The sequence below is a fragment of the Burkholderia seminalis DSM 23518 genome (assembly GCF_902832885.1).
GTDB classification, from domain to species: Bacteria; Pseudomonadota; Gammaproteobacteria; order Burkholderiales; family Burkholderiaceae; genus Burkholderia; species Burkholderia seminalis.
In genome coordinates, this window is the sequence record NZ_CADFDK010000003.1 from 459,791 (window position 1) to 517,461 (window position 57,671).

The following is a 57,671-nucleotide window of genomic DNA, read 5'->3' on the forward strand; positions in this document are numbered from 1 at the left end:
ATGACCGCTCGACTGTTTTTCATGGCAATGCTCCTCGACGAATCGTGAAAGGATCGGCTCAGCCGGTAATGAACGTGCGGCCGCCGCGCTCGAGGGGCGGCGGATGGCCGCCGTCACGTTCGGGGGCCGCGCCGAAATAGCTCGCCCAGGCGTCGTACAGCGCGTCGTGCGTCACTTCGGGCGGATCGCCGCGATACCGCGCGCCGGCGGCCACGAGTCGCAGCAGGTCCGCCGGGAAACAGGCGAGAAACGCCTTGCCGGTCGGCAGGTGCAGCCGATGCAGCAGGTAATCGAAGGCATCGCTCGCCGACACGAGCCCGAGCGACGCGCAGGCCGCCTCGTACACGGCACGGTAGTCGTCGATCGACATCGGGCCGACATGCAGCTTCGATCCGAGGCGGCGCAGGAACGCGTCGTCGCAGAACTGTTCCGGCGCCAGGTTGCTCGAGAACACCGGCCACACGTCGAACGGCATCACGAAGCGGTTGCCGGATTCGAGCGTCATGAAATCGACGCCGCGATCGAGCGGGCGCAGCCAGCGATTGAGCAGGTCGCGCGGCTCGACGCGCTGGCGGCCGAGATCGTCGACAACGTACATGCCCATGTTGGCTTTCATGTGCGGGGGCGCCTGGTAGAAGCCGGCGGCCTCGTCGCGGCGCAGGTCGAGCTCGTCGAGCGTCAGCTCGCCGCCCGACATCACGACCGGCCGCGCGCATAGGCGCCAGCGACGATCGACCGACCGGCTGCCGGGCGACTGCCCCGCCTCGACATGCACGAGCGGGTCGTAGACCTGGATCACTTCGCCGGCCGCGCAGATCGCATGCGGCACCGGCACGCGGCCGTGCATCAGCGAGCCGAGCCGCTCGGCGAGGAAGGTCTTGCCGCTGCCGGCCGGGCCGTAGATCAGCAGCGGACGGCCTGCGTTCAGCGCCGCGGCCGCCGCATCGAGCACCGACGTGTCGATCACGATCCCTTCGAACGCGGCCCACACGTCGCTCTGGCCGATGTGCAGCTTGCGGACCGAATGCGCGCTCACGCATTTGAGATACGCGTCGAGCGTCACCGGCGCGGGGCCGCTGTAGCCGCTGCGTGCCCGTTCCTCGAGCGCGAGCACGCGGCCCGCGTCGGTCAGGCGGAACGTCACGTCGAGATCGGTCGCGCCGCGATGGGTCAGCTCGACGAGATGCTCGCGCACCAGGAACGCGAAGACCTCGTCGAGCACCGCGAGCGGCAGGCAGTGCCGCTCGACCAGGTCGCCGTACGACGGGCGGCCGAGTACCAGCGTCGACTTCAGCACGAGCCCGGCGACGAACGTCATGCTCAGCCCGGTTTCCTCGAGCGTGCGCGGCGCCGCCGGCAACTGCGTGCCCAGTTTCGTATGGGCCTCCCGCGACGGCAACGGATCGGGCAGGTGCGCCACCTGCGCGTCGCGCCTCGGTTCGGTATGGTTCGTGTTCATGATCGCTCCGTCCTCGTTGCCTGTGCGTCGCGCTATGCGCACGACGCGAACAACATGCCCAGCGTGCCGGCCGCGATCGCGACGCCATACGGCAGCGTGCCGACCGAGGCGATTTCCACGGAGCCGCCGGCGGCCTCCGCGTGCGCCCCCTGCGAACGGCGCGCGATCAGCACGCGGACGTTCGCCCACATCTGGCGCATCCGGCCGCGCAACAGCGCGAACGCAACGGCGCCGATCCCGCCGGCCAGGAACGTGGCCAGCACGATGTAGAACGTCATTTCCGCCCCGACCCACGCGCCGATCGCGAGCATCAGCTTCACGTCGCCGGCCGCCATTCCGCGCAACAGGTAGAACGGCAGCAGCAGGCCGAAACCGGTCGCGGCACCGGCGAGCCACGCGAGTGCGCCGGCCGGCAAGCCGTGCAGCATGCACTGCGCAACCAGCGCGCCGACGAGCCCGACCGCGACGAGACGGTTCGGAATGCGGCGAGACGCGATATCCGTGCTGGCCGCCGCCACCGCGAGCAGCGTCACGCACAACGGAATCGGGTAAGGCGGCGCAACAGGTAGCATGGCGAACCTCTCGGGTCGAATTCGTCGAATCAGGAAACCATTGCCAGCGCGGTGGTGACCGCGGCCGTCACGGCCGCTGCAATCACCTCGTACGTATCGGCAAGCGAGCCTTTCAGCGTGACGACGCTGCCGAGCACCGCGGTGGCGAACATCGCCGCGAGCAACGCGTATTCGATCGACGTCACGCCCTGCTCGTCGACGATCCAGCGACGGACGGCACGCATCGTGGCTGCCATGATGGTCTCCGGTTCCAGGTTGACTGAATGGCCGGGGACGGCTCGAGCACTGCACCGGCCGAGCCGTCCGCGGCACGGTCCATCAGATACCGGCAACCGCGGAATCCAGGTCGGCCGCGATCGTGCTGAACACGGTCTTCAGGTCCTTCCCGATGGTCGACAGCGCCAGGATGATGCCGACGGCGATCAGTGCGGCGATCAGGCCGTATTCGATGGCGGTCACGCCGTCCTCGTCGCGAACGAAACGGCCGGCTTGTTGAATGAACTTGGACATGGTGAATCTCCTTTCGTGGTGACTTTCAAAACCCTCGAGCACCGGCTGGTCGGATGACCGTGCATCGATACGTCGAGGCAGGTTGTTGATGCCGTGTGGTGCCGACGAACGAAGCGGACGAGCCGTTCGCCGTACCGTCCATCAGATGCCCGCTACTATCGAGTCCAGATCCGCCGCGACCGTGCTGAACACCGTCTTCAGATCCGTACCGATCGCCGTCAGCGCGACGACGATGCCGATTGCGATCAGCGCGGCGATCAGGCCGTATTCGATGGCCGTCACACCTCGCTGATCCCGGATCAACCACGCGATCTTTTCGATGACTCTTGACATGATTACTCTCCTTTCGGACTACTATTGAATTCCCTTCGTCGATCGCGACGTCGGGGACGGGCACCACCGGCACTACAAGAAAATCGAAACGCGACGCTCAGCGGCGGGAACGGGGATGCACACCGTCGTCCGTGCGAACGGGAATCAGTGAAGCGGAGCGCGAGAGAGGCGGATACGGAGCGACCATCCGGATGAACCGGGCTGGCCGGGCGACCGGAACGGCACGACGGCCATTCGACGCATGGAATCCAGTTGACCGGGAAACGAATGCCCGGCAAATCCGCAATATGTTTTTAACGCGGATTGCGAGCCGCGATGTGCTGTGGTCTTTCATTTTTATTCCCCGTCTGCTGCCATGCCGATGTCTTATTGCCCTGAAGATTCCGGGTCTGATAAGTCGATCGACGATCGTTTGCGCGGTTCGTCGACCTGGCGCTGTGTATTCCCCTGCGCGCTCCGGTCATTTTTTCCGCATGTGGCGCCGAGGCCGGTTCCATGTGTCTGCCTTCAGAACCGCCGGTCGCCCCATCGTCGACTGCCGTGCCAACGCTTACGCAAAGAGCAGGCCATGCTCAGCGAAATCGAGGCGTGTCAAGGGTTCCAGCGATGCCGGCATTCCCCTGACCCAGGCCCGATGACCGATATGTTTCAAATTTGAACGATCCGGGGACGCCGGTGCGGCTGGTCCGAATGTCGGTCGTCGCGCTGCACAAAGGCCGGAAAAAATTTCGTTGGGACTTTCCCGGACGCGGTAAGCCGGTCGCGTGCCGCGCGTTCGGCGGGCTGCAACGCCGGTAAAAATCGCGGAATGTTTCACGCCGGAAACATGAAACCCGATCGCGTGGATTTCTCATACCTGAAAACGGGGTTTTCAAGCCCGTTATTCGACAGTCCCCATATCGTCTGCCAGTGCGTGGTTTGCATCGCACGATTTTTTCTTCAACAATGAATTCACCGGACAACGCGGTTTCAACGCGATTCGATCCGCAGGCACGACAACATCAGACGGCCGCGACAGACCACGCAGCCACCACGACATACGGGGCATCATGTACACAGCCAATCGTGAAACGCGCGATCGCGCCATCCGCTGCGCTCAATGGCTGACGGCGGACCGGATCATTCCGTACAGCTGCATCATGCTGATGCTCTTCGCCGCGCTGCTGGTGGTGTGGGGCGTCGTGACCGACGGCTTCACGTCGAGCGCCATCGCCCGTCCGGGCACCGATTTCTCGGTCTTCTGGACTGCTTCCCATCTCGTGTTGCAAGGCCATGCCGCATCGGCCTACGACCCTTCGTCATTCGTGCAGGCCGAGTTCGCGCACTTCGGTGCGTTTCTTCAACACCGGCCGCTTCCCTGGCTCTATCCGCCGACGATGCTGCTGTTCATCGCGCCGGTTGCCCTCGTGCCTTTCCTGCCCGCTTACTTCCTCTTTTTCGCGGGCAGTCTTTTATGCTATGCGTTCGCCGTCTCGAGGCTGTCGGGATTGCGCGCGCACCTCCCCGTGCCGCGCGCGGCGGCGCTCGTCGTGGTCGCGTACTCGGCCGTGTGCATGTCCGCGCTGTTCGGGCAGAACAGCATCCTGACCGCCGGCCTCGCCGCGCTGGCGCTGCACCTGCTCGGCAAGCGCCCCGTCGTGGCCGGCGTGCTGATCGGCCTGCTCGCGATCAAGCCGCAACTGGCCGTGGTGTTCCCGTTCGTGCTGATCGCGACGCGCGCCTGGCGCACGTTCGCGGCGGCGGCGATCAGCGCGGCGCTGTTCGCGGCGGCCGGTGTCGCACTGGCCGGCCCGGCCGCGCTGCACGGGTTGTCGCATGCGATGTCGACGGTACGCGAGCAGCACTTCATGCTTGCGTCGTACTGGCTCGCGTCGCCGACGCCGTTCGCCGCGTTGCGGCTCGCGGGCGCACCGGTGGCCGCCGCGCTCGCGGCACAGGCGGCGGTGGCCCTGCTCGCGATCGCCGCGGCCGTCGGCGTGTGGCGCCGTACGCGCGACATGCGCCTGCGCGGCGCGGTGCTGGCGGTCGCCACGCTGCTGACCACGCCGTATCTGTGGAACTACGAACTGACGTGGCTCGGCATCGCGGTCTTCTGCCTGATCGCGCATGGTCTCGACGAGGGCTGGCTGCCGGGCGACCAGGGCATCCTCGTGCTCGCGTGGCTGCTGCCGATCTTCGAGATGCTGAACCGGTTGATGAAGCTGCCGCAGATCGGGCCGATCGTGCTGCTCGCGGTGCTGTTCGTCGTCGTGCGCCGCACGGCGCTCGCATCCGGGAGCGCACGATGAAAACGCCTGCGTTCGCCCGTCACCTGCATGCATCCGTCGACGTGCATCCGGAGCTGCCGATCGCCGGCCCGCGCCGCTACCCGCACTGGCTCAATCGCGACCGCGTGCGCCTCTACGCGGCCGCCGCGCTGCTGACCGAACTGCTGTTCATCGTGATCTACGTGACGCGCGTGCTCCTGTCGCACAACGGCGCGCTGGAACCGCTGTCGCAGGACTTCTCGCCGATCTGGAGCGCCGCGTGGCTCGCCGCGCACGGCCACGGCGCCGACGCGTGGCATTTCCCCGCGCTGTTCGCGGTCCAGAAGCTGGCCGTCCCGACGATGACGCTCGCGGGCGGCGCGCTGCCGTGGCTTTATCCGCCGACGATGCTGCTGCTCGTGCTGCCGCTCGGCTGGCTGCCGTACACGCTTGCGCTCGTGCTGTGGCTCGCCGTCACGTATGCGCTGTTCGCCGCGACGATCCACGCGATCGTCCAGCGCGATGCCGCCTGGCTGTGCGCGCTCGCGTTCCCGGGCGCATTCCTCACCGTGATCGTCGGCCAGACCAGCCTCTTCACCGCGATGCTCGCCGGCGGCGGCCTGCTCGCGCTGAACCGCCGGCCTGCGGTGGCGGGCATCTGCTTCGGCTTGCTGACGATGAAGCCGCAGCTCGCGGTGCTGTTCCCGCTCGCGCTGCTGTGCGCGGGCCAGTGGCGCGCGCTGGCCGCGTGGGCCGCGACGATCGCCGGCAGCGTCGCGCTCGCGACACTCGCGTTCGGCATCGGCCCGTGGATCACGTTCGCGCACGTGATCGGCAACGTCTACGCGGTCGTCGGCACCGGTCACGCGAAGCTCGCGCGCATGCCGTCCGTGTTCGCGCTCGCGACGATGGCCGGCTGGCCCGTGCTCGTCGCGCGCGGCCTGCAACTGCTGTCGGCCGCGGTCGCCGCGATCGCCGTCGTCTACGCATGGCGCGGCGCGTGCTCCTATGCGCTGCGCGCCGCGACGCTCGTATGCGCGTGCCTGCTCGTCAGCCCGTATTTGTACGACTACGACCTGACTTGGTATGGCCTCGTGATCGCGTGGTACGCCCGCTATGCATGGACCCACGGCTGGCGGCGCTTCGATCGCGAATGGCTGATGCTGCTGTGGCTGATGCCGTTCGCCGGCCTCGCGGTCATGCCGCATCTGCCGTTCCAGTTCATGCCGCTCGTCACGCTGGCGTCGCTCGCGCTGCTCGTCGGCCGGATCGCGCAGGAAAGACACGACGTGCCGTCGATGCCCGACGCGCACGACCACTCGACCGATACCGGATTCACGCATCCGGTCCGGCCGCACCACCGCCCGGCGTACGGAATGCGCCGCACCGGCCGCCCGACCATCGGCGCCGACCGGTGACGCGACATGACAAGGGGAGTCATCATGCGGGAACCACGCTACACACCGCTCGTTTCGCTGGTTGTGCCGTTCTATAACGAAGGCGAGGCCGTCGAGCGCTTCTTCGACGTCGTGATGCCGTTGCTGACGGCCATCGACGCGATCCGCTTCGAGATCGTCTGCGTCAACGACGGCAGCCGCGACGACACGCTCGAGCGCCTGGTCCGGATCGGCACCACCGAGCCGCGCGTGCGCGTGATCGACCTCACCCGCAACTTCGGCAAGGAAGCGGCGTTGACGGCCGGCCTCGACGAAGCCACCGGCGACGCGGTGATTCCGCTCGACGCCGACCTGCAGGATCCGCCGAGCCTGATCCCCGTGATGATCGAGCACTGGCGCGACGGCGCGGAAGTCGTCGCGGCGAAACGCAGCAACCGCGCGTGCGATTCGTTCGCGAAGCGCACCGCCGCCGCGATCTACTACCGTGTGCACAACATGCTGTCGGACGTGAAACTGCCGGAGAACGTCGGCGATTTCCGGCTGATGGATCGCCGGGTCGTGAATGCGCTGCGCAGCCTGCCCGAGCGGCACCGTTTCATGAAGGGGCTGTTCGCGTGGGTCGGCTACAAGACCGTGATCGTCGAGTACCAGCGCGACCCGCGCAGCGCCGGGCACTCGAAGTTCTCCGGCTGGAAGCTGTGGAATTTCGCGCTGGAAGGCATCACCAGCTTCAGCACGGTGCCGCTGCGCAGCTGGACCTACATCGGCGTCGGCATCGCCGCGCTCGCGTTCCTGTACGGCACGTTCATCATCTTCCGCACGCTGCTGTTCGGCAATCCGGTGCTCGGCTACGCGTCGCTGATCTCGGTCACGCTGTTCATTGGCGGCATCGAACTGATCGGGATCGGTGTCGTCGGCGAATACATCGGGCGAATCTACGACGAGTCGAAGCAACGGCCCGTCTACCTGATCCGCCGCCGCTACCAGGTGCACGCCAAGGTGATCGAGCTGCCGGTGGCGCGCGACGCGCGCCGCCAGGCCGCCCGCCGCCGCACGCAGCCGACCCGCGCGCGGATCGGCGCCCGCTGACGCATGCGCGCCGCCATGATCGACCTGCTCCACGCCGAACGCACGCGGCTCGTGCGCTTCGGCGTGTCCGGGCTGTGCTCGACCGCGCTCCACACGCTGGTCGCCGCGGCGATGTTCGCGCTGTTCGACGCGACGCTGGTGGCCGCGAACGCGGTCGCCTTCCTGTGCGCGACCGCGTTCTCGTATCTCGCGAATACGCTGTGGAGCTTCGCGTCGACGGTGCGCACGCGCAACCTGGTGCGCTTTCTCGCGGTCACGCTGGTCGGCTTCGTCGAGACGATGCTGCTGGCGCGCGGCGCCGAAGCACTCGACCTGTCGCGCGGGATGAGCATCGTCGCGATCGCGCTGCTGATCCCGCCGACGACGTTCGTGCTGCACCGGCTGTGGACCTACCGGTAAACGGCCCGCCCGCGTTTCCTCCTCCCCGCCGATAATCGGTCAATCGATTAACAGATTCAATGTCGCCATATTTATGTGGCGTATCGAATCGATTGATTCCGATTTTAAAATTACCAATCGATTTAATCATAACGACCTGTTTACTTTTACAGCTTCCATAATTAACCGAACGGGATAATCTGCATTCGCCGTCGCTTCAGCACCTGCCGCCTCCGGAGCAAATCCTTGCGGCACAAGGCGATGGCGGCCGCACGAAGCAATTCGCGCAACGATAAGTCCCATTACTTCAAACGGGAGCTTCCATGTCACGCGTTACCGATGTGCTCGTTTCGTTCGATACCGAAACCATTCTCAAAAAATATCCGAATCCCAGCAAAAACCCGGCCGCTCCGACGCTGATCGACTGGCGTTATGTTTATATGGTGACCAACCAGGACAACGTCATCTCCGGGCAGGCAGGCGGCGAGCTCGATCTGAAAGCGCAGGTCGGCGACCTGATCCGCTGGCGTGAAACGAGCCTGTCGCTGGGCTTCGAGAACCAGGTGGTGTTCTACAAGTTCATCGGCAACGTCGGCAACGACCTGATCTCGACGCCGACGCCGCGGGTGGCGGAAGCGTCGATCCCGGTGCCGAACACCAGCAAGCCGGAAGTGCCGACGTGCCAGAAAGTCGCGAACTACTACTGGTCGTCGGAATGCCTGAAGGTCGGCCGCGTGACCTACCACTTCCAGTTCCAGATCATCGATCGCAACTGCCAGAGCCAGGGCTGCTTCTCGTGGGATCCGTTCATCTCGATCCATAACTGATCGCGGCAGGCGGGCGGCCGCGCGACGGCTGCCCGTGCCGCCCCCTTGTTGCGCAGGAGGTGCTCATGTCTGGTCTTCGTTGCGATGTGCTCGCGGTCGTCGACGCCGTCACGCTGCTGTCGGCCCACCCCGATGCGAGCCGGAACGCCGATGCGCCGACCGTGATCGACGGCCGGCACATCTACGTGTTGAGCCCGGGCGACGCCGGGCAGGTCGGCCACAACGACAACCGGCTGTTTGCCGGCCTGTCTCCCGGCGACGAGCTTCATCTGCGCGAAACCGCGCTGGCGCTGCGCGCGGAGCTGAGCGTGCTGTTCATCCGGTTCGCGTTGAAGGACGCCGGCATCGTCGCGCCGATCGAAGCGGAAGTGCGCGATGCCGCCAAGCCGGTGCCGGACGGCGACGACCTGCTTCATCCGTCGTGCCGGCCGATGAAAGACCACGTGTGGCGCAGCGAGGTGCTGGCGGCCGGCACCACCACCTGCACGGCCGATTTCGCGGTGCTCGATCGCGACGGCGCGGTGTCCGGTTACTTCCGCTGGGAAACGACGATCGAGATCGCCGGCAGCCGGCCCGACACGAAGCAGCCCGGTTTCAAGCCGTCGTCCGACCGCAACGGCAGCTTCACGCTGCCGCCGAATACCGATTTCAAGGCGACCTTCTACGCGAATGCCGCCGACCGGCAGGACCTGAAGCTGTTCATCGACGACGCACCGGAACCGGCCGCGTCGTTCGCGGGCAACGGCAACGACGGCGTCAGGCAGTTCACGCTGAACTCGCGCGGCGGCAGGATCCGGATCGACGCGTCGGCCAACGGCCGGCCATCCGCGACCGATGCGCGGCTCGCGCCGCTGTCCGCCGGCGATACCGTCTGGCTCGGCTGGCTCGGCGCCGAAGACGGCGCCGACCGCGACTACAACGACGGGATCGTGATCCTGCAGTGGCCGATCACGTGAGCGGCGCGGCACATCCAGTACACCTGATCGTCGCACTTTCCGCCCGCACGCGCCGCTCTTTCCACTCGAGCTTGGATCACCCGAGCGGAAAATACGTGATGTCGAGCGCGGGCGGCGCAACGGGCGTTTGCGACAGCAACGCATGAACCTGACCGCGATGGTGCGCGTGATGAAGGAAAAGATGGGAAAGGACCAGCCCGAGCGGTTTGCGCTGCGGCGTTCCGTCCATGCTCGTGTAGTTCACGTCGGCGTTCAGGTCGTTGCGCGCGACAGCGCCGACGATGCGCGCGAGCCGCTCGTCCTCGGCTCGCCGTTCGGTCCGCAGGCTGTCGAAATCGTCGCAGACGACAAAGTCCAGGGCCGGGATGGCGTGGCCCTCCCCGGAGAGCCGGCCGAGCCAGATGCGGTCCGTGGCAAGCAGATGATTGAGCGTATGGTGGATCGAGCCGAACGCGCATGCGCGTGCGAGAAAATACTCATCCGATGAAAGGCCGGCGCATGCCTGATACATGCGCTCATTCGCCCAAGCGGTCCAGCGCGCCAGCATCTCGAACTGATTCGTCATCGCCGTTCCCTTGTCTTTTGATTCCGTCCGGGTAATCTATGGGTCCGGATGGTCGCTGTCGATCGCGTTTTTCTTATCAGCTATAAGGTCTGATGATGCCCGTACGCCGTGATCCGCCCCAAACGCACTTGCTTCGGGCCTTCGAGGCTGTCGCCCGGCTGAAGAGCTTCAGGCAGGCGGCTGTCGAAATAGGCGTGTCGCAGAGTGCGATCAGCCAGCGCGTGGCCGCGCTCGAAACGCGCCTCGGGACGTGCCTGATCCATCGAGAGCAGGGCCGCTTCGCGCTCACCCGTGATGGCCTGGCCTATCTGGCCACGGCGGAAGGCGTGCTGCGAACGCTCGCGAGAGCCGACAGCCGGCTCGCCGATCGCCGGGAAACGGTCCGCCTGTCCGTCGTTTCGTCGTTCGCGCACTGCTGGCTCGCTCCCCGGCTCGAAGCGCTGTCCCTGTCATTCGAAGACATCAGTCTCGAGGTGCACGTGTCGGACGAGATCGTCGCGATCGACGACGGCGAATTCGATCTCGCGATCCGCCTGCATCCGAAGGCGGGCATGCCGGGAGAACGGATGACGGCAGCCGACGACGTGCTCGTACCGGTCCACGCGCCGGGCAACCGGCCAAGCCCTGCGTGTCGCGCGGAGCCGTTCGCGGGGATGAGGTTGCTCGAGGACGACTGCAGCCGTCTCGGCGGATCGCGCCACCAGTCGTGGGACACGTGGCATGAACTCAACGGATGCGAGATCCGGCAACCGCGCAGGCGGATCGTGTTCAACGACGCAGGGTTGATGATCGAGGCTGCCCGCCGCGGCGCCGGCGTCGCGCTCGCGCGCCAGTCGCTGGTTGCGGACCATCTGGCTGCCGGCGAGCTGGTGAAATTCGACGCGATGCCGCTCGCATGTCTCGCGCAAACATCGTTGATCCAACGACGCGCGAGCAGCCGCAGCCACGCGAGCCGGCGCGTCGCAAGCTGGCTGCTCGATGCCGTATCCGGCACGATCGCCTAGCATCGCTCGTCGAGGCTCGCGCGAGCGGCGCCCACCGTCGCACCGCGCTTCTCCGCCCGATCCGTCCAGCTCGAGCGAAGTCACCGGCGCTCACCGCCCGGTCGGGCAATCGCGGCAATACAGCCGGCGCGTGACCGATCGGCGCACTGCCCCCAAAACGGCCTGCGCCGGCGGCGCATTCAATGCAACGGCGACCACGCCTCCGGCAACGCGATCGTCGAGGTCGCCCTTTCGATCTGTTCCGGGCCGCCGGCCGGTGGCCAGAGACCCGCCGCGTAGTGCCGTTTTCTCAACGCCATCCGCTCTTCCAGACTCGAGAATCCCCAGATGTGCACGATACGCGGCGGTCCATCGAGCGCGTACATGTTGCAAACGAGATGCGACGTATAGTCTTTGGCCGGGCCCACCGCCCGTTCCCACGCGGAAATGGTCGGCGCGATACCGCCGGCTTTCAGCCAGTAGCGGCGAATCTCGTAGAAATCGCCGAATACCCGCGGTTCGATCTCGGGTAGAAAAGGAAACAGCGCATAGCTTTCCATCGTCAATCGAACGGACGCGCTTTCAATCCCGAAAGGTTGCCCGGCGCTCAAGGCCCGGTTGCGTTCGTGTTGCAATTCATCCGTCGTGTCGAAGCCCCTCAGCACGACGATCCGCGACAACTCGCCAATCTCCGTGCGCCATGCGCCCAGTAGCCTCCCTGGCGCGCCGGCATCGGATACCCAGCGATGCGCGCGGCGCGACACCCTATCCTGGTCTGTAAGCGGACACGACAACGTCGTGAGTTCATACAGCATGGCTGCCCTCCTTTCGCGTGGATGTCGCAATGTATGACCGAAGCGGCGGCCGATCAACGCGCGTCGCCTTGAAACAGAATCCAGTACCATTGCGCAATGGATCTCCTCAAGGCGATGGCCGTATTCGTCCGTATCGTGGAAACGGGTAGCCTGACCGCGGCCGCGCAAGCGTCCGATCTGTCGCCGACCATGGTCGGCAACTACCTGCAGGCGCTGGAAAGCCGCCTGGGCACGGTCCTCGTCCACCGCACGACGCGCAAGCAGAAAGTCAGCGCGTTCGGCCACGCCTACTACGCGCGATGCGTCGAAGTCCTCGGTCTGGTCGACGATACGGAGCGGCTGGCGCTCGATCATCTGCAGCAGCCGCGCGGGCGCTTGCGCGTGACGGCACCCGTGGTGTTTACGAACGAGTGCCTGATTCCCGCGCTCCCGGACTATTACCGGCGCTACCCCGAGATCAAGCTCGATATCGTCGCCACCGATTCGCTCGCCGATTTGTTCGATGAGGGTTTCGAGGCAGCGATTCGCATCGGCGCGTTCGCCGGCGCGGACGTGGTCGCGCGTCCGCTCGCGCCGTACCGGCTGGTGCTCTGTGCATCGCCCGCGTACGTTGCCGAACATGGCGCACCGACCACCCCGCACACGCTTGGCGAGCATCAATGCCTGACGTATGCCTATCCGCCTCGATCGGCGTGGCACGCGGCGCAATCGCGATGGATGCTCGAAGGTCCGGACGGGCCGATGAGCGTCGCCGTGGACGGCAGACTGAAGACCGACAGTGCGGATGCGTTGCGCCGGGCGGCATTGAGCGGGCTCGGTATCGCGATGCTTCCTTCGATGTTGATACGCGACGACATTCGCGAGCAGCGCCTCATCGAGATCCTGCCGGACTTCGCCGCTCCCGAACGATCGATGACGCTGCTTTATCTGCAAGAGACGCGGAAATCACCGAAGCTTCGCAGCTTCACCGAATTCGTGGTGGACCGCTTCGGCGTCGAAACGACGAATCGGGCCTGATACGGCTACCGCCCGGAAACCGCCGCGCGACGTCCTGTGTCGATCCCGAACGCCGAAGCCGCCGGTCAGGGCGCCGCACCGAACGGTCGAATCACGACGCCGCGCAGCCACCGGTCGCCGGCCTCGTGGTGATCGCGCGCCTGCCAATGCTGCCGTACCGCGAAGCCTTCGACCGGGACCGGGCAGGCATGAACCGCCAGGCCGCTCGCCTGAGCCAGGGTCTGGCCGACATGACGCGGCAACGCCGTGATCAGGTCGGTCGTCCGGACGATCGCCCCCAACCCGGGAAACCCGGCAACGCCAGCACGACCTCTCGCTCGGCAAGCCTATACAATCGGCACGATGCATCGAAGCCATGAAGCGCTGACCGACCACGCCCGTCCGCCACCATGAATGCACCCGCCGCCCCCTCCTCCGCGCCGCCGGTACTCGGCGTCTACCGGCACCCGGCCGACCCGTCCGCCGGACAATGGCTCGTCAGCCGCTCCGAGCGCGCGCACCTGTTCCGCATCCAGCATCACCGGCCCGACGGCAGCACGTCGGTCGATACCGTCGTCGACGCCGACAATCTCGACGCGAAGCTGCACAAGTGGCTTCGGGAAGGCTTCGTGCGGCGCGCGTCCGACGACCGCGCACCGCCCGCGCATCGCGACGGGTTCATGCAGGACTTGCGTCGCGCGCATGCGTCGCGACCGGCCGCGGGCCCCGATGCCGCCCACCTCGCGCGCGTCGGCGGCGTGCCGATGCCGCGCGGCCCCGGCGGGCCGCTCGTACCGCCGCCGAATCCGGCCTACCTGTTTACCGCGCGGGCGACGAGCGTGCTCGAGGATGTCGTCGAGAACCGCCGCGTCCTGCTGATCGGCCATACGGGCACCGGCAAGACGAGCCTGATCGAACAGGCCGCCGCACAGACCGGCCACGGCGTGCTGCGCTCGAACATGAACGGCCAGACGACGGTGGGCGACTTCGTCGGCTTCTGGACCGTCAAGGGCGGCGAGACGGTCTGGATCGACGGTGTGCTGCCGACGGCGATGCGCGACGGCCTGTGGCTCATCGTCGACGAGATCGACTTCGCGGAACCGGCGATCCTCGCGGTGCTGACCGCCGTGCTCGAGCCGGGCGGCAGCCTGCTGCTGAAGGAGAAAGGCAACGAGATCGTCGCCCCGCATCCGTCGTTCCGGCTGTTCGCGACCGCCAACGCGGTGGGGGCGATGGGACGGTTCCGCCACCTGTACCAGGGCGCCAACGTGATGAACGAGGCGTTCCTCGACCGCTGGCGCGTGTACCACCTCGACTATCTGCCGCCGGCCGACGAGGCGCACGTGCTGCAGCGGACCTTCGGCGCGGCGATGTCGCCCGCGATGGCCGACACGCTCGCCGCGATCGCGGCCGACTGCCGCGCCGCGTTCGTTCGCGAGGATCTGGCGAGCGCGTTCTCGACACGGCGCCTGCTCGACTGGGCCGAACTGATGCTGCGTACCGGCGACCCCGAAGCCGCCGCCGGCCCGACGATCTACGCGAAAGTCGACACGGAAGACGCCGACCTGATTCGCACCATCATCCGTCACTACATCGACGTGGACGGGTGAAGCCGATGAACCGGGACGACGACGCACGCGCGCAGCGTCTGGGCCGCCTCGCGCGCACGCTCGCGCAACGGCACGGCATCGACGTGCGGTTCGCGAGCCACGGCCCGGCCATCGAGCACGACGTGCTGGTGCTGCCCGACAGATGGCTCGCCGGCGAGATCGACGACGCTGCCCTCACCGGCTTCGTCGACCTGCATGCGGCGCGCCTGCGCTTCGGCGCCAGCGACACCGTGGCCGCGCTCGCATCGCCCGCCGTGCGCGCGCTCGCGCAGGCGATCGACGACCGCCGCGCAGCCGCGTGCCTCGTCGCGCGTTATCCCGGCGCGCAGGCATTCCTGCGCCGGATGCGGACAGTGACCGGCGCCGATACGCTGCGCCGGTGGCCGCGCGTCGCATGGCGCGACAAGCTGCTGTGGCGCATCGAGCGCGCGTTGTGGGACGAACGGCCCGCAGCCGTCGAGCGCCTGCCGTCGCTCGACGCGACGCTGGCCGCCTGCGACGATGTCGTCGACGAAGCGCGCGCCGCGACGTCGACGGCCGACAGCATCCGCGCGGCGCGGCGCATCGTCGAACGCGTGCGCGCGCTGGCGTCGGCCGGCGCCAACAACATGATGTTCACGGCCGATCCGGGCAGCACGATCGACAGCGACGCGATCGCCGCCGAGTTCGACCCGGACGGCCAGGGCGCGGCGGACGATGCGCGCGCGCCTGCCGCCGCCGAATCCGGCGCCGCGACGATCGCCGACACGGCAACGTCGGCGCAACCGCCGACGCCGGGCGATGCATCCGCCGGCGCGATCCGCCTGTCGACGGAGAACCGGCCGCTGCTGTCGGTCCCGCTGACCACCGCATTCGACACGGTGGCGGACTTCACCGGCCGCGGCGAACCGGCGCGCTGGCATCGTCTGCTTGGTGCGGCCCGCGCCCAGACCGGGGCGCTCAAGCGGCAGCTCGAACGGGCGCTGAAGGTGGACGAGCACACCCGCTGGAAGCGCGAACAGGAGCGCGGCGATCTCGACCGTGCGGCGCTCGCCCGCGTCGCGACGTCCCCCGGCTACCGCACGCCGTTTCGCGTCAGGCGTGCGACGCCCGGGCGCGACGCGGCGGTCAGCCTGCTGATCGACTGCAGCGGCTCGATGGCGGGCAGCAAGATCGAACTCGCGACGCTCTGCGCGGCCGCGCTGTGCGACGCGCTGATTCAGCTCGGCTTCGCGTGCGAAGTGCTCGGCTACAGTTCCGCCGAGGATGCGGCGATGCGCGCGCACTACCAGCGCTGGATCGACGACGGTCACAGCACGTTCGGCTACAACCGGTTCGTCGAACGGCTCGACCTGCGGGTCTACAAGCGGTTCGATTCCGACAACCCGAGCGGCATCGCGTGCCTCGAATGCGGCCACGAGAATCCCGACGGCGAGGCATTGAGCTGGGCCGCGGAACGGCTGTTGTCGACGCGCGCACGCCGGCGCATCCTGATGGTGCTGTCCGACGGCTCCCCGGCCACCGGCGACGGCCACCCGGCGATCCTGCGCACCGACCTGCACGCACGCGTCGACGCGTTGCGCGCACGGCGCGTCGAACTGATCGGCATCGGCATTCTCGACGATGCGGTCGAGTCGTTCTATCCGGTCAGCCGCGTGGTCGAACATCTGAATGCGTTGCCGGGCGCGGCGTTCGCGGTACTGAGCGACACGCTGCTGGATCGCCGGTAGCGCTGCGCGCGGCAGGGTGGAAGCGGACTTCGGCATTGCGGTTCGCACACAAGTCACATCGGACGGTTACCATTCCGCTTGGCCGGGTCGAATCGCCGCCGCGACGCAGGATCGCGTTTTTCCGTTGCATGCGCTCGGCCGCCCGGTTCCGCTGCGGTCGCGGGCGGCAGCACGAACCTTGCTCCGCAGCCGGTCGACTTTCATCCCGACGGCGAATCCGGCCGCCTCGCACTGCCGCGGCCGGCAGCCGGCAGCCGGCACGAAACTGCATATGCCCAGGAAACGATCCAGCCTCTGGCTGCGGCCTCTCGAACTCCTCTCAATCGCGACCGGTGCGCGGCCGAAGAAGGTGGCCGGCAGGACGCGGCCGGCCGCCAAAAAGGCCGCACCGAAAGTCGCTTCCGCCAAGACGCCGCAAAAAACCGCCGGGAAAATCACTCGACGGGCCCCCACGCCGGCGGCCAGCGTCCGTTCCGCCAAGCGCACGCGCACCGCGCATGCCGCACGCGCGGCGTCCGACACGCCGCCCGGCACGTGGCTGCGCTCGTTTCACTCCGCCGGCCCGAGCGCCGGCCGCCTCGTCAATCATCTGGCGTACGCGCTCTATCTTCCCGCCGCGCCGGCCGCGACAGCCGCGCTGCCGGTCGTCGTCATGCTGCACGGCTGCAAGCAGACCGCCGAATCGTTTGCAGCGGGCACGCGCATGTGCCGCCTCGCCGAGCGTGCGGGGTTCGCCGTGCTGTTTCCCGAGCAGGCCAAGACCGCGCATGCGCACCGCTGCTGGCACTGGCACGGTGATGCGACGCAGTCCGAAGCCGCGGCCGTCGTGTCGCTGGTCGATGCGATCGTGCGGCACCATGGCTTCGATCGCGACCGGATCTACGTGGCGGGCCTGTCGGCCGGCGCGGGGCTCGCGGCGGCACTGGCGATTCGGTATCCCGAGCGTTTCGCGGCGGTGGGCCTGCACTCGGGGCCGGCCATTGCCCCGCCGTCGTCGGCGATGGCCGCGATGAGCCTGATGCGACGCGGCATCCGCGACGACCCGCTCGATGCGCTCGACGCCTGCGCCGACGTCGCGTCCTATCCGGGCATGCCGGCGCTCGTCGTGCACGGCGCGCTCGATACGGTCGTCACCGACCGGAACGCGACGCAGCTCGGCATCGCATTCGCGCGGCTCAACCGGCTCGTCGACGAACACGGCGCGATCCGCGTCGGCGAACAACACAGCTACGCGCGAGACGATGCCGCTTACGTCGATTATCTGAAGGCCGGGCGGCTCGTCGTCAGGGTGTGCATCGTCCACCGGCTGCCGCATGCATGGAGCGGCGGCGACCCGCGCGAGCCATTCCATTCCGCGACGGGGCCGGACGCGAGCGCGATGTTCTGGCATTTCTTTCGTCGTCAGCGCCGCAAGCGACCGGCGTGACGCGCGACGCGCGCGGCGGGTTCCCGCGAGCGGCGGGCGGCGATCGCGTCACGCGCGTTGCTCCAGCGCCGCCGCACTCGCGCGGTCGACGGCGCGCCGGACCGGCAAGCGGATCCGGAAGGTGGTCCCGCGCCCCGGCGCGCTCGTCACGTCGATCGTGCCGCGATGGCGCTCGACGATCCCGTGCGACACCGACAGCCCGAGCCCCGTGCCCTGCCCGACCGGCTTCGTGGTGAAGAACGGATCGAAGATCCGCCGCATGACGTCGGGCGTCATGCCCGCGCCGGTATCGCTGATTTCGATCGACACCTGATCGCCGTCGCTCGACGTGCGGATCGTGATCACGCCATGCTCGGGAATCGCCTGCGCCGCGTTGACCAGCAGGTTCATGAATACCTGGTTCAATTGCGACGGCAGGCATTCGACGGGCGGGATATCGCCGTAGTCGCGCACGACGTCGGCCTTGTACTTGAGTTCGTTGTGGACGACGTTGAGCGTGCTCTCGAGCCCCGCGTGCAGATCGACGACGCGCCATTCGTCGCTGGCCGGGCGCGAGAAATCGCGCAGGTCCTGCACGATGCGCCGCACCCGCAGCGCGCCGTCGATCGATTCGTCGATCAGCGTCACGATCTCGTCGCGGACGTAGTCGAGATCCGCGGCCCGGCGCACGGCTGTCAGCGTGTCGCGGCTGGTCGGATCGAGCTGCGGCAGCGCGGCTTCGTGCGCGGCGATCACGTCGAGCAGGTTGCGCACCCATGCCTTCAACGTATTGAGGTTCGCGCTGACGAAGCCGATCGGATTGTTGATCTCGTGCGCGACACCGGCCGCGAGCTGGCCGATCGACGCGAGCTTTTCCGACTGCAGCAACTGCTCGTGCGTTTCCGCGAGCGCATGCAGCAGGCGCCGCTGTTCGTCCTTCTCCTGTTCGAGCTGCGCGTGCGCGGCCTTGCGTTCGTCGATCTCGGCCGCCATGTTCTCGCGCGTGCGCTGCAGCATCTGCGTCGTCTGCTCGTAGCGGCGCAGCGCGCGTTCGAGTTCGTCGGTTCGCAACCGCACAAGCCGCTCGAGCGTGTCGGTCATGCCGCGCAGGAAGGTGGTGCGCGCATCGAAACGGCACAGCATCAGCGTGACAACCAGCGTCGCCATCGTAAACAGCGCGACCGTCGTCGCGAGCCATGGCGCGTCGACCCCTTGCGCGGCGCCGCACCGTGCATCCGGCGCGAAATGTGCGGCGGCCATCGCCGTGTAGTGCATGCCGGTGATGGCCACGCCCATGACGACGGCCGCGCCGATGCGCTGCACGGTCGCGTGGCGCGCCTGCCGCGCGCGCAATGCCTGCGCGATCCATAACGCGGCCGTCGATGCGATCACCGCGATGCCGATCGATGCGGCGAACAGCGCGGCATCGTAACGAATGGCCGGCTGCATGTGCATCGCGGCCATGCCCGTGTAATGCATGCCGGCAATCCCGCCGCCCATCAGCACGCCGCCCGCGCACAGCCGCCGCCAGCCGAGCCGCGCGCGCGTGACGACGTTCAGCGCGAAGTACGACACGAGCACGGCGATCGCCAGCGAGATGCCCGTGCCCTGCCATGCATAGCCGAGCGGGATCGGCAGCGAGAACGCGAGCATGCCGACGAAATGCATCGACCAGATGCCGGTGCCCATCGCCGCCGCGCCGCCCGCCAGCCAGGCCCGCTTCAGCTTCGGGTTGTCGAGCAGCGAAATGAACGCCGCGAGGTCGAGCGTCGTGTAGGAGGCCAGCGTCGCGATCGCGAGCGACAGCAGGACAAGCGGGACGTTGTAGGTGCCGTGCATGGTCGGGCGCCCGAGGCTGGGTGAAAGCATCGTCGCGGTGCGCGGTCGAACGCGCACCGCGACCGTCACGCCGGCGGCGCGCCTGCGTCGGGCGCCTGCGCCGACGCCGCCGGGCCGGCCAGCACGAGGATGTCGAACGGCGTCCCTTCGCGCGTCTCGAAGCGCCGCACGAGTTCGATCTGATGCGCGGACATCACGCTGCCCTTCGTCATCAGCAGCACGCCGCGATGCGTGCGCAGATCGTCGGCGAGCCGCATGCCTTCGCGCAGTTGCGCCGACCGGATCTCGGCGACGGATGCCGCGATGCCGAGACTCGCGGGGTCGCGCATCAGCTCGGTGAAGCGCTCGACCAGTAGCGGGTCGTAACGCACGCCGGCCTGCGAACGCAACACGTCGATCGCCTGCTCGATCGAATGCGGCGCGCCGATTTCGCCGTGGCGCAGCCCTTCGAAATCGCGGGCGATCGCCACGATCCGCGAGCCGGGCGGGATCGCTTCCCCGATCAGCCCGTCCGGCGTGCCGCGCCCGTTGAAGCGCTCGTACTGGTGCAGCACGATCGACGCGACCTTGTGCAATTGCGCGACGGGCGTCAGCACCATCTGCGCCCGCAACGGATGCTCGTGGAACAGCCGCTGCTCGTCCGTCGTCATCCGCGTGAGCGGCTTGTGCAGCAATTCGTCCGGCAGCGACAGCTTGCCGATGCCGTGCAGCAGCCCCGCGAAATAGACGTCCTGCGCGTGCAGCTCGCTCATCTGCGCCGCCAGCGCGAGCCGGCGCGCGATCTCGCCGACCCGCATCGCGTGGCCGCTGGCGGCGCCGCAACGCAGTTCGATCATGCTCGCGCAGACCTGCACCATCGCCGTGAAGCTGCTTTTCAGGTCGCGTTGCGCGGCCTCGAGAAACATCACGGTCTGGCCGAGCTCCTCGGTGCGCGCACGCACCTGCGTTTCGAGTTCCGTGTTGAACCGGCGCAGCGCGTCGTTCTGCGCTTCCGTCAGCGCGGCCAGCCGGGCCGCTTCGCGGCGCAAGCTGCGCTGTTCCAGCGCCTGCTCGATGGTCAGCAGCAGGTCGTGATCGTCCCACGGCTTGTTCAGGTAGCGGTACACGCCGCCTTCGTTGACGGCCTGCACGACCGACGCGATCTCCGCATAACCGGTCAGCAGGATGCGCATCGTGTCCGGGTACAACGCCCGTGCGCGCGCCAGAAATTCCGCGCCGCTCATGTGCGGCATCCGCATGTCGGACACGATCAGGTCGATCTCCGTCGACGCCAGGATCGCGAGTGCGGCCTCGCCGCTGTCGGCGGTCAGGACGTCGTAGCCGGTGGGACGAAGCACGCGCCTGAGCGCCGACAGCACGTTCGGCTCGTCGTCGACCAGCAGGATCGACGGGGCGCGTTCGGCGTCGCCGGAAGCCGCTGTTGCGTCGGGGGTTTCGGATGGCACGCCATTCACGCCGTTCGTTGCAGATGTCGTCACAATGGGCCTCGGATCGATTGTTCACGTCCTCTCTGCAACATCGGCCGGCCTCGCGTTTTCCATATTGGTGGAAACGCTGATACGTGCGTGCCGGTTCCACCGACATGCATCCGGCGCTGCGCTACCCCCATTGTCGAACCCGCTTCGCGCGCGGCGTGGATATCCCCTTCCGCTTCGCCGATACGTCAAAGCCCGAACGGGCGCCATCGGCTTCGATGAAGCGGCATGGCGTCGGGGCGCGGGTCGGGCTCGTTGGCCGGGACTCGCGCCGCGCACCCGTCAAGGCACCTGGATCCCGTCCGCCCGCGTGGCCAGGAAGCGCAGGTACTTGTCGTCCTCGTCCTCGAAAAGCTCCGGCCCGCCGCCCATGTAGGCGCGCATCAGCTCGTCCGCCGCGCGGTCGAGATCACCGAGTTCGAACTGGCACTGACCGAGCCGCAGGTGCAGGAACGGGTTGCCGATCGCGTTGGGAAACCGCATCGCGTAGCCGAGATTGTCGCGTCCGGCCGCGTAGTCTTCCTGAAAAAAGTTCGCGTCGCCGATGGCGGCCATGAGCCAGGTGCCGGCTTCCCACTGGGTCTTGGGTTCGGGCAGCAGGTCGAACGCCTCCCGGTATTTCGCGAGCGCGCCTTCGAAATCCTCGTCCTCCGCCAGCGCGTCGCCGGCCTCGCTCAGCGCGCCGATCTGCTCGTAAAGTGCGTGGTCCAGTTCTGCCATGAGGGGTCCTTTTTTCCGGAAATCGAAGGGGCGTCGCGCGGCGAACGGGGCGCTGCCAGCGCGGTATCGGCCGCGCCATGCATCGTCGTGCCCGATTCGTTCGCCAGGCGCGTCAACAGTGACGCAGCATACCCGAGCGCGATGACGCGTGCGCTGCGGTTTCCGGTGTACCGGCCCGGCGCGTGCCGCAGGTGCCGGCATGCGGGCCCGTCACTTCAATGACCGACCCGATAGATGCGACCGCTATGCACCCCCTCGACACTGCGGCGGTAGGCCAATGCCACGCGTGCCGCCGGCACGCCTTCGTAGCCGGGAAAGAATGGCCCGAACCGGTCCATGGATTCCGTCAGCACGGTCGGACTCACGGCATTGATGCGGAGCCCGCGCGGAAGATCGCATGCGGCGGCACGCACGAACCCTTCGATCGCGGCATTCGACGCTGCGGCATGGGCGCCCTGCGCGATCGGATCATCGACCGCGATGCCCGAGGTCAGCGTGATCGAGCCGCCGTCGCTCAGGAAATGCTGACCCACCAGCGCGACACGCACCTGACCGAGCAGCTTGTCCTGCAGGCCTTGGTGGAAATCCGCCGCCGTCATCTCGTCGATGGGCGCCAGAATGACATTGCCCGCGGCGACCACGATGGCGTCGATGCGCCCGATCTGCTCGAACAGCGAACCCACGCTGTCGTCACGGGTGATGTCGACCTGGCGGTCGCCACGGGTGCGGCCGACACGAATGATTTCGTGCTTGCCGTCACGCGCCAGCTCATCTGCCACGGAACGGCCGACGTCCCCGCCGGCACCGATTACGACGATCTTCATCGAACACTCCTTTTCGCGTTCAGGTGGAAACGTCGCCATTCTTCCCCGAACCGAAGAGCCCATAAATATGCTCTAATTTCCGACACTACTAACCTATAGTTCGCAATATGGACAGACTGCGTGCGATGGAAACCTTCGTTGCCGTCGTGGAGGGCGGCAACTTCACCGAGGCAGCACGGCGGCTGGCAATCTCGGCGGTCATGGTCGGCAAATATGTGCGCGAACTGGAGGAGCGCCTCGGCGCACGCCTGCTGGAGCGGACGACCCGACGCCAGAACCTGACCGATGCCGGCCGCGCGTTTTACGAAGACGCCAAGCGCGCGCTCGAACACATGCGGATCGCCGAAACGTCGGTCGAACGGCTGCGCGCGTCACCGTCCGGCACGTTGCGCCTCAGCGCGCCGATCACCTTCGGCGCCTGTGTGATCGCGCCGCTGGCCGCGACGTTCCGGCGGCGGTATCCGCTCGTGCGTGTCGAACTGGAATTGAGCAATCGCAACGTCGACCTGATCGACGAGGGTTTTGATCTGGCGATCCGCATTGGCGACCTGGGCGATGCCGACCTGGTTGCCAAGCCGTTGACGCTGTATCGCATGGTGATCTGTGCGTCGCCGGACTATCTCGCCCGGTACGGGCGGCCGGAGACGCCGCAGGACCTGGCCGCGCATCACTGCCTGTCTCACACGGTATGGAACAGCCGTCACGGCTGGAAGCTCGGGGACCAGGACAGCCCGCACTTGTCCACGGAACCGGTATTCACGTGCAATGACGGCAACGGCCTGCGGATGGCCGCGATCGCAGGCGCGGGATTGTTGCTGCAACCGGAAGTCCTCGTGCGCCACGATCTGGCCAGCGGCGCGTTGGTACAGGTGCTGCAGGACCATTCACCGAGGCCGCATCCCGTTCATGTCGTGTATCGACACGACCGGCGGCCGCTGCCGAAGCTCACCCGCTTCGTTGCCCATTTGCTCGAGCAGGTGACGGAGCGCGAAGCGTCGTAGCATGCGTTTCCCGCCAGAAGGCATGCACGACAGCGGGTGCGTCACTCCGCCATCTTCGGCGGCCACGCATGGCTTTCGGCCTGACAATGCCTGCACCACGCATACAGTGCGTCGTACATGACCAGGCCATGCTCGAGCATGTCGTGATCGTCGGAAAACAGCGCCGACAGCCCGAGTGAAATCGCGTAGAGCCCGCTGGACTGCGGCGTCAGGTCGAGCCGCGACGTATCCGCGCCCCGCACGATGCGGGCCATCTGCTGCAGCGCCCGGTCGCCGGTCAGGCCGTACTTGTCGAGAAACGCGTCAAAGCTGCAGTACTCGCCGACATGCGTCAATTCCACGCCTGGAATGTCGTACGGGATCGCGCCGGTCTCGCCGGCGATCCGCAACACGTCGCCCGGCGGTACGTAGAGGAACACCGGGCGCTCGTCGATGAAACGAACGATGAGCCAGGGACAGGCGACCCTGTCGATCTTGGGACGTTCTCGCGTAATCCACTGCATGACAGTCTCCCCGATCAGCGATGCAACAGCGGATACACCATCAAGCCAATCACGGCGGCCCCCGCCACGACCGCCGGCTCCGGCAGCTTCTTGAATCGGACCAGCAGCACGATCGTCGCCAGCGCCATCAATGCGGTGGGCACGTCGACGATCGAACGTCTGGCCAGCACGATCACCGAACCTGTGATCGCGCCCACGGCGGCTGCCGTCACACCGTCGACGAAGGCCAGAATGGCCGGCAGCTTGCCGTACTTCTTGAAGTACGGGGCCGGCAACACCGTGAACAGATAACACGGCAGGAACGTGCCGGCTGCCGCCACGCATGCGCCTGGCAGGCCCGCCACCAGATAACCGATGAAGCCCACCGTGATGACGACCGGCCCCGGCGTGATCATCGCGACCGCAACCGCGTCGACGAACTGTTTCTCGTCGAGCCAATGGTGCTCCGTGACCACACCGCCATAGAGGAATGGCACGATGGCGAGGCCCGAGCCGAACACGAAGGCGCCGGCCTTGGCGAAGAAGGCGGCAAGTTGCGCAAGCTGCGGCCAGTCGGCGATACCCAGCCAGGCGCCGGTAGCCGATACCGGCAGCGCGACCATCGCATCGACGCGCCGCTGGCGCAACCAGCCGGGCGGCGAGCGCGTGAACCAGACGAGCAGGCCTGCCGCGAGAAACAGCCACGCCACTTCCGATTCGGTGATCACCGTCACGGCGACCAGCGTCAGATAGATCGCCCAAAGCAGCTTGTCGCGACCGATGCTCTTCGCGGTCAGTTTGCGTGCGCTGATCGCGATGATGCCGATCACCGCCGCGCCCACCCCGTAAAACACCGACTGCATCCACGTCAGACCGCCGAATCGGGTATACGCATAACCGAGCAGCACAACCATCAGAAACGACGGCAGCACGAACGCGATCCCGACCATCGTCGCGCCGACGATGCGGTAGTGCACATAACCGAGATATATCGCCAGCTGCGCTGCGAGCGGACCAGGCGCGAGCTGCGCGAGCGCGAGGCCTTCCTTGTAGTCCGCGTCGGCGATCCATTTGCGGGTGTCCACGAGGTCCCGGTGCATGTAGCCGGCGAGCGCAACCGGGCCGCCGAAGCCCGTCGCGCCAAGCCACGCGAAATAGATGATCAGCTGCCACAGCGTATAGGCGGGGCGATCGCGATGAATGTTCATGGGGCGAGCAGCAAGATCAAGGTTTCCGGGGGCCGCGGAAATGGGCGTACAGCGAATCGAGCACGGCACCCATCTCCGCCAGCAACGCGTCGTCGCCGACAAGGCGCTTGCGGGCGCCGGCCAGAATGGCCTCGAAGCCGCCGGCTTCCGGCACGCTCGCCCCGCCCACGTCCAGCGCATGCACCATCGCCCCCAGCCGGACGAGCCCTTCGTTGTCGTCCAGTCCGAAACTGGCGACCAGGACCTCGAATGAAACGCGATCGCCCACATGCGTGAACGGAGCGCCGTCGAAATCGAAGCCAAGGACATCGGCCGGGCATTCGGCGATGTTTTCCAGCCACACGAAGCGCGCATGCGGATCGATGAAGCGCTGAATCAGCCATGCGCTGGCGACGCGGTCCACCCACAGGTGACGCCGCGTCGCCCACACTTTCCCTTGATACCGGCCACGATCGCGCCGCGGAATGCCACCCTGGGCAGCACGCGGCTCGTCGGGGGATTTCACCGCTTCGATCGCAGCGGTGAAATCCCGCCATTGCGCACTGGCGCGCAACGAGGTTTCGCCGGGAAAGAAATCGATGCTGCGAATGGCCTCATACGTGCGCGCGTGGCGACGGTGCAGACGATTGAGATCGGCTGCGGCGAGCTCGGGCAATGTCTTGCGGTCCTCCGACAGCTCGGCGAGCCAGTCCGCGTAGTCGCCGCTGCGATCGAACAGCGCCTGGTACGCGTCCTCGTCGGACGCATCTTCCGGGCGGACCTGCAACAGCCAGGCTTGCCCCTCGCCCTTGCGCGCCTCGTCGGCCAGCTCGCGCAACTGCGCGGCCTGTTCGGCATGCGCCGGCAACAGGTAGGCACCGTCGCGCAGTGCGCCGCAGCCGAGGGCCTTGACGGTCCGCCAGATGCGCATCCGCGCAGTCGCGCCAGAGGTCGGCAGACTGACGATCAACAGGAGCCAGGGGGCAGGAATCGCATTCATGAGGGCAGCATAGTTTCCCGTCACGAAGACTGCAATCTTGTAGAGATCGCTACAACATTTCAGGCGCGTACCAGCCTCGTTCCTTCCGAATCAGTAGCTGCCGCCCCCAAACGGCCCCCGGGATGCCGATCGGTGCCCGCGCCTCGTCTCGACCCTCATCGGCATCATTCGGGCAGACAGCGGGGGCGTGACGACCATCGCTCTGCTGACGGCACGGGCCGGCAATGCGTCGCGGCCGGACTGGCGGCGGATGCCGTTGCGGAGAAGTTCGACGTGACCGAAACTGCACCCGAGCCGTTGCTCATTGCCATCGAAATCAGACAGGAGACGTTGCATGAACATCCGGATGTGGGCCCCCTGCGCCCTGGCCTTCGTTGCCATCACCGCTCACGCCGCCGACATCACGGGAGCCGGCAGCACATTTGCAGTCCCGGTTTACACGAAGTGGGCGGATGCCTATCGGAAGGCGGGCGGCGGCAAGGTCAACTACCAGGGCATCGGCTCGTCGGGCGGCCTGAAGCAGATCATCGCGAAGACGATCGATTTTGCCGGTTCGGACGCTCCGCTGAAGGATGAAGCGCTCGCGAAGGAAGGCCTGTTCCAGTTCCCGACGGTGGTCGGCGGCGTGGTGCCGGTCGTCAACGTGCCGGGCGTGAAGGCCGGCGAACTGACGCTGTCGGGCCCGGTGCTCGGCGACATCTACCTGGGCAAGATCAGGAAGTGGAACGACCCGGCGATCGCCGCGCTGAACCCGAAGGTCAAGCTGCCGGATACGGACATCGCCGTGGTTCGCCGCGCTGACGGTTCGGGCACCAGCTTCATCTGGACGAACTACCTGTCGAAGGTCAACGACGAGTGGAAGTCGAAGATCGGCGAAGGCACGGCGGTCAACTGGCCGACGGGCACGGGCGGCAAGGGCAACGACGGCGTCGCGGCCTTCGTGCAGCGCCTGCCGGGCGCGATCGGCTACGTCGAATGGGCGTATGCGAAGAAGAACAACATGGTCTACACGGCCCTGAAGAACTCGACGGGCACGGTGGTCGAGCCGAAAGCGGAAACGTTCAAGGCGGCCGCGGCCGGCGCGAACTGGTCGAAGTCGTTCTACCAGATCCTGACCAACCAGCCGGGCAAGGACGCATGGCCGGTCGTCGGCGCCACGTTCGTGCTGCTTTACGCGAAGCAGGAGAAGCCGGCACAGGGCGCGGAAACGCTGAAGTTCTTCGATTGGGCATTCCGCTCGGGCAGCCAGACTGCCACGGACCTCGACTACATCACGCTGCCTGATTCGGTCGTATCTGAAATCCGCACGCAGTGGAAGACAAAAATCAAGGATGCCTCCGGTAAGGCGCTCACGTATTGAGCGCACCCCGGACGGTGATGTCCGCGTCGACACTGCTGGACCGCGGACGCCTGCCCTGTACCGTACCCAACCATTCAGGATAACGACATGACCGAATGCGCGCTGACCTTTGCCAGTCAGGCCGAGTGGGAAAGCTGGCTGGAGCAGAACGGCGGCACCGCGACCGGCGCATGGCTGCGTCTGGCGAAACAAGGCGCGGGGCAGCGAACCGTCACCTACGGACAGGCGCTGGAAAGTGCGCTCTGCCATGGCTGGATCGACGGTCAAAAGCGGGCCGAGAGCGAGACATACTGGTTGCAACGCTTCACCCCGCGCACTGCCAAAAGCCTCTGGTCCAAACTCAACAAAGACAGGGCGGAAGCGTTGATCGCCGCGGGCAGAATGCGCGCGCGCGGCATGGTCGAAATCGAGAAGGCCCGGCAGGACGGCCGATGGAAGGCCGCGTATACGTCGGCCGGCAACTCGATCGTGCCGGACGACCTGCAGGCGGCCCTGGACGCCAATCCGCGAGCCGGAAAGTTCTTTGCAACGCTGAGCAGCCGCAACCGCTATGCCATTCTGTTCCGGATACAGAATGCCAAAAAGCCGGAAACAAGGGCGCGCAAGATCGGCGAATTCATCGACATGCTGAACCGGGGCGAAACCATTCATCCATAGATCTTGCGCTTCCGACGGAGGCTTTCCTGATGCGGGCATTTCATTCAATCTGCCCGGATGGTCTTGGCGGCCACGATGGAGTGCGGTGACGATCAGCGCCGCGCCCGCGATCCGGACCGCTGTATCGAGCGATCGTTCCTGGCCGCGGATTCAAGCGGTCGATCAACAGCAACTAGCTGCGGTATGGCAGATGTACAACGAACACCGTCTCGCTCGCGTCCGACCTTGCTTCAAGGGTCCCGTCATGCGCAGACGCAATTTCACGCGCGATGAACAGGCCCAGGCCCATGCCGTCATCGCCCGGCGCGTTGTGCGATTTGCCGGGACCGCGTTGGAGCGGATTGAAGATTTTCGCCAGCGTCGACGGGTCGAGGGCTGGCCCATGGTTGCTCACTTCGATGCATACGCCCCCGTTCGCCCGCGCAACCGAAACGCCGACCGGTGCATCCTGGGCGCCGTACTTCAGTGCATTGAGTACGAGATTCCCGACCAGCTGCTGGATTCGCTGGCCATCCCAGTACCCCGACAAATTCGATTCGACGCTCAAGTCGATCTGCCGCCTGGGGTATGCGGCGCGAAGCTCTTCGATCATATCCGTGACGATATCGCTCAGATCGGAATCATGTGGATCGATTTTGATCCCCAATCCCAACTGCGTCCGATTGAAGTCACACAAGTCGTCCAATAAGGACCTCATTCTGGCGCCACTCTTTGCGAGTCGCGCAGCAGCGTCCGTCACTGTCTCGCCGGCATTCAGCGACGCGAGATACGACGCCGTCAGCAGGATCGTCTGCAAAGGCGTGCGCATGTCATGCCCGAGCATGCCGAGCAGCAGGTTACGCGCCCATTCCACTTGCGCATTGAAATGGGTGACCGATTCCGTCACGGCCTGATCGATCGCTTCGTTGAAGCGCACCATGTCGCCTATGTGAGGGGCATCCGGGAGACCGTCGTCTATCCACATCCGCAACACGCTGGCGCGGAGCGCCCGGTACTCGGCGATCAATTGGTTGATGTCGAAGCCGCGCCCGGCGCGCGACTGAGCATGCGTTTGCGCGGGCGTATCGGCAGCATTGCCCTGCTCCTCAGCATGCCCTAACGACTTTTCCCGTTGTTGATCCCGCGTTTCCGGCGTCGAGATGTCTCTGACCAACGCCTCGAGAATTTTCCGGGCATCGTCGCGCAAGGCCATCGGCGACATGCCGTCGGCTGCGGGCATCAGGGTTCTGGCAAATGCCTCCCACTGAACCAGGATAGCTTCGATGTTATGTGTGATGAATTCAGACAAGCGCATGTCGTGTCCTCCGCGAAACGGGCGAACACCCGCGTTGCAGTCGACTGCGCAAGAGTTGAGCCTGAAGCATCGAGGGGATTCTTCTGGAGGATCGTACGTGCTGCTGGAAACTCGGAAGGTCGACGGACAATTCGACGACGCGCGTGGCGGCAACCGCCATGTGCTTCAATGTCGAGCCGTCGCTCCATCCGACTGGCGTGCACGAGCGTCGACGAGCCTGACGAGGCACGCTAGGCTGTTCGTATACGGCACTTCTACACCGACCTTGCGAGCAGCCTCGACTACGGCGCCATTGATTGCTTCAATCTCGGTACGCCGCCCGGCCAGCACGTCCTGCAGCATCGATGGCCGATGCGTACGATGATGGGCGAGCGCATCGCGCACGTTCGACACCACGTGCTCTTCGGTTGCCGAAATACCGAGCGCACGGGCGACGGCCATCACCTCCGCAACGATCTTCAGCGCCAATTCTTCGCCGTCAGGGGTATTCGTCAACTCGCCGACCATGCATTGCGTCACGGCGCACAGGCTGTTGAGGGCGGCGTTAAATGCAACCTTCTCCCAAATCGCGGCCCAGACGTCGGGATCGACATGGCACGAGAGGCCGGCGTCGTTCAAGGCCTGCACGGTCTGCTCGAGCGCGCTCGTATGCGCGCCGTTCGCGTTCATCAGTCGAATCGTGCCCTGGCCGTGCGAGCGGACGGCCCCAGGATCCGACTTGTCGGCTGGCCACGTGGTCACGCCGACCATGATCCGGTCGGACGATACGGATCGGGCGAGCCGTTCGGCGTTCCCCAGGCCGTTCTGCAAAGACAGGATGACGGTGTCAGAGCCGAGTACGGCGCTTGCGGCAGCGAGTGCGGCGGTCGTATGCATCGTCTTCGTGAAAACGATGACGAGGTCGACGGGTTTGCCGGCCTCCTCCGGCCTCAGCGCGACGAGATTGCGCACAACTTGCTCGCCGGAGTCGGTCGAAAGCCGCAGGCCGTGGGCTCGAATCGAGGCGAGATGAGCCTCGTCAATATCGAGCAGGCTGACCGAATGACCTGCCAGCGCGAGGCGGCCGCCAAAGAACGAACCCATCGCACCGGCGCCCAGAATGGCGATCTGCATGGCATGCTCCTCAGAACGGATAATGGCGGGGGGGCTGCAGGGCGATCCACCGCAAGTCGGCAAATTCCGCGATACCCGCGCGGCCGCCGAATCGCCCGAAGCCGCTGTCCTTGGCGCCGCCGAACGGCATTTGAGCTCCGTCGTATACCACCGGCCCATCGATACGGCAGATTCCGGATTCGATGCGCCGGGCAACGTTCATCGCGCGTGCGCTGTCCCGACCAAACCCGGCCGCCGCGAGACCGTAGCGGTTGTCGTTTGCGCAAGCGATCACCGCATCGCGGACTGTCATGCCCTGCGCATTGCCGGCTTGATGGCCTTGTGGCGGGACGCTGTGCTCCATTTAGGTCTCCTGTTGTTCAGTACGGTTCTGGTGAACGCATTATCTAAACATCCTGCAGAATCCGGAATTGCCGATTTCGCCAAAAGGCATTACCTTCAGGCATGACTTTCAATCGCCAGCAGCTTCACGCTTTCATCACGATCGCCTCAGTCTGCAGCCTCCGACGCGCGGCCGAAACCTTGCAGACGGACCTTGATGCGTGGGTCGACCCGTACAACGCTGAACGAGCGCCTCAGGGGTGCCGGTGTTACGGCAAGACACCGATGCGCACTTTCCTCGATTCACTCGCGCTTGCCAAGGAGAAACTCATTCCCCATTGATGCCTCGTTCTTTGTCGGTCCGACTACCTGTCAGATCGAGTCTCGGCTAATACAACTGACACAACTGACGATTGGTTGATGGCTGCCCCATGGTTGCTCATCTCGATGCATACGCCTCCGTTCGCCCGTGCAACCGAAACGCCGACCGGTGCATCCTGGGCGCCGTACTTCAGTGCATTGAGTACGAGATTCCCGACCAGTTGCTGGATTCGCTGACCATCCCAGCGTCCCGACAAATTCGATTCGACGTTCGAGTCGATCTGCCGCCTGGGGTACGCGGCACGAAGCTCTTCGACCATATCCGTGACGATGTCGCTCGGATCGGAATCGTGCGGATCGATTTTGATCCCCAATCCCAATTGCGTCCGATTGAAGTCACACAAGTCGTCCAGCAGCGATCGCATCCTGGTGCTACTCCTTGCGAGTCGCGCTGCGGCATTCGTCACCGTCTCGCCGGCATTCAGCGACGCGAGATACGACGCCGTCGGCAGGATCGTCTGCAAAGGCGTGCGCATGTCATGCCCGAGCATGCCGAGCAGCAGGTTACGCGCCCATTCCACTTGCGCGTTGAGATGGGTGACCGATTCCGTCACGGCCTGATCGATCGCTTCGGATACTGAATGTCGCATTCGTGCACTCAACGGCCGTGCGCAGAGATGGCGGAGACAGATAGACCCTCTGTCCTCTCAGCAGTGACGCTGGCGGCGTGCTGCGCTCTGGCGGCACGGCGGAATGACTTCCTCGCGGCTACCGAACCGTCTTCTTTCGCACCAGATCGACAAAGTTCTGGGCTGCGGCCGAAATCCCGTTCACTCGATGTACCAAGCCCAGACTTGCCGTCAGTTGCCCGCCTTGCAGCGCGAGATAACGGACGTCGTCCGCCCGGCTTTTGCGCATGCAGGAGGGCACGATTGAAATGCCCAGACCGCCCGCGACCAGATTGATCGTCGACGAAATCTGGGGGGCAAACTGCACGACCTTGGGACTGAAGCCGGCTGCCTCGCACGCCGACAGTACCTTCTCCGGGAGACCGGAGCGCGTGGTCCGCGCGTAAAGCACGAACAGTTCGTCGCGTAATTCGGCGAGCCGCACAGACTTGCGCTTGCCGAGCCGATGCCCCCTGGGAACCGCGACCACCATCGGTTCCGTCGACATCAGCAAAAACGCAATTGCGTCATCCTCGTCGACCGGTGGACGAACGAAGGCCAGATCGAGGCGTTCTTGCCTCAAGGCGTCCATCAACGGCCCCGTTCGATGTTCTTCCAGTGAAATTTCGACGTGCGGATAGAGGCTCCGGTATTCATGTAGCGCCCAGGTCACCTCTTCGCGATACGACGCCGACTCGGTAAAGCCGATAGCCAGACGCCCGACTTTCCCCTGTGCGCTCAGCTGGCATCGCAGCCCCGCTTTCTTGACCTGCTCGAGGATTGCGCGCGCCTCCTCCAGATAAACCTTCCCGGGGACCGTCAGACTCACACGCCCCGGTTGGCGGTCGAACAACTGCACCCCCAGATCACGCTCGAGTGCTTTGATCTGCGACGTCAATGGCGGCTGTGCAATACCGATGCGCTGCGCCGCGCGTCTGAAGTGCAGTTCCTCTGCGACCACGACGAAGTACCGCAAATGCCTGAGATCCATACATTAAACGTATCGGGACTGCGACTTCAATATATTAGACGCGCTATCCGCGATTGCATAGACTTTGTTCGTTCCTTGGCCCCTGCACCGCGTGCCCCTTCAATCGCAAATCGTACTGTCATGCCAACGCGACAATCTCGTCATGGCTGGTCAATGGTCAGGTTTGCTTGACGATTCTCATCCAGACATGAACTTTCAATCCAACGACGCCCTCAAACCGCTTCTCGCAGACGGTCTGCCTGCGAGCCAGTTCTATTCTCTGGCCGTGCTCGAAGAGCGAGGTTTCGGCAAGATCTCGCGATTGCCACATTCGATCCGCATCATCCTGGAAGCGCTTCTGCGCAATCTCGACGGCATCAGCGTGCAGGAGCACCATCTCCGCGAGCTGGCCGCGTGGCGACCGAACGCAACCCGGGAGACGGAGATACCGTTTGTCGTGGCACGCATCGTGGCGCCTGATTCGTCCGGTGTGCCGTTGCTCGCTGATCTCGCCGCGATGCGCGAAGCGGCAGCACAATTCGACGTCGATCCTGCCGATATCGAGCCGCAAATACCCGTCGATCTCGTTGTCGATCATTCAATTTCCGTCGAGCATGCGGGAAGCGCCGACGCGCTGCGCAAAAACATGAGGGTCGAGTATCAACGTAACACCGAACGCTACACGTTTCTCAAATGGGCTGCCAACGCATTCAAGTCGTTCCGGATTTTTCCGCCCGGCACCGGCATCATCCATCAGGTCAATCTGGAATGGCTCGCACGCGGCGTCCATCAAAAGGACGGGGTCACGTACTTCGATTCGCTCGTGGGTACCGACAGCCACACCCCGATGGTGAACGGAATCGGTGTGATCGGTTGGGGCGTTGGCGGCATCGAAGCTGAAGCGGCCATGCTTGGCCAGCCGGTCACGTTGGTGGTTCCCGACGTTATCGGCGTGGAACTCATCGGTACGCCGGGTCCCGGCATCATGGCGACCGATATCGTCCTGACCGTCGTCGAAGCGCTGCGCGCCAGAAAGGTCGTCGGGAAATTCGTCGAGTTCTTTGGAGAAGGTGCAACGGGTCTCTCGGCGCCCGATCGATCGACGATCGCGAACATGGCGCCGGAATATGGCGCGACCGTCGCTTTTTTCACCGTCGACGAAAAAACCCTCGACTTTCTCAAGTCCGTCGGCCGAAGCGACACCGAGCTTGCCGCATTGAAGCGTTATTTCGAAGCCCAACAGATGTTTGGTATTCCAAAGCGCGGTGATATCGACTACACCGATACGGTGACGATCGACTTGTCCGCGGTTGTGCCGAACGTCGCGGGACCTTCGCGTCCGCAAGACCGCATTCCGTTATCGACACTGAAAAGCAAGGTCCGCGAAATGCTGCCATCAACAGCCCGCGAAACCGGCAAGCTGAGTCACGGTGACATCGTGCTGGCAGCGATCACATCGTGCACCAACACGTCGAACTCGAATCTGATGCTTGCGGCTGGCGTTCTCGCGAAAAAGGCCGTTGCACATGGCCTGAAGACCGCGTCTCATGTGAAGACGTCTTTTACGCCCGGCTCGCGAGTGGTAAGCGCATATCTGAGGGCAGCCGGTCTGGAACAGTATCTCGACGCTCTCGGCTTTCAGGCCGTGGGCTATGGTTGCGCGACATGCATGGGGAATTCGGGTCCGCTGGCACCGGAAATACTCGAACAGATCGACGCTGACAATCTGAACGTTGCGGCTGTGCTGTCCGGCAACCGCAACTTTGAAGCGCGCATTCATCAGGCGATCAAAGCCAACTTTCTCATGAGCCCGCCGCTGGTCGTCGCCTTCGCCATTGCCGGCCGCAGTGATTTTGATCCTGAAAGCGAGCCACTGGGCCGAGGCGCGAATGGTGAATACGTGTATCTGCGTGATGTGTGGCCCACATCTGCCGAGCTCGCTGCCGTTTCGCCGTATGCCCAGAACCCTCGCAACGTGCCGGATATCTATCGGACTACTTCGGAAATGGAATTGTGGGACGCGCTGCCCGCGCCGGAAGGCGACGTGTTCACATGGACTGCCGGTTCGACGTATCTCAAACGCCCGCCGTTTTTCGACGGTGTGACGCCCGATCTGCCCCACTTGCCGGACATTCGGGGCGCGCGGGCGCTGGCGATCCTCGGCGATTCGGTGACGACCGATCACATCAACCCGGGGGGCGCTATTCCACCGGAATCCGAGTCGGGAAAATTCCTCCAGTTCCTCGGCGTCACGCCGCGTGACTTTAACAGCTACATTTCGCGCCGTGCCCACGATCAGGTGATGGTACGCAGCAGCTTCGCCAATGTCCGTCTGCGCAATATGATGGTTGACGGCGAGGAAGGAAGCGTAACGCGACATCAGCCGGATGGCCGGCGCATGAGCATTTTCGAGGCGGCGACGCGCTACAACTCGGACGGCGTGCCCATGATCGTGTTCGCTGGAGAAGAATATGGCAACGGATCCAGTCGTGACTGGGCAGCAAAAGGGCCGCGCCTGCTCGGCGTTCGCGCAGTGATCGCGCGCAGTTTCGAACGCATCCATCGCAACAATCTGGTCGGCATGGGCGTTCTTCCGCTTGAGTTTCCGGACGGCGTGAGCGCGCAAACACTGCATCTGTCCGGCGACGAGTGGTTCGACGTGTGTGCGGATATGAATACTTTACGCATGCGGCAAACCGTCGAAATGGTGATTCACCGAAGCAATGGCGAAACCGAAACCGTGTCGCTGCTGGCGCGCCTTGACTCGGCGATTGAAGAGACTTACTTCCGTCACGGCGGAATTCTCCCCTTCGTCCTGCGTGAACGACTGACGGGATTCAGTGCCGGGCAGGCTACCTGACCCTGCGACATCCGCATGCCACTGGCCGACACACGTCGGCTGTCGCAGATCGTCCTTTAGACCCAAAAACAGGCATGGATACATGCAGGAGACGCTATGACAATCGCAACAGACACCCGTACCGCATGCGACGTTGCGGAGGATATGCCTCGCATCGAATCATCCGGACGTCCGCGCATCCGCTCGATCGCCGGAGGCCTGGGCGGCAATCTGATCGAATGGTACGACTTCCTCACGTACAGTATTTTCTCGATCTACTTCGCGAAGTCGTTCTTTCCGAGCGATCAACCGACCGTCCAGCTCATGAACACAGCGGCAATTGCAGCCGTCGGTTATATCGCGCGCCCACTCGGCAGCTGGTTGATTGGTCTATGGGCCGACAAGCGCGGGCGCAAATCCGCGCTCACCTGGTCGGTCGCAACGATGTGCATCGGGTCATTGATGATCGCCGTCACCCCCGGCTACGAGTCGATCGGTGTGTGCGCGCCGATCGTGCTGATCGCAGCGAGACTGCTGCAAGGCTTGAGCATGGGTGGAGAATATGGCACCAGCGCGACCTATCTGAGCGAAATCGCGCCGCCACACCGTCGCGGTTTCTTCGTCGGTTTTTTGCAGGTGAGTGTCATTTCCGGCCAACTGGTGGCGCTCGGGTTGATGCTCCTGTTGCAGAAGACGCTGAGCGCGCATCAGATCGAGGCATGGGGCTGGCGGATTCCGTTTGCGATTGGCGGCGTGCTTGCCATGTTCGCGCTCTACATGCGTCGTAATGTGGTTGAGACGGCGGCATTTGAAGCAGCGCAGCGCGAGGAAGGACCGTCCATAACCGTTCAATTGCTGCAGCACTGGAGACAGATACTGCTCGCAATCGGCATGACCGTTGGCGGCACAGTAGGCTTTTATACCTACACGGTGTACATGCAGAAGTACCTCGTCAATACCGTCGGCCTCACGAAGGAAGTGTCGACGCTCGCCTTTACCTGCGCGTTGGTGTTTTACATGTTCCTGCAACCGCTATTTGGTTATGCATCGGATGTGTTTGGCAGACGTCCCGTACTGATCACGTTCGGACTGTCGACCACGCTGTTCTCCGTCCCGCTCTTCAAGGCGCTAAGTATGACGCACGATCCATGGGTTGCGTTCGGTCTGTCGTTCGCGGGCCTTTTCATGCTGGCTGGTTTCACGTCGGTGCATATGCTGGCGAAGGCCGAACTGTTTCCGGCGCGCATACGGGCCCTTGCGGTAGGATTGCCCTACGCTTTGACCACGGCGATCCTCGGCGGCACTACGGAGCTTGTCGCACTGAAATTCAAGGCGAGCGGGCACGAAGCGTATTTTTACTGGTACGTATCTTTGTGGGCCGCCGTCTCGTTGGCCGTCTATCTACGGATGCCCGAATCCAACAATCCTCACGCGCCAGATGACAGACAGTCCGCCGTCTGAGACGATAAATGCCCTCGGCGCCTGAAGGTCCGCACAATTCCCGCCTTTACAGGTACGGATACCAATACCTAGCCGGAAGGCGAACTTCGAGAGATCGCGTGCGTGCCCCACCTGCGCCTGACGTGACAACGGCCGGCCGTGCAATCTTCGCCAAGACCTACGCTCGTCGTTTTCGCCTACGCTCATCGCGCGACCGTCCGCGAATCCTGCTGGATCCCCGTTTTGACGACTCGAGTGAAATCGGAAACGCTCAGTGGAACTGTATCCGCCTTTGCGTTCGAGCGCGTCTTCCGCGCGACAACCAGGATCGCGCCCAAGTGTTCATAAAAACACGCGAGCTGTCGCGCATCGGACAACAATCTCTCCAGATCGAACGCCCTCTCAAGCACCGTCCGCGGGAGATGAAAGCGCTGAAATCCGCGCCGCAAGCGAACCTGAAAAACCACTCCATCGCTGTTATGCGGTACTCCTGCCCATACAAGCAGGCCGCAATCCATGACGCCTCCGGAAAATCCCTATCGTCAGATCAATATGCCAGCTATTCTCAATCCGCACATTAATATTTCAAAATTGTGGCGACTGACGCACTGACGCATTCGCAACACTCCCGATATTGCGTTGCAGCATGAACTTCCGTCGACTGAATTTTCGCCTTAGAAGCAGTAGCCCCTCAGTCGCCCCATGACGGGAGAGCACGCCATGACGACTTCTTCACCGGCACTGAGCCAGTCCCTGCCCGCCCTCCATGTGTTCGAACAAGATGGAGGTTGGCATTGGGGCATCACGGTTCCTCGTTCGGTGGGATGCGGATTCAAACTGATCGCATCCAGCAATCACATCCTTCCCAACCAAGACACTGCCCGACGTGATGGTGGTCAAGCGCTGGCCGCGATTGTCACAAGTCCGGGCACCTGAACTTGTCGTCTCCGGCACGGAAAGCCCGCTTGAGTTTTCACGTCTGGATGCAATACTCCAATCAACCTTCAAAGCGAAGCATGCATTGCCGGACGACGGCCAGCACATCCAACTAGACAAGTCCGACTTCCAGATCCGAACCAGCGAGTGAGCGGTGCTCGGATCAATGTGTTAGCTGCGGCTAGCAGACGCACCGACGACGAGCCGCCTCGCTAGGAAACAGCTGGCTTGTCTACCTGCAAGCAGCCACTGGCGACTGGCGGCTTCTGGCCGCACGGAGCCCGACGTAGGCGCCGCCATCCTGCTACCGCCCTTCGAATCCGCATGGATTGACTTCCGGCGTTGATAAACTTGTGACCGACGCTTCCGTCCCTGAACACCTCGTATCAGTGCCCCAAAGTCCAGCCGAGCTGACGTGCGTGATCCGAGGAATCAGTGGCAAAGCGTCGTGGCGGCTGCCAAAATGGCGGCCCCGCAGCCGCGAGGGAAGTCTCGACCAACGACACCCCAAGCCCTGCGTCGATCATCAGCGGCGTATCTCACAGGTAATCGCTTTGAAATTGTCGTTTGAAGTTATCGAAGTGCTCGATGCCATAGACCGGGCGGGAACGTTCGCGGAAGCGGCCGTGCTGCTTCATCGCGTACCGTCGGCATTGACTTATCTGGTGAAAAAGGCCGAGGCTGATCTTGGCGTCGCCCTGTTTGATCGCAACGGCCGGCGCGCGCAGATGACGGAGGCGGGGAGACTGCTCGTGGAGGACGGTCGTCATTTGCTGCGAGCCGGGCAGGATCTGGAGAGCAAGGTTCGAAGTGTCCATGCGGGTTGGGAGGCCGAGCTCAGGCTGTGCGTCGACGATATTCTCCCGTTGCCTTCGTTGTGGCCGCACGTGCGTGCGTTCTACGAACTGAAGATGACGACACGGCTGCGTTTATCGACCGAAGTGCTCGGTGGCGTGTGGGACGCGCTTGTGACGGGGCGTGCGGATATCGCGATCGGCGCCGCGGGAGAGCCGCCACACGCGCCCAACATTGCAGCAAGGCCGATCGGCCTGCTACGTCACGTTTTTGTCGTGGCGCCTTATCATCCGCTTGCCGCGAACGAAAAGCCACTCGACAGCAGCGCAATTTCAAGTCACCGCGGCGTCGTCATCAGCGATACATCGCGTGAACTCGAGCCGAGATCGGTGGCCATTCATGACGGACAACCGGTCATCGTCGTACCGAACCTGGCCGCCAAAATCGACCTCCTTTGCGAAGGCATTGCCGTCGGCATGCTGCCCGCGCCTGTCGCCGACGAGTTGATACGGCAGGGCAAGCTCGTCGAGCGCCAGGTAACAGGCGTGCGAGCGCACACAAACTGCTACCTCGGCTGGCGGGAGGATAAGACGGGGCGTGCGGCGAGATGGTGGATTGAACGACTGGATCAGATCGATCTGATAACCGGGCTTTTCAGTGCGCGCGGCATCGCTACCTGAAGCAAATGCCCGTCTCACACCTCGGCGTCGACTCGCTGGATGGGGAAGACAGGATGCTCGGAAAATACGTCGAGGCGCGCGTGATACGTGGTCGTAGCAACGTGAGCGCCTCGAACGATAAACGCATCGCGTCGTGCCCCCGATATCGGCGCGACGGGTATAACGCGCCATCAGGTCGCCGTTCGGGACCGACCAGCTGCATCGCTGCGTGAAGCTGCACGCCGATAGGTGTCAACTCGCCCGGGACGCACTTGCACGGCGGACAGTCGCGGTCACGCGTTCGGCGGAGCCTGAGTTTGGCTGCGCAGGCATGCTGTCGTGATACGCAGGCATCTCGTTATCATGCCGTTCGGCGATGTCTGCAAGTAACCCCGCACAACATCGAGTGTCCGCGCGGAGCCGGGGCGAAAGGCTCCTTGCGGCCCGGATCAGCCTTTCAGCTTTGTATGCCCAAAATCAGCAAGCTGCTCCATAGCGACAGTGTCGCTTGCCCTCGCGCGTACCGCTCAACGACGGCAGGCATATCGCTTGGATGGCGAGCGGGCTTTATTCAAAGTTATCCTTTCGCGGCAGGTAACGGCTCATCAACATCAGCGGATTCCGTTTTTGCTTTCGACTTTCCCGCGATGTCGATCACTTTCGCCCGGAGCTCGGGCACCAGCTCGACCGCTTTTTCGAATGCCTTGGAATGAACCAGCTCGTGCCACGGACTCCCGTGATTCTTTTCATCTGCTAGCAGACGCAGCGGTGCTTCCTCCATCCGCGACAATGTGGATGCAAACAGGCGATTTTCAAACGCAGGATCAATTCTTACAGCCTCCTTCCGGTACCCTTCGTACGCTTTGGATACCGAAGCCTTAAATGCATAGTCCTCAGCCAATCGGAATCGTTGACCGATTTGCTTTGTTGCCAGCCATGCAAACCAAAAAGGCGCACCGACGCTTACCAGTGATACGCCGAGGTGCAGAGCAATAGCTCCCCAAGTCGGTGTGGCGCTTGAGAGAAGCCCGTTCAAAGCACGAACACGTTCGTACCCAATGACCGCCGCCATTGCTAGCGTGAGCAACAAGCTACCGGTCCACCATCGAATGGAAACGTTAAGCTTGTTCGCGCGATCATCAAAGGCTCCTGCCAGTCCTTTGGATGTCGCAATTCGGTAAGCGTCTTCGCATTTTTCAACGACTGCTGCAGCGTCTTTTTGATGCTGCTGCATTGAGCGAGCCGCTTCCAAGATTTCGGCCAGAGCTTTTCTAGCTTCTTGCTGTGCCACCCGTGCATCAGCTTCGGATTGTTTGGTTCTCTCTCTTGCCTCGTGAAGCGCAGCAAGATCGATATCAAGAGACTCCGCTGCTGAATGAGCAGCCAGAATCTGTCCCACCTTCGTTTCCAAGTCGCCTGTTTTATCTTCGACCGAGCTGACCCGTGTTTCGGCTGCGTTGATCCGACGCTTCAACTGAGGAGGAATCGCATACAAGTCGGGATGTGTTGGCCACTGAAGCGCGTCGGTAAGCAAGGAATTCAGTGTCTCCAACAGGAGCAGCAACGCAGGCACTGCGTGGACAGCATTGCCACTAAACGCTTGAGGGACGGTATTTCCGATTGCGAAGTTGAGACCCTTGGTCATTCCCTGGATGCGCGCCGCAACGTCATCGGGGAGCTCGACGTCGGCCTGTTTTCGAATCCGGTTCGAAAGCGAGTTAATCAGGGCGACGATATCATCCCGACTCACTCCGACTATGTTCCAGCCAAATGCCTCGTTGAGTTGCCGCTGTTCAGGTACGTTCTTTATTGACGTTGCCATCGTATCGAGCGCAACGCAAAGAGCCAGCAGGTTTGGATCGAATGATTTTTCGTCAGCCATTTTGTTTCCCCGTTTTTTTAAGTTCGATTCGCGCGTCAAGGCCCGAAGCATCGCGAGATGCAAGTTTAAATCACCAACGGCACATGTTGTCCGAAAGCAACCTGAGCGCTTTCCCCTAGTCAGCGGTAGTCAAAGACGCCAAGGTGGCCATCGCTGTGTCAAGTGACAGCTTCCGATCATTAACTAGCGTTCGCAACGCGATTTCGAAGGACTGTTCCTGGCCGGCAGCCGACAGATGTACAGAACCGCTACAGCCCCCTGAGGCGACCATCAAGATTATGAAAGCGGACGCTCATCCTCGCGCATCGACTTGCCGATCCATTTAGACGCGCAGGCAATGCCAATTGACGATCATTCGACTACCTACCGCTGCCCGGTCGTTGATTTCCACACGAACGCGGCAATCCTTTCGACGATACCGTCCGCCAACAGGAGATCGGGATCAGAATAAGCCGCGAGGTTTGCTCGACGGTCAGCCATATGTACCGCTTTGAGCACGTGGTTGGCGTCGGCGACAAGCACGAGTTCAACGGCGGGATTTGCCTGTTTCAACCGTTGCGCATCCGCGGAGCCCACCTGAAGATCCTGCAATCCCTGCATGATGAGCACTGGCCTGCCCGCTCATTCCCGGACATCAATCCAACGGCGGCACGGCCCCCTCGGCCAAGGTCTTGAGCAACCGCGCGCGACGGCGTTCGAGATCCGCGATCTGACGTTCGATCGACGCCAGTCGTTTGCGCTGGGCATCAGTGGTTTCAGGGCATGCGCCCGCGCCTTCGATCATGCGCATGCAGTCGGGAAACGAACGAATCTCGGCCAGACTGAAACCCGTTGCGATCATCCGCTGAATCTGCCTGACCTGCGTCACCGCTGCGGCAGGAAACGCGCGGTAACCATTGCTCGCGCGAACGGACGTGAGCAGCCCCTGCTCGTCGTAATGACGGATCGAGCGCACGCTTGCGCCGGTCTGGCGCGCAAGCTCGCCAATGGTCAGCAGGTTTTGTCCGGGAGATCGAGTCATGGAAAAAGCATAGCAGCTTTCGCTTGACCCTCACATCAGTGTCAGGGTTGAAACTCGTGGGCATCTCAACGATTCTCGAACACCGATCATGCCCCACACCCTCTTGCGTCACGTGCTTTCAACACTGGTGGCCATGCTCGCCGCGCTTGCGGTGACATCTGCGGCCGGCGCCGCGACAACAAACTATACCGTGACCGCGCCGGACGGCGTCACCCTTGCCGTCCAGGAATCGGGAAACCCGTCCGGGCCGGCGATCGTGCTGATTCACGGCTTGCTCGGCAGTCATCTGAACTGGGATGCCCAGGTCGACAGCGCGCTGCTTCAGCGGTATCGCATCATCACGTACGACTTGCGCGGCCACGGCCTGTCCGGCAAGCCGGCGGGAACCGCCGCCTATCTCGACGGGCGGCGCTGGGCGGACGATCTCGCCGCCGTCATTGCGTCATCGCATGCGAACCGTCCGGTACTGGTCGGATGGTCGCTGGGTGGCGCCGTCATCTCGAACTACCTGGCCGCTCATGGCGATAGCCGGATCGCGGGAGCCGTCTATGTCGACGGAGTGATCGAACTGAAGGCGGATCAGCTCGTCGCCCATGCGGACATCTATCGCGACATGATCTCCGCGGACCTGAAGACGCACCTCGATGGCGAACGCGCATTTCTCGGCCAGTGCTTCCACACGCAGCCCGACACCGCCACGGCCGACCGGCTGCTCGCGAACGCGGCGATGGCTTCATGGGACATGCAGCGCGCGGTGCCGTCGATGACGGTGGCGGCGGCCGAAGGCCTCGGCAACACCCGCGTGCCGGTACTGCTGCTCTATGGCGAACGCGACGCGCTGGTGAACACCCACGGGGCGATCGCCCGTGCCAAGGCCATTGCGCCGCGCGTTCAAATCCGACTGTACGCGAACTCGGGCCATGCGCCTTTCATCGAGGAACCGGCGCGCTTCAATCGCGATCTGGCGGATTTCGTCGACCGTGTCGCGACGCACTGAGCGACCCGTGTCCACCCGGACGCCAAACCGCTACCATCGATGTTCGTCCCCACGGAGAACCGCCGATGAGCCGCCCCGATTTCATCAAGCACTGGACCGAACTCGAAGAACCCGATGCGCATTGCTATCGCGGCGATACCGAGCCGATGGCACTGGATGCCCCGCTTTCCGCCGCGCTCGGCATCACGCGCATCGGTATTCATCACGTGAGGCTGCTTCCGGGCCGGCGGACGTCGTACCCGCATGCCGAAAGCACCGAGCAGGAATTCGTGTACGTGCTCGAAGGCAAGCCCGACGTCTGGATCGACGGCGTGCTTCATCCGGTCGCCGAAGGCGATTCGGTCGCGTTTCCCGCGGGTACCGGCATCTGCCACACCTTCATCAACAATACGAAGGACGAAGTCCGGTTGATGGTGATCGGCGAACGCCCGCGCGACGACAACCGCATTCGCTACCCGCTCAACGAGGCCTATGAACGGACCCGCGCGGATCGCTGGGTCGACTGGCCCGACAGGCCGCTCGGCCCCCATGACGGGATGCCGGACTGACGTTTGCAGCGGCTCGCCCGCGGCATACCGGCCCGGGCCCGGGGCTGGTGATAAGCTGCGAGGCGGTACGCAATCGCATCCGCCCGCCCACGCCCCAACGAGAGCCCGTCATGCCCATCGCTTCCTCCGTCCGTTCCGCCTTCACCCCCACCGGCAAGCTCCGCGCGTCGATCAACCTCGGCAACCCGATCCTCGCGAACCGGGATCCGGCGACCGGCGAACCGTTCGGCGCCTCGATCGACCTCGCGCGCGCATTCGCCGAGCGCCTGTCGGCCGAGCTGGAACTCGTCGTATTCGACACCGCCGGCCAATCGGTGCAGGCGCTGACTGAAGAACGCGCCGATTTCGGCTTCTTCGCGGTCGATCCGCTGCGCGGTGAAACGGTTGCGTTCACCGCACCGTACGTGCTGATCGAAGGCTTCTATCTCGTACCCGACGCATCGCCGATCCGCACCAACGCGGACGCCGACCAGCCGCACAACCGCGTGGCCGTCGGCAAGGGCAGCGCGTACGACCTGTTCCTCACGCGCGAACTGAAAGCCGCCCGGATCGTGCGCGCACCGACATCGCAGGCCGTCGTGCCGACGTTTCTCGAACAGCATCTGGAAGTCGCCGCCGGCGTGAAGCAGCAGCTCGAAGCCGACGCCGCGAAGACAACCGGCCTGCGCCTGCTCGACGCGCGCTTCATGGAGATCCGGCAGGCGATGGGCGTACCGAAGAGCCGCGGCGAAGCCGCCGCCGCGGTGTTGAACGCCTTCGTCGAGGACATGAAGGCGTCGGGCTTCGTCGCCGAATCGCTGCGTCGGCACGGCATCGCGGGCGCATCCGTCGCCCCGGTCGCCTGACCGGACGCGCATGACGAAATGAAACGGCCGCGGTGTCCGGCAAGACACCGCGGCCGTCGACCGAATGGAAGCCCCGCGCTCAACCGACGCGCGCTTCTCCCTCGCGCTCGGCTTCCCCTTCGTCCGCCGTCGTGCGCGCCAGCACCGGCTTGAGCGCCTGCCCCGTATGGCTCGCGCCGACCTTCACGAGCGCTTCGGGCGGCGCCGCCGCGACGATCGTGCCGCCGCCCACACCGCCCTCCGGCCCGAGGTCAATGATCCAGTCGGCTTCCGCGATCACGTCGAGATCATGCTCGATCACGACGACGCTATGCCCCGCATCGACGAGCCGGTGCAGCACGCGGATCAGCTTCGCAACGTCCGCCATGTGCAGGCCGACCGTCGGTTCGTCGAGCACGTACAGCGTATGCGGCGCCTTCTGGCCACGCCGCGTGATGTCGTCGCGCACCTTCGTCAGCTCGGTGACCAGCTTGATGCGCTGCGCCTCGCCGCCGGACAACGTCGGTGACGGCTGGCCGAGCGTCAGGTAGCCGAGCCCGACGTCCTTCATCAGCTGCAGCGGATGCGCGATGTTCGAGATCGGCGCGAAGAATTCCACCGCCTCGTCGATCTCCATCGTCAGCACGTCGCCGATGTTCCGGCCACGCCACGTGACGGCGAGCGTCTCCGGATTGAAACGCTGGCCGTGACACACGTCGCACGGCACCTTCACGTCGGGCAGGAAGCTCATGCCGATCGTGCGCACGCCTTGTCCTTCGCACGCCGGGCAGCGCCCGTCGCCGGTATTGAACGAGAACCGCGACGCCGTATAGCCGCGCGCACGCGCCTCCAGGGTGTCCGCGAACAGCTTGCGGATCGTGTCCCACACGCCGATGTAGGTGGCCGGACACGAACGCGGTGTCTTGCCGATCGGCGTCTGGTCGACTTCGAGCACGCGATCGATCTGCTCCCAGCCGCTCAGCGACGCGCAGCCCTGCCACGCGTGCGTGACGTTCAGCGACGGCCGCGGCGCGCTGCGTGCGAGCACGCTCGAGCGGCGGTTGGCCGCCGGCGCGTCCTGCTGCGCGGCCTTGCGTGCGCGCCGTGTGGCGGGCGACGACAGCACCGAGCGGCCGACCGCGTCGAGCAGGTTCGTCATCAGCACGTCGCGCGCGAGCGTCGACTTGCCCGAGCCGCTGACACCCGTCACCGCGACGAGCCGCGCGAGCGGAATGCCGACCGTGACGTCGCGCAGGTTGTGCAGCCGCGCACCGTGCACGGTCAACCACGCTTCCGGCACGGCCGCGCCGCCCTTCTTGCCCGGCAGGCTCACGCTACGGCGCGGCTGCAGCGGATGCGTCATCGGCCGCGCGAGCAGCCGACCCGTGACCGAGTCGGCCTGCGCGGCGAGATCGGCGACCGCGCCCTGCGCGACCAGCGCACCGCCGCGCTTGCCGGCGCCGGGGCCGATGTCGATGATGTGATCGGCGCGACGGATCGTGTCCTCGTCGTGTTCGACGACGACGAGCGTATTGCCCTTGTCGCCGAGCTTGCGCAGCGCGTCGAGCAGGATCTGGTTGTCGCGCGGATGCAGGCCGATCGTCGGCTCGTCGAGCACGTAGCACACGCCCTGCAGGTTGCTGCCGAGCTGCGCGGCGAGCCGGATGCGCTGCGCTTCGCCGCCCGACAGGCTCGGCGCCGCACGGTCGAGGCTCAGGTAACCGAGCCCGACTTCCTCGAGGAATGCGAGGCGGCTGCCGATCTCGCTGACGATGTCGCGCGCGATCTGCGCGTCGCGCCCGGTAAGTTCGAGCGCGTCGATCCAGCGGCGCGTGTCCGACACCGTCCACTGCGCGACCTCGACGATCGGATGCGCGTCGAACGTGACCGCGCGAGCGGTCGGGTTCAGCCGCGTCCCGCCGCAGTCCGGGCACGGCTCGTTGCCGACGCCTTCCGGTTCCTGCTCGTCCGACGGCAGCGTCTGCTCGCGGCCGCGGCCGTCCTCGGCGAGTACCGTGTCGTCGTACGCGGCGCGTTGTTCGCGCGTAAGCGTGACGCCGGTGCCGACGCAGGTCGTGCACCAGCCGTGCTTGCTGTTGTACGAGAACATTCGCGGGTCCAGCTCCGGATAGCTCGTGCCGCATACCGGGCACGCACGCTTGACCGACAGCACCTTGACCGTGCCGACGCGCGCGGTCGAATGGTCGTTCCGCATCGCATCGTGCAGCCCGTCGAGCGGCGCGAGCAGATGCATCACGCCCTTGCCGAGCTCGAGCGTCTCGTCGAGCCTGCGGCGCAATTCGGCTTCGTTGTCCGGCGACACGACGATATCGGCGACCGGCAATTCGATCGTGTGCTCGCGGAAGCGGTCGAGCTTCGGCCACGGATCGACCGGCACGAACTCGCCGTCGACACGCAGATGCGTGCTGCCGCGCGCCTTCGCCCACTTCGCGAGATCGGTGTACACCCCCTTGCGGTTCACGACGAGCGGCGCGAGCAATCCGACGTGCTCGCCGCGATGATCGCGCAGCAGCTGCGCGGCGATCGATTCGACGGATTGCGACGTGACCGGCGTGCCGTCGTGGATGCAATGCTGCAGGCCGAGCTTCACGTACAGCAGCCGCAGGAAGTGCCACACTTCGGACGTGGTCGCGACCGTGCTCTTGCGCCCGCCGCGCGACAGCCGCTGCTCGATCGCGACGGTCGGCGGAATGCCGTACACCGCGTCGACTTCGGGCCGCCCGGCCGGCTGCACGATCGAGCGTGCATAGGCGTTCAGCGATTCGAGGTAGCGGCGCTGGCCTTCGTGGAACAGGATGTCGAACGCGAGCGTCGACTTGCCGGAACCCGACACGCCGGTGATCACGTTGAACTTGCCGTGCGGAATGTCGACGTCGAGCGCCTTCAGGTTGTGCTCGCGCGCGTTGACGATCCGCACGACGTCCTCGCCCTCGATCGCACGGCGCTCGCGCGCGGCGTTCAGCACGGCCTGCAGCGGCACGCCTTCGTCGGCGAGCGCCGCCTCGGCGTCCATCGCGCGGTCGTACTGCAGCAGCGCCACGCCCGTGTGCGATTCGGCGCAGGCCTTCACGTCGTCGGGCGTGCCCGCGCACAGCACGAGGCCGCCGCCGTCGCCGCCTTCCGGGCCGAGGTCGATCAGCCAGTCGGCCGCGCGGATCACGTCGAGGTTGTGCTCGATCACGATCAGCGAATGGCCGGCCGCGAGCAGCTTGCCGAACGCCTGCATCAGCTTCGCGATGTCGTCGAAGTGCAGCCCGGTGGTCGGCTCGTCGAACATGAACAGCTTCGCGCGCGCGATGCGCGCCTCTTCCGTCGCGACCCGGCGCCCGTTGGCCGCCGCCGCGGATTCGGCGAGGAAGCCGGCGAGCTTCAGGCGCTGCGCCTCGCCGCCCGACAGCGTCGGCACCGGCTGGCCGAGCTTCACGTATTCGAGGCCGACGTCAACGATCGGCTGCAGCACGCGCAGCACCTCGGCGTCGGTCGCGAAGAACGCGGCCGCCTCGCTGACGGTCAGGTCGAGCACGTCGGCGATGTTCAGCGCACGGCCGTCGCGCTCGATGCGCACCTCGAGGATCTCGGCGCGGTAGCGGCTGCCGTCGCAGTCCGGGCAGCGCAGGTACACGTCGCTCAGGAACTGCATCTCGATGTGCTCGAAGCCCGAGCCGCCGCAGGTCGGGCAACGACCGTCGCCCGAGTTGAAGCTGAACGTGCCGGCGCCGTAGCCGCGCTGCAGCGCGAGCGGCGCCTTCGCGAACAGCTTGCGGATCTCGTCGAACGCGCCGACGTAGCTCGCCGGGTTCGAGCGCGTGGTCTTGCCGATCGGCGACTGGTCGACGAACACGACGTCGCCGACCTGGTCCGCGCCCGTCAGGCTGCGGTACGCGCCCGGCGACTCGGTCGCCTTGCCGTGGTGCCGCGCCATCGCCGGATACAGCACGTCCTGCAGCAGCGTCGATTTGCCGGAACCGGACACGCCCGTCACGCAGACGAGCCGCTGCAGCGGAATCTCGACCGTCACGTCGCGCAGGTTGTGTTCGCTCGCGCCTTCGAGCACGATGCGCGGCGTATGCGCGTCGACCGCCCGGCGCGCCCAGTTCGACGCGTGCGCGACCTGCTTGCGGCCGCCGAGATACTCGCCGGTCAGCGTGGGCGCGGAACGGATGTCGGCCGGCGTGCCGTCGTAGACGATCGTGCCGCCGCGCTCGCCCGGACCCGGCCCCATGTCGATCAGCCGGTCGGCCGCGAGCATCACCGACGGATCGTGCTCGACGACGACCAGCGTATTGCCCGCGTCGCGCAGCCGCTGCATCGCCTCGACGATCCGTGTCAGATCGCGCGGATGCAGCCCGATGCTCGGTTCGTCGAGGACGAACAGGGTTTTGGTCAGCGACGTGCCGAGCGCCGTCGTCAGGTTGATCCGCTGCACCTCGCCGCCCGACAGCGTGCGGCTCTGCCGGTCGAGCGTCAGGTAGCCGAGCCCCACGTCGCACAGGTATTTCAGGCGCGTGCGCACCTCGGCGAGCAGCAGCTTCAGCGCATCGTCGAGCAGCGCGCTCGGCAGGCTGATGCCGTCGAAAAAGCGCCGGATGCGCTCGATCGGCAGCAGCATCAGGTCGTGCACGGTCAGGCCCGGCAGCGCCTCGAGCTGCGCGCGGCTCCAGTCGACGCCGCGCGGCATGAAGCGCTCGGCCGGCGCGAGCACGCCGTCGGCATTCTCTTTCGAGCCGAGCCGCCATTGCAGCGATTCCGTCTTCAGGCGCGCGCCGCCGCACACGTCGCACGGCGTGTAACTGCGGTATTTCGACAGCAGCACGCGGATATGCATCTTGTACGCTTTCGATTCGAGATAGCCGAAGAAGCGCTTCACGCCGTACCACTGGCTCTGCCACTTGCCGTTCCAGTCCGGCGAACCGTTGACGACCCAGTCGCGTTCGGCGTCGGTCAGCTCGGACCACGCCACGTCGCGGCGGATGCCGGCCTTCGCCGCGTAGCGCATCAGGTCGTCCTGGCACTCTTTCCATGCGGGGGTCTGCATCGGCTTGATCGCGCCGCCGCGCAGCGTCTTGCGCGCGTCCGGAATCACGAGGCCGAGATCGACGCCGATCACGCGGCCGAAGCCGCGGCAGGTTTCGCACGCGCCGTACGCCGAGTTGAACGAGAACAGCGCCGCCTGCGGTTCCGCGTAGCGCAGGTCGCTGTCGGGATCGTGCAGCCCGGTGGAGAAGCGCCACACCTGCGGCTCGGCGACCGCATGTTCGGCCTCGGGGGCCAGCACGTATACGTTCACGCGGCCGCCGCCGCGCTTCAGCGACGCCTCGATCGCCTCGACCACGCGCACCTTGTCGGCCTCCTGCACGCGGAAGCGGTCGGCCACCACGTCGAGCATCTTGCGCGGCCCGGTGGGCGACGCGACTTCACGCTGCGCCTGCACGCGCGTATAGCCGCTCGCGGACAGCCACTGCGCGATTTCCTCGTCGGACACCGCTTCCGGCAATTCGACCGGGAACGTGACGACGACGCGCGGATCGTCCGCCCGCGTGCGAGCGACGAGATCCGCGTAGATCGTTTCCGGCGTGTCGTGCCGCACCTGCCGCGCGGTCTGGCGGTCGAACAGCTCGGCCGCGCGCGCGTACAGCAGCTTCAGGTGATCGTTCAACTCGGTCATCGTGCCGACGGTCGAACGCGAACTGCGGACCGGGTTGGTCTGGTCGATCGCGATCGCGGGCGGCACGCCGTCGACGCGCTCGACCTGCGGGCGGTCCATCCGGTCGAGGAACTGGCGCGCGTACGCGCTGAAGGTTTCGACGTAGCGCCGCTGCCCTTCCGCATACAGCGTGTCGAACACGAGACTCGACTTGCCGGAGCCCGACGGGCCGGTGACGACCGTCATTTCGCCGGTGCGCAGGTCGAGATCGAGGTTCTTGAGGTTGTGCTGACGTGCTCCGCGAATGCGGATCAGATTGCTGGATGACAATTTGCCTGCCCGTCTGAATGAGTTAGCCGGAATTCACGGTGCCGGAACGCTGCGGCGGATATCCGCAGGCGCGGCGCACGCGCCGCAAGGGTTGCACCTGTGCGGCTCGAGTTCGACGGGTACTATACTGTATATTCATACAGTTTTCCATGACGACCCTGCGGGCGTCATGGGCAGGCGTCCGGGGAACGGCCGGCAAGCGCCCTGGCGAAAGCGGCGTCGCTCACGACGAACGCGTGCGCAACGGTTCCAGCAAGTCCCTCAGGCCGTTGTGATCGATTTCGTGCATCAGCGCCAGCTGCCGGCCGATTTCGCCGCGCGGGAAGCCTTCACGGGTCAGCCAGTTGAGATAAGGCCCGGGCAGGTCGGCGATGAGCCGGCCCTTGTACTTGCCAAAGGGCATGGTGACGGTGACGAGGTGTGCGAGGTCGGCAGTCTGCATCCGCGTATTGTGCACGCCTTTGGGCCCGTATCGCGCGCCGGGCCGATGCGGCACGCGGCAAACCCGCCGGCCGCGGCCTCGCGAACAGGCCGCCACGAACCGCCCGCGCCCCTTTTCCGGCCTGCTAGACTGGAATTCCCCCTGCAAACGATGGAGGGCGTCATGTTGTCCGTCTACGTCGTGAAGACCGGCGAGCAGTTCCTCTGCACCGCCGAGGATGGCGATATCGGCATGGCACCGGCGGTTGAAGATGCCACGTCGTTTCGTTCGTATGAGGAAGCGGAAAAGGCGGCGCACGTGCATGCCGACCCCGGGTACGAAATCGTGGCCGTGTGCGTGCTCAGGCACTGACCCGACGCCCGGTGGCGGGCGCCGATGGACCCTGCGCCATCGACGCCCGCCGCCCGGCCCGAGAACCGGCCGTGCCGCGTCAGCCTGCGTTGCCCGCCGCCCCCATCCCGCCGAAGGCCTCGCACTCCGGCTTGTCCCACCGCGTCTTCGCGACGCGGCTATCCGAATCGAACCGCACCTGATACTGGCAGGTCGCGACCTTCCCCGCGTCGCGGAACTGGAACAGGTAGTTCCACGTCCGCACGTGGAAGATCCACTCGTGGAAATGCGGCGGGCCGAGCAGTTCGTACAGCTGGTTCTTCGTCACGCCCGGCTGCACCTGCGCCAGGTTCGCGAGATTCGGATACGTGCCTTCGGGCAGCGTGGCCGTATCGGGCGACGGGAACGGCGGATCGCCCTGCTGCGTGGCGCATCCGGTCAGGCCGGCGGCGGCGACCAGTGCGGCGGCCGCGAACTTTGCAAGATTTGCGTTCATGTTTGCCATTGTCTGAATGGAAGGGAAACGGCGCGCGCCGCGGCTCACCACTGATACCCGGCACCGACCACCGCGCCATACGTGCCGCGCGTGTTGGTCGAGACGGCCGCCTTGTAGATCCAGTGGTTGTTCTCCGAAATCGTCGAGATGCCCAGCGCCTGCCCCGACTGGCCGCGATACACGCTGCCGGCCAGTGCGACCATGCTCTTGCCGGGGCCGGACGGCTGCGGCAGGCCGGCGACGGCCATCGCCGTCGCCGTGCCGCCGTCCGCATCGCGGCGGTAGCTGTCGAGGCTGTTGCGCAAGCTCGCGACCTGACCGTCCGTGTAGCTGTTCGCCTGCGACAGCGTGTTGCCGACGCTCGCGTTCAGCTGGTTCACGTTGACCGCGTCGGTGCCCTGCGTGCCGGCCGCGACGTTGACGACCTGGCGCGCCGAATCCGCTGAGCCGACCGCCACGACGTTCGAGCGGCCGCCGTCGTTGCTGCCCGTGCCGATCGCGGCCGAATTGCTGCCGGACGCGATCGACCCGACGCCGATCGCGGTCGAGCCGTTGCCCGATGCGAGCGCCCCGTTGCCGACCGCCGTGCTGTTCGAACCCGATGCGACCGCGCCCGAGCCGCCCGCCGACGAGTTCGACCCGGTCGAGCCCGGCGGCACGTTCGTGCCGCTCGGATTCGTCGTGTACGAGCCGCCGAGGTTCGACGTGCGCTGGTTGATCAGCGTCGTCAACTGGTTGGCGACCGAGTCGAGCTGCGACACGTTCACCGCATCGGTGCCGTTCTTGCCGGCCGCGAGGCCGGTGATCTGCCGGTTGCCGATGTTGACCTCGCCGGCCGACGACTGCGGGCTGCTCAGGCCGTACGCGATGTAGTTCGTCTGCGCGCCGACCGTGGTCAGCGAACCCGCGCCGAGCGCGACGCTGTTCGCATAGGTCGCCGACGCGCCGGCGCCGAACGCGAGCGCATCGGTCGCCGTGGCGTGCGCGCCCGACCCGAGCGCGACGCTGCCCACGCTCGCCGCGACCGCGTTCGCGCCCTGCGCGACGGACTGCGCGCCGGTGGCCGTCGCCCCGCTGCCGAGCGCGATCGCATCGGCCTGCGCGACGCTCGCCGCCTGCCCGATCGCGACGCCGCCCGGCGCGGTGGCATCGACGATCGCGCCGTTGCCGATGCCCACGCCGTTGTCGCCGTTGACGACCGTCGTCGGGCCGACCGCGACCGATTCCGCGCCGACCGCGAGCGAATCCACGGCCGTCGAGTTCGCGTGGAAGTACTTCGTGGTGGTGACCGCGAACGATTGCAGCGCGCCCGCCAGTTGTCGCACGGTGACCGCATCCTGCTGGCCGGTGCCGTCCGCGACGTTGGTGATCTGGCGGTACGTCTTGCTCGTCGCGTCGCCGACCGACACCGCGCCGAGCAGCGTCTGGTCGGTCGTGTTGAACGGAATCGACGCGCTGCCGTTGCGAATCGTGCCGGACGTCGGCACCGTCGCGCGATCGGCTACCGAGCCGGCGCCGAGCGCGATGCTGCCGTCGACCTTCGACACGGCGTTCGGACCGATCGCGACACTGTCGAGTCCGAGCGCCTGGCTGTCCGGCGCGGTCGAGTTCGCGTGGAAGTACTTGATGCCGTGCGCGTTGATGTTGTCGACCGCCGAACCGACATTGTTGTTGACCGTCGTCGTGCCGTCGCTGTTGTACGTCACGTACGACGGCGCGGAGATCGTGCCGGTCGTCGGGTCATAGGTCGCGCCGCCGCCGATCGCGCCCGCCGTGCTGTTGCCGAGGTTGGTGTTGTTCGACGCGATCGAGCTGAGGCCCGTCGACAGCGAGCCGATGCCCGTCGACGTCGCGGTGGACAGCGACGTCAGGTTGCTGTTCGTGCTCGACAGGCCGGTGGACAGCGAGCCGACGGTCGTCGACGTCGACGTCGACAGCGACGAGATCGAGCTGGTCGTCGAACTGAGGCCGGTGGACAGTGAGCCGATACTCGACGACGTGGCCGTCGACAGCGACGTCACGCTGCTGTTCGTCGTGCTCAGGCCGGTGGACAGCGACGCGACGCCGGTGGACAACGAACCGACGATCGTCGACGTGGAGGTCGACAGCGACGTGACCGTGCTGTTCGTGCTCGACAGGCCGGTGGACAGCGAACCGACGACCGTCGAGGTCGACGTCGACAGCGACGTGACCGAACTGTTGGTCGAACTCAGGCCCGTCGACAACGACCCGACGACGGTCGACGTGGAGGTCGACAACGACGTGACCGCGCTGTTGGTCGAGCTCAATCCGGTGGACAGCGACGTCACCGAACTGTTGGTCGAACTCAGGCCGGTAGACAGCGAGCTGATGCCCGTCGACGTCGAGGTCGACAACGACGTGATCGCGCTGTTTGCCGAAGACAACCCGGTGGACGTCGACGTCGACAGCGACGTGATGCCGGTCGACGTCGACGTGGAAAGCGACGTGATCGCGCTGTTCGCCGACGACAACCCGGTGGACGTCGACGTCGACAGCGACGTCACCGTGCTGTTGGTCGAACTCAGGCCCGTCGACAGCGACGTGATGCCCGTCGACGTCGATGTGGAAAGCGACGTGATCGCGCTATTCGCCGACGACAACCCGGTGGAGGTCGACGTCGACAGCGACGTCACCGTGCTGTTGGTCGAACTCAGGCCCGTCGAGAGCGACGTGATGCCCGTCGACGTCGACGTGGACAGCGACGAAATCGCGCTGGTTGCCGACGACAACCCGGTGGACGTCGAGGTCGACAACGACGTGATGCTCGATGCCGTCGACGTCGACAGCGAATCGACCGCCAGGTTCGTCGCGGCCAGTTGCGAGCCGTTGATCGCGTCCGTGCTCGACGAACTGATCCGTCCGGCCGCGACGTTGGTGATCTGGCGCTCGGTACCCGCCGCGCCGACGCTGACGACGCTGGTCGGCGACGTACCGTTGAAGTTGTACGTGACACCGCCGATCACCGCGCTGGCCGTCGGATTCGGCGCGGCCGTCGTCGAGCCCGAGCCGAGCGCGACATCGTTCGCATTGTTCGCCACGGCCGAGGCGCCGAACGCGACCGCCCCCGCTGCTGCCGCCGTCGACGTATTGCCGAGCGCGAGGGAACCAGTGCCCTGCGCGTTGTTGGTATTGCCGATCGCCACCGCCCCGTCGCCGTTCGCGGTGTTGTTCGCCCCCAGCGTGACCGCGCCCGTGCCGATCGCGGTGCTCGGATCGCCGATCGCTACCGCGCCGTTGCCGCTCACGGTCTGGCCGAAGCCGAGCGCGACTGCGCCGGTACCGCCCAGCACCTTCGAGCCGTAGCCGCCGGCAACCGAACCGGCACCGGCCGCCGCGGCGACCGAGTTGGAATCGCCGATCGCCACGGTCGAACTCGCCGCCGCGACGCTGTTGATACCGACCGCCGTCGCATTCGTGGCCGACGCCGTCGCGCCGGACCCGAGTGCGGTCGCCGAAATGCCGCTGCTGCGCGCGAGATTGCCGAGCGCGACGGCGAACTGCTGCGTCGCGGTCGACTGCACGCCGGCCGCGATCGAGCTGACGCCCGACGCATTGGCGCTCAGGCCGAGTGCCATTGCCTGATCGGCGCCCGCAGTCGTGGCGGAGCCGAGCGCGATCGAGCTGGTGCCGAGCGACTGCGTGCCCGAGCCCGGTACGCCGGCCGTGCCGCCCCAGCCGATCGCGATCGACGTTGCACCCTTCGCGCCGCTGTTGACACCCATCGCGATCGACGAATTGCCGGTCGTCAGCGCACCGCTGCCCACCGCGACACCGGCAGCGCCGGAACTCGTCGACTGGTTGCCGAGCGCAACCGCGCCCTGATTGGTCGCCTGCGCCGAAAAACCAAGCGCGACGCTGCCGATACCCGACGAAACGGCGCCGAGTCCGAGCGCAGCCGCACTCTGACCGGAGGCCGTCGCATTGTTCCCGAGCCCGATGGCGGACGTGCCGCTCGCGGTCGCGCCACTGCCGATCGCCACCGTACCGGACTGCGTCGCCTGCGTTGCATTACCGACGGCAACCGAAAACGCGCCCGACCCGATCGCCTGCACACCGAACGCCGCGCTATTGACACCGGTCGCCTGCGAATTGATGCCGACGGCCGTCGAACCGTCCGCCATCGCATGCGCGCCCGGCCCCAGCGCGGTGGCCGACACGCCCTGCGCCGTCGACAGGTTGCCCAGCGCGGTGGAATTCTGCTGCGCGGCACTCGACCCGACGCCGATCGAGATCGAGCTCACGCCGCCGGTCGCGGAGCCGCCATCCTGCGCATACTGCGCGTGCGCGCCCGCATGGAACAACGCAAGATAAGTTGACGCCATCAGCACGGCCAATCGCCGCGGCGACGGCATCGAAGACCGGCCCGCGCGGCTCGCGGCGCCCTCGCTCGCGGCATGCCCGGACCTGACTGCCGACGACGCAACCCGCTTGCCGCGCGCACGGTCAAGCTCGGACGCCGCGACCCAGGCCCCCAGTGCTTCGTTCCAGATCGACTTGAACGACTTGTTCATCTTGTGTTCCCTCGGTTCTCATGTGCTGGATGACGCAGCAGCGAGCGCGACGGCAAGCGATGATGCATCGGCCCGCCTCCTCGCCCGTGTCGCGACGCTTCGCGATTCACTTTGGATAGCTAACTAAACGATCGAACAACGCTGCTCGGCAATCACGATCGCCACGGCGATCGCGCGACGGCACGCCGCACGCGCGCGTCGGCACGCTGCGCGGCGGCACTCGCCGGTTATCGGATCATGGAAGCCGATGGCACGCGAAGACGGCGGCACGCTGCCCCGCGCATCGCGGATTCGCGTGCGCGCGCCGTCGCGCCGAGCCGGCGGCGACCTTGAATTTCATGGGAAGGCGCCGTTCAGACGCCGGATGAACGAAAGCCGGCCCCGAACCCGGGGCGGCTTTCGTCACGATTCATTCAGGAGGAGGATGACGCCGTGTGGTCCCCGGGTATGAAGCATGCGCATCCGGTCCGTTCGAACCGGTGCGTTGACCTGTCATGCCTGTCGTATTCATGTTTTTCGTGCCCGCCTGATTCGAGAACGCGCCGCGCGATCGCGCCACGACGGATCAGACCGTCGGGCGGACCATGCGCAGCCGCTCACCCTCTCCGCCGGCAGTCGAGCGCTTTCCGGATTTCCGGAAAAATCGCCCGACTTGCAGAACGGCCCCCGCATCGATTGAGTCGATCGAATTTTCTTGACGATTTTTCTTGTCGATGCGTCACACCCGAACCAATCTCACAATCATTCCGCTTTTCTTGTATACGAACACATTCGGAAAATTATGAAATTTGTATTACCCTCGTGCCAATTTTCTTGTTCATCATCGCACTCTCAAATTCTGAGAATTGCCATC

49 protein-coding genes and 2 pseudogenes (1 of these 51 cut by a window edge) are annotated in these 57,671 nt (G+C 65.3%); 23 read left to right on the plus strand and 28 right to left on the minus strand.

Annotated features, from left to right (window positions below; all coding sequences use genetic code 11):
• From cpaB to HWX00_RS12665, 6 genes are all read right to left on the minus strand, one after another.
• On the minus strand, positions 1 to 23 hold the start of the coding sequence (gene cpaB, locus HWX00_RS12640; protein WP_034191764.1) for a Flp pilus assembly protein CpaB. Its footprint begins 817 nt before the window's first position; only the first 23 of its 840 coding nucleotides appear in the window; the start codon lies at positions 21 to 23; the stop codon falls past the left edge of the window.
• A gap of 35 nt (positions 24 to 58) precedes the next feature.
• Entirely contained in the window at positions 59 to 1,459 is a 1,401-nt protein-coding gene (locus tag HWX00_RS12645) for a P-loop NTPase family protein (protein WP_175027738.1), read from the minus strand.
• 32 nt (positions 1,460 to 1,491) lie between these two features.
• A complete protein-coding gene (locus HWX00_RS12650) occupies positions 1,492 to 2,031 on the minus strand; it encodes an A24 family peptidase (protein ID WP_175027737.1) in 540 nt (179 codons plus the stop codon).
• A gap of 29 nt (positions 2,032 to 2,060) precedes the next feature.
• The gene (locus tag HWX00_RS12655) at positions 2,061 to 2,267 is read right to left on the minus strand and encodes a Flp family type IVb pilin (protein WP_034191767.1); all 207 of its coding nucleotides are present in this window, start codon (positions 2,265 to 2,267) and stop codon (positions 2,061 to 2,063) included.
• A gap of 82 nt (positions 2,268 to 2,349) precedes the next feature.
• On the minus strand, positions 2,350 to 2,541 hold the full coding sequence (locus HWX00_RS12660; protein WP_034191768.1) for a Flp family type IVb pilin: 192 nt from the start codon (positions 2,539 to 2,541) through the stop codon (positions 2,350 to 2,352).
• A gap of 141 nt (positions 2,542 to 2,682) precedes the next feature.
• Positions 2,683 to 2,874 (minus strand): Flp family type IVb pilin, encoded by a 192-nt coding sequence (locus tag HWX00_RS12665; protein ID WP_175027736.1) that lies wholly within the window; start codon positions 2,872 to 2,874, stop codon positions 2,683 to 2,685.
• A gap of 1,049 nt (positions 2,875 to 3,923) precedes the next feature.
• Between HWX00_RS12665 and HWX00_RS12670 the strand changes: the two genes are divergently transcribed.
• The 6 genes from HWX00_RS12670 to HWX00_RS36790 all read left to right on the plus strand — a co-directional run bounded on the left by HWX00_RS12670 (position 3,924) and on the right by HWX00_RS36790 (position 9,767).
• Positions 3,924 to 5,162 carry a glycosyltransferase family 87 protein gene (locus HWX00_RS12670; protein WP_175027735.1) on the plus strand — a complete coding sequence of 413 codons (1,239 nt, stop codon included), beginning with the start codon at positions 3,924 to 3,926 and terminating at the stop codon, positions 5,160 to 5,162.
• The gene (locus HWX00_RS12675; protein ID WP_175027734.1) at positions 5,159 to 6,538 is read left to right on the plus strand and encodes a glycosyltransferase family 87 protein; all 1,380 of its coding nucleotides are present in this window, start codon (positions 5,159 to 5,161) and stop codon (positions 6,536 to 6,538) included. Before HWX00_RS12670 ends, HWX00_RS12675 begins: the two co-directional genes overlap by 4 nt.
• Before the next feature lie 24 nt (positions 6,539 to 6,562).
• Entirely contained in the window at positions 6,563 to 7,606 is a 1,044-nt protein-coding gene (locus HWX00_RS12680) for a glycosyltransferase family 2 protein (RefSeq protein ID WP_059560781.1), read from the plus strand.
• A 15-nt stretch (positions 7,607 to 7,621) separates the two neighbouring features.
• Positions 7,622 to 8,005, plus strand: coding sequence for a GtrA family protein (locus HWX00_RS12685; protein WP_034192011.1), 384 nt, complete (start codon positions 7,622 to 7,624; stop codon positions 8,003 to 8,005).
• Positions 8,006 to 8,307: 302 nt separating this feature from the next.
• Positions 8,308 to 8,811: an inclusion body family protein gene (locus tag HWX00_RS12690; protein WP_006483191.1), complete on the plus strand. Its 504-nt coding sequence runs from the start codon at positions 8,308 to 8,310 to the stop codon at positions 8,809 to 8,811.
• A gap of 65 nt (positions 8,812 to 8,876) precedes the next feature.
• Positions 8,877 to 9,767: an AidA/PixA family protein gene (locus HWX00_RS36790; protein ID WP_226193823.1), complete on the plus strand. Its 891-nt coding sequence runs from the start codon at positions 8,877 to 8,879 to the stop codon at positions 9,765 to 9,767.
• 76 nt (positions 9,768 to 9,843) lie between these two features.
• Here the strand turns inward: HWX00_RS36790 and HWX00_RS12700 are convergent, their stop codons facing one another.
• On the minus strand, positions 9,844 to 10,332 hold the full coding sequence (locus tag HWX00_RS12700) for a DinB family protein (RefSeq protein ID WP_175027733.1): 489 nt from the start codon (positions 10,330 to 10,332) through the stop codon (positions 9,844 to 9,846).
• A 95-nt stretch (positions 10,333 to 10,427) separates the two neighbouring features.
• Between HWX00_RS12700 and HWX00_RS12705 the strand changes: the two genes are divergently transcribed.
• Positions 10,428 to 11,336: a LysR family transcriptional regulator gene (locus HWX00_RS12705; protein ID WP_226193821.1), complete on the plus strand. Its 909-nt coding sequence runs from the start codon at positions 10,428 to 10,430 to the stop codon at positions 11,334 to 11,336.
• 179 nt (positions 11,337 to 11,515) lie between these two features.
• On the opposite strand, the gene HWX00_RS12710 is transcribed toward HWX00_RS12705, so the two are convergent.
• Positions 11,516 to 12,130, minus strand: a complete 615-nt coding sequence (locus HWX00_RS12710) for an NIPSNAP family protein (protein WP_049030703.1) — start codon at positions 12,128 to 12,130, stop codon at positions 11,516 to 11,518.
• Between the two features lie 96 nt (positions 12,131 to 12,226).
• On the opposite strand from HWX00_RS12710, the gene HWX00_RS12715 reads away from it, so the two are divergent.
• On the plus strand, positions 12,227 to 13,147 hold the full coding sequence (locus tag HWX00_RS12715) for a LysR family transcriptional regulator (protein WP_175027731.1): 921 nt from the start codon (positions 12,227 to 12,229) through the stop codon (positions 13,145 to 13,147).
• Between the two features lie 65 nt (positions 13,148 to 13,212).
• Here the strand turns inward: HWX00_RS12715 and HWX00_RS12720 are convergent.
• A pseudogene (locus tag HWX00_RS12720) lies at positions 13,213 to 13,466 on the minus strand (type 2 periplasmic-binding domain-containing protein); the annotation flags it as partial.
• A gap of 70 nt (positions 13,467 to 13,536) precedes the next feature.
• Here HWX00_RS12720 and HWX00_RS12725 point away from each other — a divergent pair.
• The 3 genes from HWX00_RS12725 to HWX00_RS12735 all read left to right on the plus strand — a co-directional run bounded on the left by HWX00_RS12725 (position 13,537) and on the right by HWX00_RS12735 (position 17,871).
• Positions 13,537 to 14,736 carry an AAA family ATPase gene (locus HWX00_RS12725; protein WP_175027730.1) on the plus strand — a complete coding sequence of 400 codons (1,200 nt, stop codon included), beginning with the start codon at positions 13,537 to 13,539 and terminating at the stop codon, positions 14,734 to 14,736.
• Positions 14,737 to 14,741: 5 nt separating this feature from the next.
• Complete coding sequence (locus HWX00_RS12730; protein WP_175027729.1) at positions 14,742 to 16,445, plus strand: cobaltochelatase CobT-related protein; 1,704 nt, start codon at positions 14,742 to 14,744, stop codon at positions 16,443 to 16,445.
• Positions 16,446 to 16,716: 271 nt separating this feature from the next.
• On the plus strand, positions 16,717 to 17,871 hold the full coding sequence (locus HWX00_RS12735) for an extracellular catalytic domain type 1 short-chain-length polyhydroxyalkanoate depolymerase (RefSeq protein WP_175027728.1): 1,155 nt from the start codon (positions 16,717 to 16,719) through the stop codon (positions 17,869 to 17,871).
• A gap of 48 nt (positions 17,872 to 17,919) precedes the next feature.
• Here the strand turns inward: HWX00_RS12735 and HWX00_RS12740 are convergent, their stop codons facing one another.
• The 4 genes from HWX00_RS12740 to HWX00_RS12755 all read right to left on the minus strand — a co-directional run bounded on the left by HWX00_RS12740 (position 17,920) and on the right by HWX00_RS12755 (position 22,708).
• A complete protein-coding gene (locus HWX00_RS12740; RefSeq protein WP_175027742.1) occupies positions 17,920 to 19,689 on the minus strand; it encodes a histidine kinase in 1,770 nt (589 codons plus the stop codon).
• A gap of 65 nt (positions 19,690 to 19,754) precedes the next feature.
• Positions 19,755 to 21,167, minus strand: a complete 1,413-nt coding sequence (gene nosR, locus HWX00_RS12745) for a response regulator c-di-GMP phosphodiesterase, NosR family (protein WP_034191779.1) — start codon at positions 21,165 to 21,167, stop codon at positions 19,755 to 19,757.
• A 279-nt stretch (positions 21,168 to 21,446) separates the two neighbouring features.
• Positions 21,447 to 21,884 (minus strand): tetratricopeptide repeat protein, encoded by a 438-nt coding sequence (locus tag HWX00_RS12750; protein ID WP_034191780.1) that lies wholly within the window; start codon positions 21,882 to 21,884, stop codon positions 21,447 to 21,449.
• 215 nt (positions 21,885 to 22,099) lie between these two features.
• Positions 22,100 to 22,708, minus strand: coding sequence for a short chain dehydrogenase (locus HWX00_RS12755; protein WP_175027727.1), 609 nt, complete (start codon positions 22,706 to 22,708; stop codon positions 22,100 to 22,102).
• 107 nt (positions 22,709 to 22,815) lie between these two features.
• Here HWX00_RS12755 and HWX00_RS12760 point away from each other — a divergent pair, with 107 nt between their 5' ends.
• Complete coding sequence (locus HWX00_RS12760; RefSeq protein ID WP_175027726.1) at positions 22,816 to 23,709, plus strand: LysR family transcriptional regulator; 894 nt, start codon at positions 22,816 to 22,818, stop codon at positions 23,707 to 23,709.
• Between the two features lie 41 nt (positions 23,710 to 23,750).
• On the opposite strand, the gene HWX00_RS12765 is transcribed toward HWX00_RS12760, so the two are convergent.
• The 3 genes from HWX00_RS12765 to HWX00_RS12775 are packed head-to-tail and all read right to left on the minus strand — an operon-like array spanning position 23,751 to position 26,378.
• Positions 23,751 to 24,212 (minus strand): chromate resistance protein ChrB domain-containing protein, encoded by a 462-nt coding sequence (locus tag HWX00_RS12765; RefSeq protein WP_034191783.1) that lies wholly within the window; start codon positions 24,210 to 24,212, stop codon positions 23,751 to 23,753.
• A gap of 14 nt (positions 24,213 to 24,226) precedes the next feature.
• Entirely contained in the window at positions 24,227 to 25,399 is a 1,173-nt protein-coding gene (locus HWX00_RS12770; protein WP_175027725.1) for a chromate transporter, read from the minus strand.
• Positions 25,400 to 25,415: 16 nt separating this feature from the next.
• Complete coding sequence (locus tag HWX00_RS12775; RefSeq protein ID WP_175027724.1) at positions 25,416 to 26,378, minus strand: chromate resistance protein ChrB domain-containing protein; 963 nt, start codon at positions 26,376 to 26,378, stop codon at positions 25,416 to 25,418.
• Between the two features lie 334 nt (positions 26,379 to 26,712).
• Between HWX00_RS12775 and pstS the strand changes: the two genes are divergently transcribed.
• Positions 26,713 to 27,738, plus strand: coding sequence for a phosphate ABC transporter substrate-binding protein PstS (gene pstS, locus HWX00_RS12780; RefSeq protein ID WP_175027723.1), 1,026 nt, complete (start codon positions 26,713 to 26,715; stop codon positions 27,736 to 27,738).
• Positions 27,739 to 27,825: 87 nt separating this feature from the next.
• Positions 27,826 to 28,395 (plus strand): YdeI/OmpD-associated family protein, encoded by a 570-nt coding sequence (locus HWX00_RS12785; protein WP_175027722.1) that lies wholly within the window; start codon positions 27,826 to 27,828, stop codon positions 28,393 to 28,395.
• Positions 28,396 to 28,567: 172 nt separating this feature from the next.
• Here the strand turns inward: HWX00_RS12785 and HWX00_RS12790 are convergent, their stop codons facing one another.
• The 5 genes and pseudogenes from HWX00_RS12790 to HWX00_RS12810 all read right to left on the minus strand — a co-directional run bounded on the left by HWX00_RS12790 (position 28,568) and on the right by HWX00_RS12810 (position 33,103).
• On the minus strand, positions 28,568 to 29,689 hold the full coding sequence (locus HWX00_RS12790; RefSeq protein ID WP_175027721.1) for a sensor histidine kinase: 1,122 nt from the start codon (positions 29,687 to 29,689) through the stop codon (positions 28,568 to 28,570).
• A gap of 165 nt (positions 29,690 to 29,854) precedes the next feature.
• A complete protein-coding gene (locus HWX00_RS12795; RefSeq protein ID WP_175027720.1) occupies positions 29,855 to 30,802 on the minus strand; it encodes a ketopantoate reductase family protein in 948 nt (315 codons plus the stop codon).
• 10 nt (positions 30,803 to 30,812) lie between these two features.
• A pseudogene (locus HWX00_RS12800) lies at positions 30,813 to 31,082 on the minus strand (aldehyde dehydrogenase family protein); the annotation flags it as partial.
• Between the two features lie 406 nt (positions 31,083 to 31,488).
• Positions 31,489 to 32,094, minus strand: a complete 606-nt coding sequence (locus HWX00_RS12805; protein ID WP_175027718.1) for a sensor histidine kinase — start codon at positions 32,092 to 32,094, stop codon at positions 31,489 to 31,491.
• 118 nt (positions 32,095 to 32,212) lie between these two features.
• Positions 32,213 to 33,103 carry a LysR family transcriptional regulator gene (locus HWX00_RS12810; protein WP_175027717.1) on the minus strand — a complete coding sequence of 297 codons (891 nt, stop codon included), beginning with the start codon at positions 33,101 to 33,103 and terminating at the stop codon, positions 32,213 to 32,215.
• A gap of 187 nt (positions 33,104 to 33,290) precedes the next feature.
• On the opposite strand from HWX00_RS12810, the gene acnA reads away from it, so the two are divergent.
• The 5 genes from acnA (at position 33,291) to HWX00_RS12835 (ending at position 39,772) form a co-directional block, all read left to right on the plus strand.
• Entirely contained in the window at positions 33,291 to 35,942 is a 2,652-nt protein-coding gene (gene acnA / locus HWX00_RS12815; protein WP_175027716.1) for an aconitate hydratase AcnA, read from the plus strand.
• A 144-nt stretch (positions 35,943 to 36,086) separates the two neighbouring features.
• On the plus strand, positions 36,087 to 37,382 hold the full coding sequence (locus HWX00_RS12820) for an MFS transporter (protein ID WP_175027741.1): 1,296 nt from the start codon (positions 36,087 to 36,089) through the stop codon (positions 37,380 to 37,382).
• Positions 37,383 to 37,480: 98 nt separating this feature from the next.
• Positions 37,481 to 37,942, plus strand: a complete 462-nt coding sequence (locus tag HWX00_RS12825) for a hypothetical protein (protein WP_175027715.1) — start codon at positions 37,481 to 37,483, stop codon at positions 37,940 to 37,942.
• A 139-nt stretch (positions 37,943 to 38,081) separates the two neighbouring features.
• Complete coding sequence (locus tag HWX00_RS12830) at positions 38,082 to 38,297, plus strand: hypothetical protein (protein ID WP_175027714.1); 216 nt, start codon at positions 38,082 to 38,084, stop codon at positions 38,295 to 38,297.
• Positions 38,298 to 38,851: 554 nt separating this feature from the next.
• On the plus strand, positions 38,852 to 39,772 hold the full coding sequence (locus tag HWX00_RS12835) for a LysR family transcriptional regulator (protein ID WP_175027713.1): 921 nt from the start codon (positions 38,852 to 38,854) through the stop codon (positions 39,770 to 39,772).
• A gap of 556 nt (positions 39,773 to 40,328) precedes the next feature.
• Here HWX00_RS12835 and HWX00_RS12840 read toward each other — a convergent pair.
• The 3 genes from HWX00_RS12840 to HWX00_RS12850 form a co-directional block, all read right to left on the minus strand.
• Positions 40,329 to 41,633, minus strand: a complete 1,305-nt coding sequence (locus HWX00_RS12840; protein ID WP_124669995.1) for a hypothetical protein — start codon at positions 41,631 to 41,633, stop codon at positions 40,329 to 40,331.
• Between the two features lie 363 nt (positions 41,634 to 41,996).
• Positions 41,997 to 42,233 carry a hypothetical protein gene (locus HWX00_RS12845; protein WP_175027712.1) on the minus strand — a complete coding sequence of 79 codons (237 nt, stop codon included), beginning with the start codon at positions 42,231 to 42,233 and terminating at the stop codon, positions 41,997 to 41,999.
• Between the two features lie 34 nt (positions 42,234 to 42,267).
• Entirely contained in the window at positions 42,268 to 42,654 is a 387-nt protein-coding gene (locus HWX00_RS12850; RefSeq protein ID WP_034191796.1) for a MerR family transcriptional regulator, read from the minus strand.
• 88 nt (positions 42,655 to 42,742) lie between these two features.
• On the opposite strand from HWX00_RS12850, the gene HWX00_RS12855 reads away from it, so the two are divergent.
• From HWX00_RS12855 to HWX00_RS12865, 3 genes are all read left to right on the plus strand, one after another.
• Entirely contained in the window at positions 42,743 to 43,651 is a 909-nt protein-coding gene (locus HWX00_RS12855) for an alpha/beta fold hydrolase (RefSeq protein ID WP_175027711.1), read from the plus strand.
• A gap of 65 nt (positions 43,652 to 43,716) precedes the next feature.
• Positions 43,717 to 44,199: a cupin domain-containing protein gene (locus HWX00_RS12860; RefSeq protein WP_034191798.1), complete on the plus strand. Its 483-nt coding sequence runs from the start codon at positions 43,717 to 43,719 to the stop codon at positions 44,197 to 44,199.
• A 110-nt stretch (positions 44,200 to 44,309) separates the two neighbouring features.
• A complete protein-coding gene (locus HWX00_RS12865) occupies positions 44,310 to 45,044 on the plus strand; it encodes an ABC transporter substrate-binding protein (RefSeq protein ID WP_175027710.1) in 735 nt (244 codons plus the stop codon).
• A gap of 79 nt (positions 45,045 to 45,123) precedes the next feature.
• Here HWX00_RS12865 and uvrA read toward each other — a convergent pair whose 3' ends face one another.
• The gene (gene uvrA, locus HWX00_RS12870) at positions 45,124 to 51,018 is read right to left on the minus strand and encodes an excinuclease ABC subunit UvrA (protein ID WP_175027709.1); all 5,895 of its coding nucleotides are present in this window, start codon (positions 51,016 to 51,018) and stop codon (positions 45,124 to 45,126) included.
• A gap of 223 nt (positions 51,019 to 51,241) precedes the next feature.
• The gene (locus HWX00_RS12875; RefSeq protein WP_175027708.1) at positions 51,242 to 51,460 is read right to left on the minus strand and encodes a DUF3820 family protein; all 219 of its coding nucleotides are present in this window, start codon (positions 51,458 to 51,460) and stop codon (positions 51,242 to 51,244) included.
• A gap of 162 nt (positions 51,461 to 51,622) precedes the next feature.
• Here HWX00_RS12875 and HWX00_RS12880 point away from each other — a divergent pair, with 162 nt between their 5' ends.
• A complete protein-coding gene (locus HWX00_RS12880) occupies positions 51,623 to 51,811 on the plus strand; it encodes a hypothetical protein (protein WP_034192021.1) in 189 nt (62 codons plus the stop codon).
• Between the two features lie 79 nt (positions 51,812 to 51,890).
• Here HWX00_RS12880 and HWX00_RS12885 read toward each other — a convergent pair whose 3' ends face one another.
• Both HWX00_RS12885 and HWX00_RS12890 read right to left on the minus strand, forming a co-directional pair.
• Positions 51,891 to 52,286 carry an outer membrane protein assembly factor BamE gene (locus HWX00_RS12885; RefSeq protein ID WP_175027707.1) on the minus strand — a complete coding sequence of 132 codons (396 nt, stop codon included), beginning with the start codon at positions 52,284 to 52,286 and terminating at the stop codon, positions 51,891 to 51,893.
• Between the two features lie 44 nt (positions 52,287 to 52,330).
• A complete protein-coding gene (locus HWX00_RS12890) occupies positions 52,331 to 56,818 on the minus strand; it encodes a YadA-like family protein (protein ID WP_175027706.1) in 4,488 nt (1,495 codons plus the stop codon).
• Positions 56,819 to 57,671: the final 853 nt, after the last annotated feature.

Coding starts and splice junctions, on each gene's coding strand:
- HWX00_RS12645 (WP_175027738.1), bottom strand. CDS start 1,459: ATGAACACGAACCATACCGAACCGAGGCGCGACGCGCAGGTGGCGCAC.
- HWX00_RS12650 (WP_175027737.1), bottom strand. CDS start 2,031: ATGCTACCTGTTGCGCCGCCTTACCCGATTCCGTTGTGCGTGACGCTG.
- HWX00_RS12655 (WP_034191767.1), bottom strand. CDS start 2,267: ATGGCAGCCACGATGCGTGCCGTCCGTCGCTGGATCGTCGACGAGCAG.
- HWX00_RS12660 (WP_034191768.1), bottom strand. CDS start 2,541: ATGTCCAAGTTCATTCAACAAGCCGGCCGTTTCGTTCGCGACGAGGAC.
- HWX00_RS12665 (WP_175027736.1), bottom strand. CDS start 2,874: ATGTCAAGAGTCATCGAAAAGATCGCGTGGTTGATCCGGGATCAGCGA.
- HWX00_RS12670 (WP_175027735.1), top strand. CDS start 3,924: ATGTACACAGCCAATCGTGAAACGCGCGATCGCGCCATCCGCTGCGCT.
- HWX00_RS12675 (WP_175027734.1), top strand. CDS start 5,159: ATGAAAACGCCTGCGTTCGCCCGTCACCTGCATGCATCCGTCGACGTG.
- HWX00_RS12680 (WP_059560781.1), top strand. CDS start 6,563: ATGCGGGAACCACGCTACACACCGCTCGTTTCGCTGGTTGTGCCGTTC.
- HWX00_RS12685 (WP_034192011.1), top strand. CDS start 7,622: ATGATCGACCTGCTCCACGCCGAACGCACGCGGCTCGTGCGCTTCGGC.
- HWX00_RS12690 (WP_006483191.1), top strand. CDS start 8,308: ATGTCACGCGTTACCGATGTGCTCGTTTCGTTCGATACCGAAACCATT.
- HWX00_RS36790 (WP_226193823.1), top strand. CDS start 8,877: ATGTCTGGTCTTCGTTGCGATGTGCTCGCGGTCGTCGACGCCGTCACG.
- HWX00_RS12700 (WP_175027733.1), bottom strand. CDS start 10,332: ATGACGAATCAGTTCGAGATGCTGGCGCGCTGGACCGCTTGGGCGAAT.
- HWX00_RS12705 (WP_226193821.1), top strand. CDS start 10,428: ATGCCCGTACGCCGTGATCCGCCCCAAACGCACTTGCTTCGGGCCTTC.
- HWX00_RS12710 (WP_049030703.1), bottom strand. CDS start 12,130: ATGCTGTATGAACTCACGACGTTGTCGTGTCCGCTTACAGACCAGGAT.
- HWX00_RS12715 (WP_175027731.1), top strand. CDS start 12,227: ATGGATCTCCTCAAGGCGATGGCCGTATTCGTCCGTATCGTGGAAACG.
- HWX00_RS12725 (WP_175027730.1), top strand. CDS start 13,537: ATGAATGCACCCGCCGCCCCCTCCTCCGCGCCGCCGGTACTCGGCGTC.
- HWX00_RS12730 (WP_175027729.1), top strand. CDS start 14,742: ATGAACCGGGACGACGACGCACGCGCGCAGCGTCTGGGCCGCCTCGCG.
- HWX00_RS12735 (WP_175027728.1), top strand. CDS start 16,717: ATGCCCAGGAAACGATCCAGCCTCTGGCTGCGGCCTCTCGAACTCCTC.
- HWX00_RS12740 (WP_175027742.1), bottom strand. CDS start 19,689: ATGCACGGCACCTACAACGTCCCGCTTGTCCTGCTGTCGCTCGCGATC.
- HWX00_RS12750 (WP_034191780.1), bottom strand. CDS start 21,884: ATGGCAGAACTGGACCACGCACTTTACGAGCAGATCGGCGCGCTGAGC.
- HWX00_RS12755 (WP_175027727.1), bottom strand. CDS start 22,708: ATGAAGATCGTCGTAATCGGTGCCGGCGGGGACGTCGGCCGTTCCGTG.
- HWX00_RS12760 (WP_175027726.1), top strand. CDS start 22,816: ATGGACAGACTGCGTGCGATGGAAACCTTCGTTGCCGTCGTGGAGGGC.
- HWX00_RS12765 (WP_034191783.1), bottom strand. CDS start 24,212: ATGCAGTGGATTACGCGAGAACGTCCCAAGATCGACAGGGTCGCCTGT.
- HWX00_RS12770 (WP_175027725.1), bottom strand. CDS start 25,399: ATGAACATTCATCGCGATCGCCCCGCCTATACGCTGTGGCAGCTGATC.
- HWX00_RS12775 (WP_175027724.1), bottom strand. CDS start 26,378: ATGAATGCGATTCCTGCCCCCTGGCTCCTGTTGATCGTCAGTCTGCCG.
- pstS (WP_175027723.1), top strand. CDS start 26,713: ATGAACATCCGGATGTGGGCCCCCTGCGCCCTGGCCTTCGTTGCCATC.
- HWX00_RS12785 (WP_175027722.1), top strand. CDS start 27,826: ATGACCGAATGCGCGCTGACCTTTGCCAGTCAGGCCGAGTGGGAAAGC.
- HWX00_RS12790 (WP_175027721.1), bottom strand. CDS start 29,689: ATGCGCTTGTCTGAATTCATCACACATAACATCGAAGCTATCCTGGTT.
- HWX00_RS12795 (WP_175027720.1), bottom strand. CDS start 30,802: ATGCAGATCGCCATTCTGGGCGCCGGTGCGATGGGTTCGTTCTTTGGC.
- HWX00_RS12805 (WP_175027718.1), bottom strand. CDS start 32,094: ATGCGACATTCAGTATCCGAAGCGATCGATCAGGCCGTGACGGAATCG.
- HWX00_RS12810 (WP_175027717.1), bottom strand. CDS start 33,103: ATGGATCTCAGGCATTTGCGGTACTTCGTCGTGGTCGCAGAGGAACTG.
- acnA (WP_175027716.1), top strand. CDS start 33,291: ATGAACTTTCAATCCAACGACGCCCTCAAACCGCTTCTCGCAGACGGT.
- HWX00_RS12820 (WP_175027741.1), top strand. CDS start 36,087: ATGCCTCGCATCGAATCATCCGGACGTCCGCGCATCCGCTCGATCGCC.
- HWX00_RS12830 (WP_175027714.1), top strand. CDS start 38,082: ATGACGACTTCTTCACCGGCACTGAGCCAGTCCCTGCCCGCCCTCCAT.
- HWX00_RS12840 (WP_124669995.1), bottom strand. CDS start 41,633: ATGGCTGACGAAAAATCATTCGATCCAAACCTGCTGGCTCTTTGCGTT.
- HWX00_RS12845 (WP_175027712.1), bottom strand. CDS start 42,233: ATGCAGGGATTGCAGGATCTTCAGGTGGGCTCCGCGGATGCGCAACGG.
- HWX00_RS12850 (WP_034191796.1), bottom strand. CDS start 42,654: ATGACTCGATCTCCCGGACAAAACCTGCTGACCATTGGCGAGCTTGCG.
- HWX00_RS12855 (WP_175027711.1), top strand. CDS start 42,743: ATGCCCCACACCCTCTTGCGTCACGTGCTTTCAACACTGGTGGCCATG.
- HWX00_RS12860 (WP_034191798.1), top strand. CDS start 43,717: ATGAGCCGCCCCGATTTCATCAAGCACTGGACCGAACTCGAAGAACCC.
- HWX00_RS12865 (WP_175027710.1), top strand. CDS start 44,310: ATGCCCATCGCTTCCTCCGTCCGTTCCGCCTTCACCCCCACCGGCAAG.
- HWX00_RS12875 (WP_175027708.1), bottom strand. CDS start 51,460: ATGCAGACTGCCGACCTCGCACACCTCGTCACCGTCACCATGCCCTTT.
- HWX00_RS12880 (WP_034192021.1), top strand. CDS start 51,623: ATGTTGTCCGTCTACGTCGTGAAGACCGGCGAGCAGTTCCTCTGCACC.
- HWX00_RS12885 (WP_175027707.1), bottom strand. CDS start 52,286: ATGAACGCAAATCTTGCAAAGTTCGCGGCCGCCGCACTGGTCGCCGCC.
- HWX00_RS12890 (WP_175027706.1), bottom strand. CDS start 56,818: ATGAACAAGTCGTTCAAGTCGATCTGGAACGAAGCACTGGGGGCCTGG.